Annotated in this window: 51 protein-coding genes and 1 tRNA gene (1 of these 52 running past the window's edge); 20 read left to right on the forward strand and 32 right to left on the reverse strand. The window is 71.0% G+C overall.

Annotated elements, in window-relative coordinates; translation table 11 throughout:
- Positions 1-37: 37 nt before the first annotated feature.
- Genes GA707_RS04685 through GA707_RS04700 form a run of 4 tightly spaced genes read left to right on the forward strand, consistent with a single transcriptional unit; the run spans position 38 to position 4,076 of the window.
- Entirely contained in the window at positions 38-493 is a 456-nt protein-coding gene (locus GA707_RS04685) for an META domain-containing protein (protein ID WP_152177263.1), read from the forward strand.
- Positions 493-945, forward strand: a complete 453-nt coding sequence (locus tag GA707_RS04690; RefSeq protein ID WP_152177264.1) for a DUF6325 family protein — start codon at positions 493-495, stop codon at positions 943-945. The genes GA707_RS04685 and GA707_RS04690 overlap by 1 nt, the downstream gene beginning before the upstream one ends.
- A gap of 34 nt (positions 946-979) precedes the next feature.
- A complete protein-coding gene (locus GA707_RS04695) occupies positions 980-2,506 on the forward strand; it encodes a M17 family metallopeptidase (RefSeq protein WP_152177265.1) in 1,527 nt (508 codons plus the stop codon).
- A gap of 10 nt (positions 2,507-2,516) precedes the next feature.
- Positions 2,517-4,076 carry an SLC13 family permease gene (locus GA707_RS04700; protein WP_152177266.1) on the forward strand — a complete coding sequence of 520 codons (1,560 nt, stop codon included), beginning with the start codon at positions 2,517-2,519 and terminating at the stop codon, positions 4,074-4,076.
- On the opposite strand, the gene GA707_RS04705 is transcribed toward GA707_RS04700, so the two are convergent.
- Together GA707_RS04705 and GA707_RS04710 are read right to left on the reverse strand one after the other, a co-directional pair.
- Entirely contained in the window at positions 4,049-5,149 is a 1,101-nt protein-coding gene (locus GA707_RS04705) for an AI-2E family transporter (protein WP_152177267.1), read from the reverse strand. The genes GA707_RS04700 and GA707_RS04705 overlap by 28 nt on opposite strands.
- 11 nt (positions 5,150-5,160) lie before the next feature.
- Entirely contained in the window at positions 5,161-6,366 is a 1,206-nt protein-coding gene (locus GA707_RS04710; protein WP_152177268.1) for a hypothetical protein, read from the reverse strand.
- Between the two features lie 295 nt (positions 6,367-6,661).
- Here GA707_RS04710 and GA707_RS04715 point away from each other — a divergent pair, with 295 nt between their 5' ends.
- Together GA707_RS04715 and GA707_RS04720 are read left to right on the forward strand one after the other, a co-directional pair.
- Positions 6,662-7,300, forward strand: coding sequence for a proteasome activator (locus tag GA707_RS04715; RefSeq protein ID WP_193315173.1), 639 nt, complete (start codon positions 6,662-6,664; stop codon positions 7,298-7,300).
- 113 nt (positions 7,301-7,413) lie between these two features.
- Positions 7,414-8,263 (forward strand): IS5 family transposase gene (locus GA707_RS04720; RefSeq protein ID WP_370460014.1). Its coding sequence is split into 2 segments (ribosomal slippage): positions 7,414-7,719 and positions 7,721-8,263, totalling 849 coding nucleotides; the frame shifts between segments, so codons are not numbered across the junction.
- On the opposite strand, the gene GA707_RS04725 is transcribed toward GA707_RS04720, so the two are convergent.
- From GA707_RS04725 to GA707_RS04745, 4 genes are all read right to left on the reverse strand, one after another.
- Complete coding sequence (locus GA707_RS04725) at positions 8,260-11,031, reverse strand: FAD-binding and (Fe-S)-binding domain-containing protein (protein WP_152177269.1); 2,772 nt, start codon at positions 11,029-11,031, stop codon at positions 8,260-8,262. The genes GA707_RS04720 and GA707_RS04725 overlap by 4 nt on opposite strands.
- A 6-nt stretch (positions 11,032-11,037) precedes the next feature.
- On the reverse strand, positions 11,038-11,946 hold the full coding sequence (locus GA707_RS04730; RefSeq protein WP_152177270.1) for a sucrase ferredoxin: 909 nt from the start codon (positions 11,944-11,946) through the stop codon (positions 11,038-11,040).
- A complete protein-coding gene (locus GA707_RS04735) occupies positions 11,943-13,151 on the reverse strand; it encodes a cupin domain-containing protein (protein WP_152177271.1) in 1,209 nt (402 codons plus the stop codon). The genes GA707_RS04730 and GA707_RS04735 overlap by 4 nt, the downstream gene beginning before the upstream one ends.
- 477 nt (positions 13,152-13,628) lie before the next feature.
- Positions 13,629-14,858 carry a glucose-1-phosphate adenylyltransferase family protein gene (locus GA707_RS04745; protein WP_152177272.1) on the reverse strand — a complete coding sequence of 410 codons (1,230 nt, stop codon included), beginning with the start codon at positions 14,856-14,858 and terminating at the stop codon, positions 13,629-13,631.
- A gap of 66 nt (positions 14,859-14,924) precedes the next feature.
- Here GA707_RS04745 and GA707_RS04750 point away from each other — a divergent pair, with 66 nt between their 5' ends.
- Both GA707_RS04750 and GA707_RS04755 read left to right on the forward strand, forming a co-directional pair.
- Positions 14,925-16,274 carry a trans-acting enoyl reductase family protein gene (locus tag GA707_RS04750; RefSeq protein WP_152177273.1) on the forward strand — a complete coding sequence of 450 codons (1,350 nt, stop codon included), beginning with the start codon at positions 14,925-14,927 and terminating at the stop codon, positions 16,272-16,274.
- Positions 16,275-16,341: 67 nt separating this feature from the next.
- Positions 16,342-16,803: a pyridoxamine 5'-phosphate oxidase family protein gene (locus tag GA707_RS04755; RefSeq protein ID WP_152177274.1), complete on the forward strand. Its 462-nt coding sequence runs from the start codon at positions 16,342-16,344 to the stop codon at positions 16,801-16,803.
- Positions 16,804-16,818: 15 nt separating this feature from the next.
- Here the strand turns inward: GA707_RS04755 and GA707_RS04760 are convergent, their stop codons facing one another.
- Genes GA707_RS04760 through GA707_RS04805 form a run of 10 tightly spaced genes read right to left on the reverse strand, consistent with a single transcriptional unit; the run spans position 16,819 to position 29,471 of the window.
- On the reverse strand, positions 16,819-17,622 hold the full coding sequence (locus GA707_RS04760; protein ID WP_152177275.1) for an FHA domain-containing protein: 804 nt from the start codon (positions 17,620-17,622) through the stop codon (positions 16,819-16,821).
- 2 nt (positions 17,623-17,624) lie between these two features.
- The gene (locus tag GA707_RS04765; RefSeq protein ID WP_152177276.1) at positions 17,625-18,902 is read right to left on the reverse strand and encodes a VWA domain-containing protein; all 1,278 of its coding nucleotides are present in this window, start codon (positions 18,900-18,902) and stop codon (positions 17,625-17,627) included.
- Between the two features lies 1 nt (position 18,903).
- Complete coding sequence (locus GA707_RS04770; RefSeq protein WP_152177277.1) at positions 18,904-20,064, reverse strand: PP2C family serine/threonine-protein phosphatase; 1,161 nt, start codon at positions 20,062-20,064, stop codon at positions 18,904-18,906.
- Positions 20,061-22,439 (reverse strand): serine/threonine-protein kinase, encoded by a 2,379-nt coding sequence (locus tag GA707_RS04775; protein WP_152177278.1) that lies wholly within the window; start codon positions 22,437-22,439, stop codon positions 20,061-20,063. The genes GA707_RS04770 and GA707_RS04775 overlap by 4 nt, the downstream gene beginning before the upstream one ends.
- Positions 22,436-23,581 (reverse strand): hypothetical protein, encoded by a 1,146-nt coding sequence (locus GA707_RS04780; protein ID WP_152177279.1) that lies wholly within the window; start codon positions 23,579-23,581, stop codon positions 22,436-22,438. The genes GA707_RS04775 and GA707_RS04780 overlap by 4 nt, the downstream gene beginning before the upstream one ends.
- A gap of 1 nt (position 23,582) precedes the next feature.
- The gene (locus tag GA707_RS04785; RefSeq protein WP_152177280.1) at positions 23,583-24,548 is read right to left on the reverse strand and encodes a glutamate ABC transporter substrate-binding protein; all 966 of its coding nucleotides are present in this window, start codon (positions 24,546-24,548) and stop codon (positions 23,583-23,585) included.
- A gap of 30 nt (positions 24,549-24,578) precedes the next feature.
- Positions 24,579-25,913: a hypothetical protein gene (locus GA707_RS04790; RefSeq protein ID WP_152177281.1), complete on the reverse strand. Its 1,335-nt coding sequence runs from the start codon at positions 25,911-25,913 to the stop codon at positions 24,579-24,581.
- Positions 25,906-27,627 carry an AAA family ATPase gene (locus GA707_RS04795; RefSeq protein WP_152177282.1) on the reverse strand — a complete coding sequence of 574 codons (1,722 nt, stop codon included), beginning with the start codon at positions 27,625-27,627 and terminating at the stop codon, positions 25,906-25,908. Before GA707_RS04795 ends, GA707_RS04790 begins: the two co-directional genes overlap by 8 nt.
- A gap of 22 nt (positions 27,628-27,649) precedes the next feature.
- Positions 27,650-28,207, reverse strand: coding sequence for a hypothetical protein (locus GA707_RS04800; protein ID WP_152177283.1), 558 nt, complete (start codon positions 28,205-28,207; stop codon positions 27,650-27,652).
- Between the two features lie 25 nt (positions 28,208-28,232).
- On the reverse strand, positions 28,233-29,471 hold the full coding sequence (locus GA707_RS04805) for a toxic anion resistance protein (RefSeq protein WP_152177284.1): 1,239 nt from the start codon (positions 29,469-29,471) through the stop codon (positions 28,233-28,235).
- A gap of 61 nt (positions 29,472-29,532) precedes the next feature.
- On the opposite strand from GA707_RS04805, the gene GA707_RS04810 reads away from it, so the two are divergent.
- Together GA707_RS04810 and GA707_RS04815 are read left to right on the forward strand one after the other, a co-directional pair.
- Complete coding sequence (locus tag GA707_RS04810) at positions 29,533-30,831, forward strand: DUF4921 family protein (RefSeq protein ID WP_226963538.1); 1,299 nt, start codon at positions 29,533-29,535, stop codon at positions 30,829-30,831.
- Between the two features lie 211 nt (positions 30,832-31,042).
- Positions 31,043-31,963 carry a type IV toxin-antitoxin system AbiEi family antitoxin domain-containing protein gene (locus GA707_RS04815; protein ID WP_152177285.1) on the forward strand — a complete coding sequence of 307 codons (921 nt, stop codon included), beginning with the start codon at positions 31,043-31,045 and terminating at the stop codon, positions 31,961-31,963.
- A 141-nt stretch (positions 31,964-32,104) separates the two neighbouring features.
- Here the strand turns inward: GA707_RS04815 and GA707_RS04820 are convergent, their stop codons facing one another.
- Positions 32,105-33,355: an acetyl-CoA hydrolase/transferase family protein gene (locus GA707_RS04820; protein WP_370459999.1), complete on the reverse strand. Its 1,251-nt coding sequence runs from the start codon at positions 33,353-33,355 to the stop codon at positions 32,105-32,107.
- A gap of 71 nt (positions 33,356-33,426) precedes the next feature.
- Between GA707_RS04820 and GA707_RS04825 the strand changes: the two genes are divergently transcribed.
- The gene (locus GA707_RS04825; RefSeq protein ID WP_152177286.1) at positions 33,427-34,470 is read left to right on the forward strand and encodes an NAD(P)H-dependent glycerol-3-phosphate dehydrogenase; all 1,044 of its coding nucleotides are present in this window, start codon (positions 33,427-33,429) and stop codon (positions 34,468-34,470) included.
- Between the two features lie 16 nt (positions 34,471-34,486).
- Positions 34,487-35,002, forward strand: a complete 516-nt coding sequence (locus GA707_RS04830) for a pyridoxamine 5'-phosphate oxidase family protein (protein WP_152177287.1) — start codon at positions 34,487-34,489, stop codon at positions 35,000-35,002.
- A gap of 49 nt (positions 35,003-35,051) precedes the next feature.
- Here GA707_RS04830 and GA707_RS04835 read toward each other — a convergent pair whose 3' ends face one another.
- Together GA707_RS04835 and GA707_RS04840 are read right to left on the reverse strand one after the other, a co-directional pair.
- Positions 35,052-35,684: a YdeI family protein gene (locus GA707_RS04835; RefSeq protein ID WP_193315174.1), complete on the reverse strand. Its 633-nt coding sequence runs from the start codon at positions 35,682-35,684 to the stop codon at positions 35,052-35,054.
- A 1-nt stretch (position 35,685) separates the two neighbouring features.
- Entirely contained in the window at positions 35,686-36,507 is an 822-nt protein-coding gene (locus GA707_RS04840) for an LLM class F420-dependent oxidoreductase (protein WP_152177288.1), read from the reverse strand.
- A gap of 113 nt (positions 36,508-36,620) precedes the next feature.
- Between GA707_RS04840 and GA707_RS04845 the strand changes: the two genes are divergently transcribed.
- Positions 36,621-38,723, forward strand: a complete 2,103-nt coding sequence (locus GA707_RS04845; protein WP_152177289.1) for an NAD(+) synthase — start codon at positions 36,621-36,623, stop codon at positions 38,721-38,723.
- Positions 38,724-38,726: 3 nt separating this feature from the next.
- Here GA707_RS04845 and GA707_RS04850 read toward each other — a convergent pair whose 3' ends face one another.
- From GA707_RS04850 to GA707_RS04870, 5 genes are read right to left on the reverse strand one after another with little or no spacing between them, the layout of a single operon-like run.
- Positions 38,727-40,160, reverse strand: a complete 1,434-nt coding sequence (locus GA707_RS04850; protein ID WP_152177290.1) for an amidase — start codon at positions 40,158-40,160, stop codon at positions 38,727-38,729.
- Positions 40,157-40,789, reverse strand: a complete 633-nt coding sequence (locus GA707_RS04855) for a S9 family peptidase (RefSeq protein WP_193315175.1) — start codon at positions 40,787-40,789, stop codon at positions 40,157-40,159. Before GA707_RS04855 ends, GA707_RS04850 begins: the two co-directional genes overlap by 4 nt.
- 1 nt (position 40,790) lies before the next feature.
- Positions 40,791-41,123: a divalent-cation tolerance protein CutA gene (gene cutA, locus GA707_RS04860; protein ID WP_193315176.1), complete on the reverse strand. Its 333-nt coding sequence runs from the start codon at positions 41,121-41,123 to the stop codon at positions 40,791-40,793.
- Between the two features lie 35 nt (positions 41,124-41,158).
- A complete protein-coding gene (gene dcd / locus GA707_RS04865) occupies positions 41,159-41,734 on the reverse strand; it encodes a dCTP deaminase (RefSeq protein ID WP_152177292.1) in 576 nt (191 codons plus the stop codon).
- Positions 41,735-41,769: 35 nt separating this feature from the next.
- Complete coding sequence (locus GA707_RS04870; RefSeq protein ID WP_152177293.1) at positions 41,770-43,134, reverse strand: HNH endonuclease signature motif containing protein; 1,365 nt, start codon at positions 43,132-43,134, stop codon at positions 41,770-41,772.
- 116 nt (positions 43,135-43,250) lie between these two features.
- Here GA707_RS04870 and GA707_RS04875 point away from each other — a divergent pair.
- Positions 43,251-43,321: transfer RNA gene (locus tag GA707_RS04875), tRNA-Gly, on the forward strand.
- A gap of 59 nt (positions 43,322-43,380) precedes the next feature.
- A complete protein-coding gene (gene heR, locus GA707_RS04880; protein WP_226963539.1) occupies positions 43,381-44,199 on the forward strand; it encodes a heliorhodopsin HeR in 819 nt (272 codons plus the stop codon).
- A gap of 132 nt (positions 44,200-44,331) precedes the next feature.
- On the opposite strand, the gene GA707_RS04885 is transcribed toward heR, so the two are convergent.
- Both GA707_RS04885 and GA707_RS04890 read right to left on the reverse strand, forming a co-directional pair.
- A complete protein-coding gene (locus GA707_RS04885; RefSeq protein ID WP_152177294.1) occupies positions 44,332-44,823 on the reverse strand; it encodes a Gmad2 immunoglobulin-like domain-containing protein in 492 nt (163 codons plus the stop codon).
- 136 nt (positions 44,824-44,959) lie between these two features.
- Positions 44,960-45,442 (reverse strand): nucleoside deaminase, encoded by a 483-nt coding sequence (locus GA707_RS04890; protein WP_226963540.1) that lies wholly within the window; start codon positions 45,440-45,442, stop codon positions 44,960-44,962.
- Positions 45,443-45,564: 122 nt separating this feature from the next.
- On the opposite strand from GA707_RS04890, the gene GA707_RS04895 reads away from it, so the two are divergent.
- Positions 45,565-45,780 (forward strand): DUF2945 domain-containing protein, encoded by a 216-nt coding sequence (locus tag GA707_RS04895; RefSeq protein WP_152177295.1) that lies wholly within the window; start codon positions 45,565-45,567, stop codon positions 45,778-45,780.
- 34 nt (positions 45,781-45,814) lie between these two features.
- Here the strand turns inward: GA707_RS04895 and GA707_RS04900 are convergent, their stop codons facing one another.
- Positions 45,815-46,312, reverse strand: a complete 498-nt coding sequence (locus GA707_RS04900; RefSeq protein ID WP_152177296.1) for a hypothetical protein — start codon at positions 46,310-46,312, stop codon at positions 45,815-45,817.
- Positions 46,313-46,322: 10 nt separating this feature from the next.
- Positions 46,323-47,711 carry a DHA2 family efflux MFS transporter permease subunit gene (locus tag GA707_RS04905; RefSeq protein ID WP_152177297.1) on the reverse strand — a complete coding sequence of 463 codons (1,389 nt, stop codon included), beginning with the start codon at positions 47,709-47,711 and terminating at the stop codon, positions 46,323-46,325.
- A gap of 80 nt (positions 47,712-47,791) precedes the next feature.
- Between GA707_RS04905 and GA707_RS04910 the strand changes: the two genes are divergently transcribed.
- Together GA707_RS04910 and GA707_RS04915 are read left to right on the forward strand one after the other, a co-directional pair.
- A complete protein-coding gene (locus GA707_RS04910; protein WP_152177298.1) occupies positions 47,792-48,415 on the forward strand; it encodes a TetR/AcrR family transcriptional regulator in 624 nt (207 codons plus the stop codon).
- Positions 48,412-49,416, forward strand: a complete 1,005-nt coding sequence (locus GA707_RS04915) for a magnesium transporter CorA family protein (protein WP_226963541.1) — start codon at positions 48,412-48,414, stop codon at positions 49,414-49,416. Before GA707_RS04910 ends, GA707_RS04915 begins: the two co-directional genes overlap by 4 nt.
- A 68-nt stretch (positions 49,417-49,484) precedes the next feature.
- Here the strand turns inward: GA707_RS04915 and katG are convergent, their stop codons facing one another.
- The 4 genes from katG to zwf form a co-directional block, all read right to left on the reverse strand.
- Positions 49,485-51,731: a catalase/peroxidase HPI gene (gene katG, locus GA707_RS04920; protein ID WP_152177299.1), complete on the reverse strand. Its 2,247-nt coding sequence runs from the start codon at positions 51,729-51,731 to the stop codon at positions 49,485-49,487.
- 27 nt (positions 51,732-51,758) lie between these two features.
- Positions 51,759-52,238 (reverse strand): Fur family transcriptional regulator, encoded by a 480-nt coding sequence (locus GA707_RS04925; RefSeq protein WP_152177300.1) that lies wholly within the window; start codon positions 52,236-52,238, stop codon positions 51,759-51,761.
- Between the two features lie 210 nt (positions 52,239-52,448).
- Positions 52,449-53,384: a type IV toxin-antitoxin system AbiEi family antitoxin domain-containing protein gene (locus tag GA707_RS04930; RefSeq protein WP_152177301.1), complete on the reverse strand. Its 936-nt coding sequence runs from the start codon at positions 53,382-53,384 to the stop codon at positions 52,449-52,451.
- A gap of 225 nt (positions 53,385-53,609) precedes the next feature.
- The gene (gene zwf, locus GA707_RS04935) at positions 53,610-55,010 is read right to left on the reverse strand and encodes a glucose-6-phosphate dehydrogenase (protein WP_226963542.1); all 1,401 of its coding nucleotides are present in this window, start codon (positions 55,008-55,010) and stop codon (positions 53,610-53,612) included.
- Between the two features lie 92 nt (positions 55,011-55,102).
- On the opposite strand from zwf, the gene tdh reads away from it, so the two are divergent.
- Both tdh and GA707_RS04945 read left to right on the forward strand, forming a co-directional pair.
- Entirely contained in the window at positions 55,103-56,155 is a 1,053-nt protein-coding gene (tdh, locus tag GA707_RS04940; protein WP_152177302.1) for an L-threonine 3-dehydrogenase, read from the forward strand.
- Positions 56,156-56,182: 27 nt separating this feature from the next.
- Positions 56,183-56,897, forward strand: partial view of a glycine C-acetyltransferase gene (locus tag GA707_RS04945; RefSeq protein WP_370460000.1) — the 5' portion only. It continues 482 nt past the right edge of the window; 715 of the gene's 1,197 nt are visible here — the first part of the coding sequence; it begins with the start codon at positions 56,183-56,185; its stop codon lies beyond the right edge, outside the window.

The following is a 56,897-nucleotide window of genomic DNA, read 5'->3' on the forward strand; positions in this document are numbered from 1 at the left end:
ACAATGCGCTGACCGTCTCACATCCGAAGGAGTACCGATGACCATGCCCGTTCACACGACCACCGGCGGACTACGGAGGCGTGCACTCGCCGTCTGCGCCCTCACCGCGCTGGCCCTGGCCGGCTGTAGTGGCGGTGGCGGTGGTGACGCCGAGTCCGCAGAGCCGCTCGACCTGGAGGGGAAGACCTTCACGGCGACCGAGGTGACCGGGTGGGTGCCGGTGACCGGGACGACCATCCAGCTCACGTTCGAGGACGGCCGGGTCGCCGGTCAGGCAGGCTGCAACACGCTGACCGGCGGGGCGACCTGGACCGCCGATCAGCTCCTCCTCGAGGGCCCGATGGCCTCGACGATGATGGCCTGCGAGCGCGGCCTCGAGGCCCAGGACCAGTGGCTCATCGAGCTCCTCGAGTCCGACCCCCGACTCTCGCTCGACGGCGGGGCCCTGGTCGTCGGAACCGACACGAACGGCATGACGATGGAGGAGAGCTGATGGCTCCCCCCGACGGGAGCGACCGGGTCGGCCCGACGGAGCTGCTCGTCATCGAGTTCCCCAGCGGGCACGTGCGCATGGAGGGAGTCGCGACCGTGCGCGACCTCGTCGAGCGGGACGTCATCGGGGTCCTCGACCTGCGGTTCGTCCGGCGCACGGAGGGCGGGTCCGTCGCGCCCGTGTCCATCGCCGACGCCGTGGCCGGGGACCATGAGGATCTGAGTGCCCTCGGCTGGGACGCGACGGGACTCATCGGCGTCCAGGACCTCGAGATCGTCGGCGCGTCGATTGCCGAGGGCTCGCTCGCCGGTGTCTTCCTGCTCGAGCACACCTGGGTCCTGCCGATGATCGACCGGATCGCGAGCTCGGGGGCGCGCGTCGTCAGGTCCGTCCGCGTCGATCCCGCCGAGATCGTCGCGGCACGCCACCGGCTGGAGGCCGAAGCGCCCTGACCCGTGAGTCCCGCCGTTCACCCAAGGAGATGCCATGACCACTGACCTGCGGTCGCTCGGGAGCGACCCCCTCGACGTCGCCCCCTCACTGCGCGCCGAGATCGAGATCCGAGTCGTTCCGCACGACGCCGACCTCGACGACGTCGAGGCCCTCAGCATCCCCGTGACCGGGTCCGGAGACGTCCCGGAGGCGCTCGGAGTGGACCGCGAGGGACTGCGGCGGGCCGGATTCACCGCGTCGGTGGGCTCGGCCCTGTCCTTCCCCGGTAGCGGCATCCCGGTCCTCGTCGCCGTCGGCATCGGCGAGGTGGCCGACCTCGACCATGCCGCGGTACGAGACGCGGCGGCAGCCTTCGCGGGTGCCGTCCCCTTCGACTCGCGCCTCGCGACCCGCGTCCCGAGCTCGGAGAGCCTGGGTCTCGCCGAGTCGGCCGCCGCGATCGTCGAGGGTGTCCTGCTCAAGCGCTACCGCTTCAGCCTTCGCAGCAGCGAGTCCGGACCGGTCCCGGTCGCCTCCCTCACGCTCATCGCACCGGAGGGTGAGGTCGAGGCGGTGCGGGAGGGCGCCGACCGCGGGCGCGTGCTCGCCCGAGTGGGCATGCTCAGCCGTGACCTCGCGACGTGCCCGGCGGGTCTGCTCACGGCGACGGCGATGGCCGACCTCGCGGTCGCGCTCGGCCCCGGCGCGGGCCTCGAGGTTGAGGTCTTCGGCAAGGACGAACTGACGGAGATGGGCTGCGGGGGCCTGCTCGGCGTGAACCGCGGCAGCGAGCAGCCACCGCGGATGGTCCGGCTGACCTACGTCCCGGACGGCGAGCCGTCCGGCCACCTGGGCCTTGTCGGCAAGGGCATCATGTACGACTCGGGCGGCATCAACCTCAAGCCGAGCGACGCCTCGCACTCGCAGATGAAGAACGACATGTCCGGCGCCGGCGCGATCCTCGCCGCCATGACCGCGCTCGAGGAGTCCGGCTGCCCGGCCCGGGTCACCGCATACCTGATGTGCACGGACAACATGCCCTCCGGCTCGGCCATGCAGCTCGGCGACGTCCTCGTCACCCGCAGCGGCAAGACCGTCGAGGTGATGAACACCGATGCCGAGGGACGCCTCGTCATGTGCGACGCGCTGAGTCTGTGCGTCGAGGACGGAGTCGACACCATCGTCGACATCGCCACCCTGACCGGCGCCTGCCTGCGCGCGCTCGGCACCGAGATGGCCGGCGTCATGGGCAACTCCCCCGACGTCGTCGACATGGTCCGCCGCGCGGGTGCGCTCGCCGACGAGCCGGTGTGGGAGCTGCCCCTGATCAGGCGATACCGGTCCCAGCTCGACTCGACGGTGGCCGACATGACCAACCTCGGTGGCCCAAACGCGGGGGCGATCACAGCCGGCCTCTACCTCGAGGAGTTCGTCGAGGGAACTCCCTGGGCGCACATCGACATCGCGGGGACGGCCCAGGCCGAGGCGGAGACCCGGTGGATCCCCAAGGGGCCCACCGGCTTCGGGGCCCGGCTCCTCGTCGAGCTGGCAGCTGCCTTCACCGCGCCGACGTCCGACTAGCCGCCTGCCCATGGACCCGGTGGCGACGACTCTCGTCATCCTTGGGCTGGCGATCCTCGCCTTCGTCTCGAACCGGGTCCCCCTCGGCGTCGTGGCGATCGGCGTCTCGCTGGCCCTGTGGGCGACCGGCCTGCTCGGTCTCGACGAGGCGCTCGCCGGGTTCGGCGATCCGACGGTCGTCTTCATCGCGACGCTCTTTGTCGTCGGTGAGGCTCTCGACTCAACGGGCGTGACGGCCTGGGCCGGTCAGCAGGTCATCGCCCGCGGCGGCCGGGACCGCCGCTCGCTCCTCGCCGTCATCGGTATCCTCGTCGCCGTCCTCACCGCCCTCATCAGCGTTAACGGAGCGGTCGCCGCCCTGCTGCCGGTCGTCGTCGTCGTGGCGGCCCGGGCCGGCATCGCCCCGTCCCAGATGCTCATGCCGCTGGCCTTCTCCGCCCACGCCGGGTCGATGCTCGCGCTCACCGGCACCCCCGTCAACATCATCGTCAGCGAGGCGGCTGCGGACGCCGGCGAGCGCCGGTTCGGCTTCTTCGAGTTCGCCCTCGTCGGCGTGCCACTCCTCCTCGGCTCACTTGCGATCATCCTGCTGGTCGGCCGCCGCCTGCTGCCCACGCGGATCCCGTCCGCTCTTCCGCAGGACCTCGCGGACCTGACCGCCACGCTGCGCGCGCAGTATGCGCTGCCCACCGACACCGAGCTGGTGACGGTCGAGCGGGGGGTCACCGAGGTCATGGTTCCGCCCAGGTCGCCTCTCATCGGCACACACCTGTTCCCGGGCATGGCCACGCCCAGCGGAGACCTCGTCGTGCTCGCCGTCCAGCGCTCCGGGGAGGACCTGACGGCACCGGACGACACTCTGCGCGCCGGCGACATCCTCGTCCTCAGCGGGTCATGGGAGCGCCTCCAGCACCACACGGCGCGCGACGAGGTCCTCGTCGTCGACGACCCGGCCACGCTACGACGCGGGGTCCCTCTCGGCGTCGGCGCCCGACGCACCCTGGTCATCCTCGTCGGGATGATCCTGCTGCTCGCGACCGGTCTCGTCCCGGCTGCCGTGGCCGGCCTGCTGGCCGCCGTCGCCATCGTCCTGACAGGCGTCCTGACCCCGAACGAGGCGTACCGGTCGGTGTCCTGGACGACGGTCGTGCTCGTCGGAGGGATGATCCCGCTGTCCACCGCGTTCGTCTCGACCGGCACCGCCGACGCGATCGCAGACGCCCTCCTGGGCGTGGTCGGCTCGGGCTCGGCGCACGTCGCCCTCCTCGCGATCTGCGTGCTCACCGTGCTGCTCAGCCAGCTGATCAGCAACACCGCGACCGTGCTCATCATGGTGCCGATCGCGATTGTCGTCGCCACCGACCTCGAGGTCTCGGTGCTGCCGTTCCTCATGGCGCTCGCGGTGTGCGGAGCGGCGTCGTTCCTCACCCCGGTCGCGACGGCCGCGAACACCATGGTCATGGAGCCCGGCGGCTACCGCTTCGGCGACTACTGGAAGCTGGGCCTGCCGCTCCTGCTGCTCTCGCTAGCGCTCGCGGTGTTCTACGTCCCGCTGGTCTGGTCATTCTGAGGCGCTGCACCGACGGCGGGCTCGGCACCGGGCGCGGGGCGGCTCCGGAGTCGTCGCACGACGAGGATCCAGACCGCGACCGCGGGTGCGGACAGCATCGCGCCCAGAGCGCCGGCCACCGCCGCCCCGACGATGGTCGACCCGAGCGTGACGATGGGGTGCATCTTCAGGGAGGTGCTGGTCAGTCTGGTGAGGACGACCGTCTGGACGATGTTCTGCACGACCAGGATGACGAGCAGCATGATCACGGCCGGCTGGAGCCCAGCGGCCCCGAGCGTGACCACCGTGGCGAACGCCCCGGAGAAGATCGCCCCGAGGTAGGGGATGTACGAGGTCACCAGCGTGATCACGGCGATGGTGAACGCCAACGGCACGTCCAGCAGCCAGGCGGCCGCACCGATGAGCACCGCCGTCACGATCGCAGAGAGGGTCAGGCTGCCGAAGTACCTGCGGACGGCGTCGACGGCGTCGTCGACCATGCCGGCACCGGCCTCCTCGGTCCAGCCGACGTTGCGACCGACCCACCGCGTCAGCCCATGCCAGTCGACGAGCATGTAGTACACGAGGAAACCGCCGATCGCGATGCCGATGAAGAACGAGACCGCGCCGGAGAGCAGGCTGGGCAGAAAGGCCACGGCGCCGCCGAGAACCCCGGCCAGGAGCTCGTTCAGCTGCTGCGTCAGCGAGTCCTCGCTCACCGCGACACCCCGCGCCGTCAACCACTCCTCGACCGAGGCCAGCCCTGCGTCGAGGGACTCGGTGATCTTCGGGCCCTCGTCGGCGATGCCGACGACCATCAACCAGAGCGAGAAGGTGACGATCCCCGCCAGGAGCGCCATGACCAGCACAGAGCCGACCGACCTGGGTATGCGGTGCCGGGCCAGCCGGTCGACGACCGGCGCGAAGAGCGCCCCGAGGACGGCCGCGATGACGAGCGGGACGACGAGCCCCGGGATCTGGCCGAGCACCGAGATGACGACGACCACCCCGAGTGCCGCTCCCGTGAGCAGCCACCCGCGCATACCCCAGGTGTGCAGTCGCGACCCCGGGTCCCCCAGCCGCACGGCTTCCACTGCCGCTCCCCTCAGCCGCCGATGAACGAGGCGATGATACTTGTGACGACGACCGATGTGATGGTCACGGTCGAGAATCCCGCGACGATCATCTTCGGGAGGATCTCTCCCTCGATGGCCTTGACCTCCTCGGGGGTCTCCCCCGCCCCCTTGGCGGCCTCCTGGGACAGGATCATCGTGCCGGGGAAGCCATAGAGCGACGTCAACCCGATCGCCACCGACATCGGGACGCTGTAGCCGACGAGCTTGCCCATCAGCGCGGCGAAGCCGGCGATACCGACGATGCCGAAGAGGAATGCGAGGAACAGCGGGAACGCGAGCTCGGCGACGTCGGACGGCTCGACGGTGGCGAGCGGAGCGAAGACGAGGATCATGATCGAGATCATCATCAGACCGAAGGCGTCGATGCCGGCCAGCACAGAGGGCTTGAAGATGCCGGTCGTGCGCAGGGCGATGCCGAGGATGAGCGCGACGACGAAGGTGTTGAGGATGCCGTCGGTGAGGTTGTTGATGCCGAGCGCGACGAGGACGGCGACGCCGACGACGAACAGGGTGCCGGCGGTTGTGCGGAAGGCGTCAGGGAGCCGGGACGCGTCCGCGGCGGCCGCGTCGACCTCCTCCGCAGCCTCGAGCTCCCCGGCGCGGAAGTCGTCCCGGAGCCGGGCCGCCTCCTTGCGGAGGATGAGCGAGGTCAGCGGGAATCCGACCAGACCCTGGAGGGCGGCGATGAGAACGGGGAAGATCGCGATACTCGTCAGGCCGATGCCGAGGGCGGCCTCCTGGACGATGAGGACCGAGATCGTGCCGCCGCTCAGCGATCCGGTGCCGGCGACGATGAAGTCCAGGGCCTGGGCGTACCCCTCCTCGGCCGTCCCGGAGATCCGTCCGCCGAAGATCAGTCCTGCGACGAGCAGGGCCACGCCGATCCCGAGGACCGTCGAGACGCCGACGAGGAACGTCTTCCACTGTCGCTTGAAGTCGTCGAGGCTGATCATCGTGCCGAGGTGGACGATGATGAAGCCGACGACGACACCGGCGAGACCGAGCAAGGACGAGCTGGTGAGCAGGTCCTCCGGGAAGAGGTCGGTGAGGAACCCGACGAGGAAGATCAGCGACGCGACGAACAGCGAGGACAACAGGGACTGGGTCTTCTTCGCGACGAAGTCGCTCACCGTCCAGACGAGCATGACCACCACGAAGGCCAGGATGGGGTTCACGGCAAGAGCATGGGGCGCTGGGTCTCACTCAGGACCACCCGCTTCGGGTGGCCACTTCGGTGGCGCGAGCATCGTGCCGGCGGCGACTCGGTAGCTGACTCGGTAGCCGCTGTCTCGCGGTCGCAGTGCGCCCACGGCGCGGCGTCGGAGGGGTGACGCCGAGCAGGTCGGCGAGCCGCGGCGACAGCTGCCAGAGGACCGGACCCAGCCGGGAGCCGAGGGCGAGCGGACCCGAGGACGGTATGCGATGGGCCCGACCAGTGCCGCCGCAAGGCAGCCGATCTAGAGTTGGGGGATGACCGAGCAGCCTGAGAAGACGGAGCAGCCTGAGAAGAAGGAGCAGCCTGAGAAGAAGGACGAGCAGAGCACATCGGGCGTCGCCGCCAGCGACGGGGACCGGATCGTCGTCGTCACGCCGGGGGGAATGGGTGTGGCCGAGCACGGGTCCGGTGAGCGTGACGGGGACGAGTCCGAGCGGCGAGGGCCGACCGATCTAGTCGAGCAGCCGGCGAAGGTCATGCGGATCGGGTCGATGGTCAAGTCCCTCCTCGAGGAGGTCCGCAACGCACCGCTCGACGAGGCCGGCCGCGCCCACCTCGCCCAGGTGCACGAGCGCTCGATCGCCGAGCTCAAGGACGGCCTGGCGCCCGAGCTGGTCGAGGAGCTTGACCGGATCGCCCTGCCGTTCGGCGACGGCAACCCCAGCGATGCCGAGCTGCGGATCGCCCAGGCTCAGCTCGTCGGCTGGCTCGAGGGTCTCTTCCACGGCATCCAGACGGCCTTGGTCGCACAACAGATGGCGGCCCAGGCGCAGCTGCAGCAGATGCGCCAGCTGCCGCCGGGGATGCATCCGGGGCAGGACGGACAGCGCGAGCCCCACAAGGGCGGTCCCCGGACGCCGCCCTCCAACGAGGGCACCGGCCAGTACCTGTAGCCGACGAGACCTCTAGGGCGTGTTGATCAAGGGGTTCGGGGTGTTGGTCGGCCAGTGTTGACCGTGTGACGCGTCGCGAGATCCCTGATGAGGTGTGGGCTGTGCTGGAGCCGATGCTGCCGGCGAGCAAGACGGCGGGGCGGCCGTGGACGGATCACCGTGGCGCGCTCGAGGGCATGGTGTGGAAGTACCGCACCGGGGCGCCGTGGCGGGATGTGCCGGAGCGGTTCGGGAAGTGGAACTCGATCTACAAGAGGTTCAACCGGTGGGCCGGCGACGGCACCTGGGAGGCACTGCTGGCCGAGGTGCACAAGCTCGCCGACGCCTCCGGGGAGGTCGAGTGGGTGGTCGCCATCGACTCCACGATCGCGCGGGTGCATCAGCACGGTGCGACCCTGGCGCGAGGCACGGGGGGCGGAGTCGAATCACAAGAATCCGCCGTGGTGGGAGCCGCCTGACCATGGGATCGGCCGCTCCCGAGGCGGCCTGACCTGCAAGGTCCACCTGGTCGCGGACGGCAAGGGCAGGCCGTTGTCGTGGGCGGTGACGGCCGGCAACATCAACGACACCACCATGTTGAGCACCGTCCTGGACGGCATCCGCGTCCCGCGCCTGGGTCCGGGCCGGCCGAGGACCCGCCCGGATCGGGTGCTGGCCGACAAGGGCTACCCGTCCAAGGCGAACCGGGCCTGGCTGCGCGCCCGCGGGATCGCCGCGACGATCCCGGAGCGGGAGGACCAGATCGCGCACCGGGCCAAGAGGCCCGGCCGCCCGATCGACTTCGGCGCCGAGCAGCAGCAGCGCTACCGCGCCCGTAACGTCGTCGAACGCTGCTTCAACAAGCTCAAGCAGTGGCGCGGGATCGCGATGCGCACCGACAAACTCGCCCGCAACTACCGAGCCGCGATCGCCCTGGCCGCCACCCTGATCTGGCTACGCAGCACCTTGATCAACACGGCCTAGCCCGCGAGCAGCTCGGCGAGGTGCACGCCCTGGCGGCCGGCGAGGTCTGCCGCCTGGGTGCGGCAGGAGAACCCGTCGGCGAGCAGCACGGCGTCCGGGTGGGCGCGCAGGGCCGGCAGCAGCTGCTGCTCGGCGACGGCGACCGAAACCTCGTAGTGCCCGGTCTCCATCCCGAAGTTGCCCGCCATGCCGCAGCACCCGCCCAACCGGACCACCTCGGCCCCGGCGCGCTCCAGGACCGCCTGGTCGGCCGCATACCCCATCACGGCGTGCTGGTGGCAGTGCGGCTGGGCGATGACCGTCGTCCCCGACAGGTCCGGCGGCGCCCAGTCCGCGAGGCCGTCCAGGAGCTCGGCGAGGGTATGCGTCGCCCGGGCGACCGCTCGGGCGCTCGCCTCGTCCGCGGTGCCGGTCAGCAGGTCGAGGGCGTCCGACCGCAGGACCGCGGTGCAGGACGGCTCGAGTCCGACGACCGGCACACCGGCCTCGGCAGCCGGCGCGAGTCGCCTGACGAGGTCGGCGACGCGATTGCGGGCCTCGGCGCGCTGACCGGTCGAGATCCAGGTCAGACCGCAGCAGTCGCCCTGGTGGGTGAAGGTGACCGACCGACCGGCAGCGGTGAGCAGCTCGGCCGCCGCCTCGGCCACGTGCGGGGCGAACGCCTCGGTGAAGGTGTCGACGAACACCACGACCGGCTCGCCCGAGCCGGCCGGTGCCGTGCGCTTCAGCCGCCGCCGTAACGGCACGGGGAGGGAGCGACGTCCGTCGATCCCGGCGAGCCGAGACGCCCACCCGCTCCCCTGTGCCACGGCGATTCCGGCCCGCGCCACCGGGGACAGCACGCGCGGCGCCGCACCGAGCAGACCCAGCCAGCGCGGGAGCGCACCGAGCACGTGGTGGCTCATGGGTCGACGTTCTGAGGCATAGCGCTCCTCGAGCGCGAGCGACTTGTAGGTCGCCATGTCGACGCCCGTCGGGCAGTCCGAGAGGCACCCCTTGCAGGACAGGCACAGCTCGAGTGCGTCGGCGACCGCCGGGTCCGCGACGCCCTGCGGGAGGTGTCCGTCGATGGCGTCCTGGAGAACGCGAGCGCGCCCGCGCGTGGAGTCGGTCTCCTCACGGGTCGCCAGGTAGGACGGGCACATGACGACACCGGGCCCGGTGTGGTCGGCTCGGCACCGGCCGACGCCGGTGCACCGGAAGGCGCCGTTCAGACCCTCCCGGTCGGCCGGCTGGAGACGGAGGTCGCGGTCGAGCGGGGCCGGGTCGACGAGGACGCCGGGGTTGAGCGCGTCGCCGGGGTCGAAGGCGTCCTTGACCGCGGCCATCACCGCCAGCGCGTCGGTCGAGTACATCCGGGTGAGCAGCTCGCTGCGGGCCCGGCCGTCGCCGTGCTCCCCGCTGAGCGAGCCGCCGTAGGAGACGACGAGGTCGGCTGCCGCCTCGACGAAGGCGCGGTATGCGGTGCTCCCGTCGAGCGGGACGTCCACCCGGATGTGCAGGCACCCGTCCCCGAAGTGGCCGTACGGGAGGCCGGTGAGGTCGTGCTCGAGGAGCAGGTCGTCGAAGTCGCGCAGGTAGGCGCCGAGGCGCTCCGGCGGGACCGCCGCGTCCTCCCAGCCCGCGTGCGCCGGGCGGCCGCGCGGCGAGGTGCTGGACAGGCCCGCCCCGTCCTCGCGGATCCGCCACAGTGCCGCCGCGTCGAGCGGGTCCCCGACGACGAGACCGGTGGCGCCGTCGACGGAGTGGATGAGCTCCGCGCCCCGGGCGGCGACCTCGCCGGGGTCGTCCCCGGCGAGCTCGACGAAGAGCCACGCAGCGCCTTTCGGCAAGGGCGGGACGGCGAGAGGACCGAAGCGGTCCCGCACGACGTCGACGATCCTGCGGTCGATGCCCTCACACGCGCGCGGCGTCCAGGTCAGCACGGTGGGCACGGCGTCACCGGCCTCGCCGATGGAGCCGAAACCCAGGACGACGAGCACGGTGGCGGGCGGATCGGGGACGAGGTCCACGGTGGCGGACGTGAGCAGCCCGAGCGTCCCCTCGCTGCCCGCGACGAACGCCGGGGCGGCGAACCGTTCGGGGAGGAGGTGCTCCAGCGCATACCCGGACACCTGTCGGCCGAAGCGTCCGCTCTCCGTGCGCACGACACCGATCCGCGCATCGACCGCGCGGCAGGCGGCCTCCCAGGACGGGTGCAGCGCTCGCACCGTCTGGCGCGGATCCTCGCGCCGGACGGTGACGAGGGAGCCGTCGGCGAGCACCATCGACAGGGCGGCGAGGGTGTCGCTCGTGCGTCCGTAGCCGAGGGCCCGGGTGCCGCACGCGTTGTTGCCGACCATCCCGCCGATCGTGCAGCGGGAGTGCGACGAGGGGTCCGGGCCAAAACGCAGCCCCAGCGGTCGCACCCGCCGCTGCAGGCTCGCGTGCACCACTCCGGGCTCGACCGTCGCCGTGCGCGCTTCGACGTCGACGTCCAGGATGCGGGTCAGGTGTCGGCTGCAGTCCACGATGACACCGGTCCCGACGGCGTTGCCGGCGATGGAGGTGCCGCCGCCTCGGGCGGTGACGGGCACCCCGAGCTCCATGCAGGCGGCGAGGACCACGGGGATCTCGTCGACCCCGCGCGGGCGGGCGACGGCCAGTGGCTCGAGGCGGTACAGGGAGGCGTCGCTCGAGTACGCCGAGCGCAGCGTGCGGTCGACGCGGACATCGGCCACACCGCGCGCCCGGAGGGCTGCGGCGACCCGGTCAGCGGTGGCGGGCACGTCGGCTCACCGCACGACGTACTCGGCCGCGGTGGTCGGCCGCAGCGCACTGCATGTGAGTCGCTCCGGCTCGCGCCAGTGGCGCTCGACGGTGAGGACGGTATGCGCGGGCAGGCTCCCGCGTCCGTCGAGCCCGACCTCCCACACCCCGTCGCCGGTGGGGTGTACGCCGGTGACGGCCAGGTCGACGAGGCGGCGTGAGCCGCTCCGCCGGAGCATCGCGAGCACGGCGGCCTGGGCGGCCGAGTGGTGCACACCCGCGCCGCGGAGGTGATCGAGGTCCACCTCACCGACGAGGTGGCCGGCGACGACGGATTCGGCGCCCCCGGCATCGAGCCCGCCGTAGAACACCGAGTCGGGGAGCATGGCGAGGTTGCCGGCGAAGCGGTCGCCGCCGAGGTGACTGCACTCCCACACCAGCTCCGGCCACCGGCGAGCGAGCTCCGCCGCAATCGGGCGGCCGCGGACGGCGCAGCAGACGTCGTGCTTGGCATGGGTGCACACGAGCGCCATCGGCTCAGCCGGGACCATGCGGGCGTCCGCGTCGGCGCGACGGATGTCGACGAGGTCGAGTGCGGCACGTACGTCGTCGTGGGTCGCCCACTGTCCGCGCACCCAGGTGCGGTTCACCGAGTCGACGAACCACCAGGACCGGGGCGCTCCGGGGGCCGCCCGGCCGGGCCGGCGCACGAGCATCGGCCGGACCTCCACGGCCAGGGTCCGCCGGTCGATCTCGGGCCCGAGCTCGTCGCCGAAGATCCGGGTGGCCCTGACCGGCCAGCGCCCTGGGCACTCGAACAACAGCCAGCCGCGGGCGGGCGGGGCGCTGCCGACGAGAGGGTCCGCACGACCCCGGGCCCGGACGCTGCACGTGTCGGCGCCGAGGCGCGTCACAGGCGTGCGGTCCGAGGTCACAACGTCGATGGTATGCAGACGCCCGCACGCAGCAGCCGCTCGGCCAGGTCAGGTGAGACCGTGACCGGCCCCGCGACCTCGAGGAGCTTCTCGACGTCGGCGAGCTCCGAGCGCTCCAACGGCACGTCGCGGACCCGGGTGACCAGTCGGAGCGGGTCGCGCTCGAGCCGGGGGCGGAGATGGGCGCGCAGCTCGACCCGTGTGGTCCCCTCGCGTGCCGCGCGAAGCTGTCCGACCGGACCGAGCGGACCGACCCGCTGACCGGCTCGCGCCTTGGCGGCGAGCAGAGCCGCGACCGCCTCATCGGGTAGCGCGTCGATGGCGGTCACAAGCGCGTCCCGCACGACGCGGGCGTCGTCGCGCCACGTCGTCGCATCGGCCACGTCGACACCGAGGGCCAGCGAGGAGCGCGCATTCTCGTCGTCGGCCAGACGGCGCAGGGCTGCCGCGGTCAGCTGCTCCGCAATGTGGTGTCGCGTCCACTGGTGGACCCCGATCGTCAGGTGGATCGACACCTCGCCCATGGCGGTGGCCGAGTGGAGGTACCCCCGCGGGAGGTACAGCACGTCGCCGGGCGACATGACGAACTCGTCGAGCGGTGGGGCGCCGGCGGCCTCGTCGACCGCGGCGCGGCGCTGGTCCCACGGCTGGTCACGCAACGGCAGCGGCCAGACCGGCTCGCGGATGCGCCACCGCTTCTCCCCCTCGACCTGGACGACGAAGACGTCGTGCACGTCGTAGTGGTCGCTGAACCCGGTGTTCTGGGGAGGTGTGACGTAGGCGTTGACCTGGCAGGGATGGCCGAGGTCGGCGGCCAGGTCCTGGGTGAAGCGCAGGAGTGGCTCGTAGGAGCGGTGCAAGGCTTGGAGCACGAGCGTGGCACCGGCCTCGAAGTGTCGCCACACGAGGTCGTCGTTGAGCTGGTCGGCGACGGTGGCCCCGACACCGCCACCACTGGTGAACTCCCGGTCGCCGAACGTCCGTCCGTCCTTGGCGACGCGCAGGAACGGCGCTCGAAGACCGCGCACGCTGACCAGCTCGTCGACGGCGTCACCGGAGAAGAGGTCCCCGACCGGTCCGGCCGTCGCACGCAACGGCCGGCGTCCCCAGTGGGCCTCGGCGAACTCGGCGACGGAGACGTCGCCGAGGAGACGGGGGAGAGCAGCCGCGGTGTGCGGCTGCTCTCCCGAGAGGGTATGCGTCATGCGGGTCAGGCGCTCCCGTCGGCACCACCGTCAGCGCCACCATCTGCCCCACCGTCGGCGCCGCCATCTGCTCCACCGCCTGCGGCTCCACCGTCGGCCGGGCCGTGGCCGGCCGCGCCGTCAGCGCCGCCATCTGCCCCACCGTCGGCGCCGCCATCTGCTCCACCGCCTGCGGCTCCACCGTCGGCCGGGCCGTGGCCGGCCGCGTCGTCAGCGCCACCGTCAGCGCCACCGTCGGCGCCGCCATCTGCTCCACCGTCTGCGCCGCCATCTGCCCCACCGTCTGCGCCACCGCCTGCGGCTCCACCGTCGGCCGGGCCGTGGCCTGGGTTGGTCAGCTCGTCATCTCCGGGACTGGTCGTCATTCGTGCCTCCATCGGATCGGTCGGCCTGGTTGCCGACCCCCCATGTCTATCGATGTTCGACGTCGGATGCCACCGCTGCGGGTTGGACAATTCGGACGGACGTTTCGGCCGGTCAGGCGCTCGAGCCCGGCTCCAGGCGTGCACCCGCCGGGACCTCCGCCGACGCGGCGACCGTCGTGTCCCGACCGAGGATCGCGATGTCACGCTCGTGCAGCCGGGTCGACGCCGGGGTCCCGCCGACCCGTGCGCCGCGACCGACCCGGCAACCGTCGTCGATGATGCTCGTGCGCACCGCCGCCCCGGCGGCGATGACGACGTCCGCGCCGATCACAGCGTCCTCGACGACCGCACCCCTCTCCACGACGACCCCCGGACCGAGCACTGAACGACGCACCGTGCCGTGGACGACCACCCCGGCCCCGAGCAGGGCGTCGTCGACCTCACCGCTCGGACGCACCCGCGCCGGCGGCTTCTCCGGCCACCGGGTCAGGACCGGGATCCCCGGCCGGTCGAAGACGTCGACCTTGCCTCGGAGCAGGTCGCGGTGGGCCTGGAGATACACCTCGGGGCGGCCGACGTCGCGCCAGTACCCGGTCATGGGAGTGGCAAAGGTCCGCCCCCGGTCGACGAGCGCCGGCAGCAGATGCTCTCCGAAGTCACCGAGTCCGCTGCTGCCCTCGTCGTCAGCGTGGGACAGCTCGGCACGCAGGCGCGCGAGCAGGCCGAGGAGCACACCCGGGTCGTACAGGAAGATCTCGGTCGCGACGGTGGTGCCCGCCGGGCGGTCGGGCTTGTAGGCGAAGCCACTCACGCGGCCGTCGTCGCTCACCTCGACGACGGCGTTGTGCCGCGCCTCGGACCGGCCGACCTGCGCCGTGACGATGGTGCACTCCGCACCGCGCTCGACGTGGTCTCGGATCACCGGGCGCAGGTCGAGGGTGAAGACGTGGTCCGCGCTCATGACGACGAGGACGTCGGCAGCGAAGTCCGCGATGGCGTCGGCGAGCTGGACGAGGTTGTCCGCGTTGCCGGCGGCGAAGCCGCTCTCGGCCGAGGTCCATCCCTCCTCCGGCACGACGCGACGGTAGCCGCCTCTGGTCCGATCCAGATCCCACGGTCTGCCCTGGGCGATGTAGGGGTCCAGCGTCGAGGCGAGGTAGCTGACGCTGACCCACACGTCGGGGATCCCGCTCCCGGCGAAGCTCGAGAGCGGGAAGTCGATGAGCTTGTACGACCCCGCGAACGACAGAGCGGGTTTGGCCCGCTCCCGGGTGAGGACGTCCATTCGGGACCCCTCGCCACCTGCCTGGATGATGCCGAGCACCCTCGGGAAGCCCTCCATGTCGCAACCGTATCCCCGGCACGTCCGCGGTGTAAGCCCGTCGGCGCAGCGCGATAGGTTGCCGGTATGACCGATCGCGATCTCGACGTCGTCCTGCTCGGCGCTACCGGCTTCACCGGGCGGCTCATCGCCGCCCACCTCATCGAGACGGCCCCCGAGCAGGTGCGCCTCGGGTTCGCCGGACGGAGCCGGGCCAAGCTGGACGCCCTCGTCGCGGACCTGGGCCCGGCGGCAGGGCGTGCCGAGCTCATCGAGATCGACGTCCGCGACTGGGCGGACCTGCAGGCCCTCGTGGCCCGGACGAAGGTCATCGCCTCGACGGTGGGCCCGTACCTCCGCGACGGAATGCCGCTCGTGCGGGCCTGTGCCGCGGCGGGAACCCACTACTGCGACCTGACCGGCGAGGTCCTCTTCGTGCGGCAGTCGGCCGACGAGTGCCACGCAAGCGCCCAGGCGAGCGGAGCCCGGATCGTGCACGCGTGCGGCTTCGACTCCGTTCCCTCCGACCTCGGCGTCTGGCAGACCGCGCAACGGGCCGCCGAGGCCGGTGAAGGCACCCTCGAGGACACGGTTCTCCTCGTGCGGTCGATGAAGGGCGGCGTCTCCGGCGGCACGCTCGCCACCGGCCGCCAGCAGGCCATCATCGCCCGTGAGGACCCGGCAGCGCGCACCATCCTGGCCGACCGCTACTCGCTCTCACCCGACCGCGTCAACGAACCCACGGGAGAGGAGGGCCGAACGCAGGGCTCGCCCACGCATACCGGCACTCGGCGGGGCGCACCCGCCATCGGCCCGCTGGCGAAGGTGACCCCCCTCGGACCCGCCGTCGAGTCGTTCGTGCGGTCCGGGCTGGAGAAGGTCTCGGTCCGTCAGGACGAGGAGGGACGCTGGACGGCACCGTTCGTCATGGCCGAGTTCAACACCCGCATCGTGCGCCGCTCGAACGCCCTCCTCGGCTGGGCCTACGGGCGCGGCTTCCGCTACCACGAGGTCACCGACCTCGGACGCTCGGCCCAGGCGCCGTTCCTCGGAGTGGGCCTCTCGGCCGGCCTGATGGCCGGGCTGCTCGGACTGTCCTTCGCCCCGACCCGGGCGGTGCTCGACCGCGTCCTGCCGAAGCCTGGGGAGGGTCCGTCCGCCGAGACGATGGCCAAGGGCCGCTTCGTCATGGACGTCGTCGCGCGCACGTCGACCGGAGCGGTGTTCCGCACCAGGGTCGCCGCCGAGAAGGACCCCGGCTACACCGGGACGGCCGTGATGATCGGGCAGGCCGCCCTCGCCCTCGCCCTCGACGGCGACCGACTGCCGGACCGCGCGGGCGTGCTCACCCCGGCGACGGGCATCGGCGGCGTGCTCGTCGAGCGCCTCGTCGAGCAGGGTTTCACCGTCGACACCCAGCGTGTCGAAGCCCACTGACCCGGCAACGCTCGCACCGCTAGGGTTGGGCCAGGCGGCTGCACCCATCGACGAAGAGGGAGTCGACATGACCGAGTACGACCCGACGTACGAGAACGCCGACGACGTCAACCCGGTGACGACACTCACCGACGAGGAGTGCTGGGACCTTCTGCGCGACACCGAGTTCGGACGGATGGCGTACCACCTCGCCGGCGAGGTGCACATCGTTCCGATCAACTACGCGACCGATGGCACCCGGTTGTACTTCAAGACTGCCGAAGGCTCGAAGCTCCTCGGCATCGTCATGAACGAGGACGTCGCCTTCGAGATCGACCGCGTCACGGAGAACTCCGCCACCTCGGTGTGCATCCGTGGACGCGCGCACCTGCTCGAGGGCAGCGAGGAACACGTCGTGGAGCAGCTCCCGCTGCGACCCTGGGTGCCGACGCTGAAGTTCAACGTCGTCGCCATCGACCCGGCGGAGATGACCGGGCGGTCCTTCAACCTCCGGCGCCCCTGGACCCACCTGAAGGCCGACGCCGACTGACGCAGAGTCCCGCGGTCAGGCCTCCCCTTCCGCGGCCTCCCGTATGACGATGCGGGTCCAGGCCCCGAGGTACACCTGCTCGCCCGCGGCGATCTCGCGCTTCTGCCCGGGAGGGACCGGGTCGTCAGGCAGCCCGGCCGTCGCCGACCCGATGTAGGTACCGTTCGCCGAGCCGAGGTCCTCGATGAACCAGCGGGTGCCGTCGGTCGTCAGCTGGGCGTGCCGCCTGCTGACGCCGGGGTCACCGGAGACGTCGACCTCCGGCGAGATGCCCCGGGACCGCGACGCTCGGCCGACGAGGCTCGAGGTCCGATGCAGAATGACGACGGTGGGCATGCCCGGGGAGGGCATCGGATCGCTCGAGCCCTGGTCGTGGTACCAGTCGGGATCGATCCACACCTCCGCGACCCAGGGCCGCTCGAGCTCCGGCGTCGGGCTGACGAACGGTGCGGGGGTCACCTCTGCGTCGGGATCGGCCTCGGGCTCGGCGACCGGTGCTGGTGCTGGCGCTGGCGCTGGCGCTGGCGCTGGCGGCGGATCCGACGGCGGCGGCGGCAGGGTGAAGATGGAGGACTCCACCGCCCGCGGCATCGTGCCGGTGGTGTAGTCGTAGCCGCAGGCCTCGCAGAACAGGGCGTCGTCGGGGTTGGCGGCCGAGCAGTTCGGGCACTGCTGGGTGTCGGGGCGCACCGGGGTCAGATCGGGCGCGGTGGCGTCGGCCTCCGCGGACGCCTCGCTCCCGGCCTCGATCGCCAACCCGCAGACGTCGCAGTAGTCCTCGCTCTGGCTGGTGTGCCCGTCCGGACAGGTGCGGGCCATGACTACCTCCGGATCCGGGTGGTCTTGGTCGACGCCGTGTCGAGCGCCATCTCGTCGGCGCGCTCGACGGACCGCTTCAGCCGCACCGTGCCGGTCTCGGCGTCCTCGACGTCGACGACCTTGCGGAGCTTGGCGGTGGCTTCGTCGTTGCCGGTCTGCTCGGCCAGCTGGACCGCGCGCCCGAGCTTCTGGGTCGCGGTGGCGTCATCGCCCGCCGACTTCGCGGCCAGCCCCTCCTGGATCATCGCGGCCAGCTCGGTCTGACCGGTGTAGTGCGCCACCTGCTCGTCGATCGGCGCGGTGAGCGAGTGGTCGGCGGACCACTTGGCCTTGACCAGGCCCTGGGCGTGGACCTGCTCGTGGATGACGAGCTGGACGCGAGCGGCCAGCTGCTCCTGTCCGAGGGCCTTGGCCGCGAGCCGGACCGAGACGTGGTAGTCGCGGGACTCGTCCGCCCACGCGCCGGTGGGATACCCACCGGTCAGGTCGTTGATCGGTCGGCGCCTCGAGGTCAGCTCCTCGACCGTCGGCGAGACCTGGCGCACGAAGAGGATGTGGGCCCCTTGCGGCGTCCACACCCGCAGCTCGGCCTCGGCGACCCCGCGGGCCATCGAGGTGCGCATGATGTCGCGGAACTGATCACTCATCTGGTGCGGCTGCGGGATGATGTCGACGGTCCCGAGCAGGTTGGTCGCGATGCGGCGGATCTCCTCGACCTTCCAGCTCGTGCCCACCCCTCGGCAGTCGACCTGGTAGACGCCCATGGCACGGCCGATCGCCGCGTCGAGCACCTCCGGGGCCTCGTTGTTCTCCCCGTCGGTCAGGAGGATGGCGTGCCGCTGGATGACCTGCGGCACCGAGTAGAAGAGCTGCCCGGTCAGGTCCAGCCAGGTGCCGATCGCGGTGCCCCCGCCGCTGGTCAGCTGGGCGATCGCCCGCGACGCCTCGGCCCGCGTCTGCGGCGACATCCGGACCATGCCAGGGCCGGTCCGCACGTGCGGGTACGCGAGGAACGCCGCGCCGTTGCCGGACACCACCGCGAAGTACGTCCCGTCGACGATCTCGGCGAGGGCGGCCTGAGCCGCCTGCTTCGCCTGCTCCATCTCGAGGTCGCCCATGGATCCGGAGGTGTCGATGATGATGATCTCGCCGGCGTCCCCGGCGCCGGTCTGTCCCGCGACGCCGGCGCCCACACACGTGATCGTCACGATGGCGTTGACGTCGGTGCCCCCGTCGGGGAGGTACTCGTTCTGGTAGACGGTCGCGCTGAACTCGGCCATGTCACTCCTCGGGGTCGGCGGGGTCGGCGGTCTGCGATCCAGTCTCGCCCACCGGGCGGGCACCCATCCGCGCGATCGCGACGCTGATGTTGTCGTGGCCGCCGGCCTGCACCGCCCACTGGACGAGCGCGAGAGCGACCTGCTCGACGTCGTCGGGGTGGGCCCGACCGGCCGCGTGCACCTGATCGGCCATCTCGGCGGGCGTGGGGGCGTAGTTCCACAACCCGTCGGAGCACACCAGCGCCCAGCCGTCCTCGATGAGCGGCAGCCGCCCGATCGTCGGGACGACGTCCTCGGTGTCGCGACCCAGCCAGCGCGTGATGGCGTGCGCCTGGCTCGAGCGGTGCGCCTCCTCGGCGTCCATGCCGGCGGCGATGAGGGCCTCGGCCGCGGAGTCGTCCCGGGTGAGCTGGACCGCCGGACCCGTGTCGGGCACCCAGTACGCGCGGGAGTCGCCGATGTTGGCGTGCCAGAGGACCGGACCCTCCGGCTCGGCCTCCACGAGGACGCACGTGAACGTCGCCGACGCGGGGCTCTCGGTGTCGGATGCGGTATGCGCGACGATCGCCCCCTGCGCAGCGGCGGCCGCGTCCGTGAGGGCTTTGCGGACGGCGGCCTCGCGGGACTCCGGGGTGCCGAGGCCGTGGCCGGTCGGAACCCGCAGGACGTCGCGCGCCGCTCGTGCCCCGGCGAGTGAGGCGACGTCGGAGTCGACCGAGCTCGACACCCCGTCGAGGACGACGAGCACGCACCGTTCCCCGGGTGCCTCGCTCGCGACCGTGGCGATGGCGTCCTCGTTGCGGGTGCGCTTGGCCCCGCGGTCGCACACGCCGGCCACCCAGGACGCCGGGGTCTCGCGGAAGTGCTCTCGTTCGCTCGGCGCCTTGGTGCCGCACTGCTCGCAGTACAGGTCCTCGCCGACGGTTCCGCCACACTCGGCGCAGGGTCGGCGGGTGGCCGGCTCACCGGTGTCCGTGAGCAGATGTGTCGGTCGGCTGATCGGCGACGACTCGGACCCCTCGACCTTCAGTCCGGTCTGCGCCTGCTGCTCGGTGACCTCGCCGAGCTGGGTGCCGCAGGCCTCGCAGAAGTTCGCCCCGTCGGGCACCTCCTCCCCGCACCGCGGACAGGTCTGCAGGCTCGTTGCCATGGCGTCGCTCATGTCATGCTCCAGTTCCGCACCTGGTTGGCCCGCAGCACCCATTCGACCCGCTCCTCGCGGGTGGCGGCATCCCGGCCGAGAGCGCGGTAGGTGTCCTCGAGTCCGCTGCGCAGCGCACGCTCGTCGGCCGTCCAGGACCCGATCCGGACCGAGGGCTGCGGCCCCCTGGTCTCGACGATGGACAGGGCCCGCTCGAGGATGCGCGTGGTGAACAGTCCGCGCTCGGTCGTGTCCATCCGGGTCGAGGCGATGCTGTCGATCGACTGCGCGAGGACCGTCAGGTCCTCGCCCGAGCCGTCGAGGAGGATGGCCGCCCGCATCCGGCGGCTCTCGGGGTACCCGCGGGAGGTCGTCGGCACCTGGTCCAGGGCCTCCACAGCCCCGGTGGTGTCGCGCTTGGCTGCCCGCACGCGGGCCTTGCCGAAGGCGGCCACCGCGACATAGCTGGCGTCGGTCGAGGCGCACGTCGAGTACAGACCCTCGGCGACGTCCTGCAGTCCGCCACGCTCGCACGCGAGGGCGAGCGCGAGCTTGGGGGCCAGCTCTCCGGGGACCTGGCGGTACACCGCGTTGAAGGCCCGCTGCGCCGCGGGCCAGTCGCCGCGGACCAGTGCCGAGAGCCCTTGGACCCACAGCGCCCGCCACTCCCAGGGGTCCTCGCGAAGCATCTCGATCGCGATCGCGTCCGCCTGGTCGGGTGCACCGAGGCGCAGCTGAGCGTCGGCGCGGGCGAGGTGGATCTCCGGCGTGACCGAGGTCGCGTGCCGCAGCGCGAGCAGGCGCGAGGTCGGGTCCGGGTCGGTGATCGAGGTGACGAAACCGTACTGGGCGTCCGAGGTGTCCGGACGCAGCGTCGGCAGCGTCGACCACTCCAGCGCCCCGCCGGCATAGGCGGGAGAGGTGAACAGCACCGATGCGGCAGAGGTCAGCGCCGTGCCGGGCGTGCGCCGGGCGACGACCTCGCGCAGCACCCCGAGCAGCTGAACCCGCAGCTCGTCGGTCGAGGCGAACCGGTCGGCGGGGTCGGGTGCGCAGCACTTGGCGATGAGCCAGTACAGGCTGTCGTACTCCTGGAACAGCGGCGTCGTCGCGACGGGCGGGAGGCTGTGCACGTAGGTGCCCTGGTACCCGCGGAACTCCATGCACAGCACGAGCAGGGTCCGCCCGATGGTGTAGATGTCCGACGCGACGGACGGCCCGACCTCGCCGACCTCGGGGGCCTGGTAGCCGACCGTCCCGTAGATCGCCGAGTGCTCGTCGTCGATCCGGCGCACCCCGCCGAGGTCGATGAGCTTGACGGCGTCACCGACCTGGATGAGGTTGTCCGGCTTGAAGTCGCAGTACACGAGGCCGAGGTCGTGGAGGTACTGGAACGCCGGAAGCACCTCGTAGACGTAGGCGAGTGCCTGGTCCACCGGCAGCGGGTCGTACTCGCCGCGGTTGGCGGCCATCCGCTCCTTGAGGATCTCCTTGAGCGACTTGCCGCCGACGTACTCCATGACGATGTACCCCGCGCCGTCATGGGTCACGAAGTTGTAGATCTCGACGATCAGCGGGTGCTCGACCTGCGCGAGGAACTGCTGCTCGGCGATCGCGGCCGCGAGCGCGTCCGCGTCACCCGCGTTGAGCAGACCCTTGAGGACGACCCAGCGGTCGGAGACGTTGCGGTCGCGCGCGAGGTAGATCCACCCGAGTCCGCCGTGCGCGAGCGGGCCGGCCACCGCATACTGACCGGCGACGAGGTCGCCCGCCTTGAGCTTGGGGGTGAAGGAGTAGGGCGCGCGGCACTTCGGGCAGAAGCCCTCGGTGCGGCCGGGGCGGTCGCCCACCGCCCGGCCGACCTCGGCGCCGCAGTTGCTGCAGACACGGCGGTGCTCGGGGACGGCGGCATCGGCCCGCACGGCGGAGGCGGCGTCGACCGGCGGGGCGGCCGGGACGTTCGTCAGGCCGGCTCCGAGACGGGCGGCCCGCATCCGCTCGCTGCCGCTGCGGACCCGCTTGGTGACGCCGGAGTCCTTCGCGCGCGCCGAGCCGATCGCGGCGGACCCGATGCCCGCCGCCGTCGCGACCGAGACCTCGCCGGACATCGGGCTGGGCTCGTGCGGCGTGGCCGCCGAGGTCTCGAGCGGCTCGGACCCGGCCGGCGCACCGCAGACGGTGCAGTAGCCGTCGGCGATGCGTCCGGTGCACCCGGGCTGCGTGCACGCGGCACCGGCCACCGCCATGGCGGTCTGGACCTCGGCGGGCGCCTCGGTGGCGACCGTCCCCTGCTCGGCTGCCGGCTCGGGCTCGGCGGCCTCGCCCGGCATGCCGCAGACCATGCAGTAGCCGTCGACGATCTCCCCGGAGCAGCCGGGCTGCCGGCACTGTGTCATGCCGTCTCCCTCCCTCGGGTCCGCGGGATCGGTGCGGTATCGGTCCAGGACTGGTACGTGGTCACGAGCTGGCGCGCCAGCGGCATCGGGCAGGGTTCGCGGCCGAGGACGGACCGGGCCTGCTGCTCGGCGAGGCGGACGTCCTCCTGGTCGGCGACCCCGATCGCGCGCGCCTTGACGACGAGCGCCTCGAGCAGGGCGAGCAGGTCGTCGTGCTCGTCGAGAGCCTCGGCGTACTCCTTCTCGGCGAAGCCGATCGCGCGCGAGACACGCTCCAGGCGGTCGATGTATGCGGTGATCGCCGCAGGCGTCGACGGCACCGGACCGAGGGCGGCGACGTCGGGAACCGCATACCGCGGCGCGGGCTGGACGGTCCGGACGGTGCGCTCGACGAGCTCGGTGAGGTCGGACTGGCGCTGCTCCAGCCGGGCCCGCATCCGCCGGGCGGTGGCGAGCGCATCCCTGGCCTCGCGACGCTGGGCGTTGCCGACGATGAGGTCGCGCTCCATGCGCGCCAGCTCGTGCTCGAGCGGACCGATCAGACCTCCGACGTCGGCCCCTCGCTGGACCCGGGCGCCCACGTCGGCGACCCTGGTGGCCAGGGCCTTCCACTTGTCGGCGACCCGTTCGCGGGCACCCGCGGGCTCGAGGAGGATCTGGTCGCGCAGCCGCTCGATCGCCGCGCGCGCCGACTTGACCCGCGCGATCTGCGCGTCCGCCGCGGGGTCGAGCGCGAGCTTGACCCGCACCTGGCTCGCGAGGGCGTCCGAGAGCCGGCAGGCCTCCGGGAGGGAGACGGTCAGCCCTCCCGCCGCCGCGGTGTCGAGCCGACCCCAGAGCAGTGAGGACAGCTGTTCGCGCTCCGTGACGCCGACGCGTCCGCCGTCCCAGACCTCGAGGAGACGGCGGTTGCGCTCGGAGACCGCCTGCCACAGCGCCATGGACAAGGTCATGTCGCTCGTCAGCTCGGTCCGTCGTTCCGAGCCCAGGGCGGCGGCGTCGAGCTCGTCCAGCTCGCTGCGGCGGGCCCGGAGCCACTCGTCGAGCAGTTGCAGGTACGCCTGCATCTCCTGTGGCTCGACGGGCTCGCCGAGCCGACCGGGGGCATGGGGCGCCCGGACCGAGCTGATCGCCGGGGACATCTCAGCCCCGCCCGTAGACCGGAGTGGGCTGTCCTGTGCCCTCGCCGAGGGTCGGCGCGAGCCAGCGTTCGTAGGCGGCCTGCCAACGTCCGTCGTCGCGCATCTGCTCGAGGACGCCGTTGATGAAGGCGACCAGATCCGTGTCGTCGGCATTGACCCCGATGCCGTACGGCTCCTCGGTGAAGGCATCGCCGGAGAGGACCACCGCATACGGGTCCTGCGCGGCCAGACCGGCGAGGACGGTGTCGTCACCGGTGATCGCGTCGACCTCGCCGCGCTGGAACAGGACGAGGCACCCGGTGTGGTTCGAGGATCCGACGGGCACCGCGTCGGGTGCGAGGCGCATGAGGTTCTCCATGCTCGAGGTCGCGTTCGGCGCGCACACCCGCCGATCGGCGAGGCTGTCCAGGCCGGTGATGTCCGAGCCCTGCCGGACGAGGAGCTTCTGTCCCGAGCGGTAGTACTCGGCGGAGAACGCGATCTCCTCCCAGCGCGAGCAGGTCATCGTCATGTTGCGCACGACGATGTCGACGTCGCCGCTCTCTAGCACGGGGATCCGGTCGGCGGCGGTGATGACGGTGAGCTGGATTCGTTCGGGGTCGCCGAAGATCGCCTCGGCCACGGCGCGGGCCATGTCGATGTCGAATCCCTCGATGTCCCCGGTCTGGGGGTTGCGGGAGCCGAGCAGGAAGGTGTCGGCCGAGACGCCGACGATGAGACGGCCCCGATCCTGGATCTCGGCCATCGTCGTGCCGTCGGGCATCGACCCGGGATCCGGGAGGGGGCTGAGCGGGTCATAGGACTGGGTGGCGTTGTCGCACGTCGGCGGGGCGGGCGCCGACGGGGCCGACGTGGCCGCGGTGGTCGGCTCGGCGGTCGGGACCGGGGTCGGCGCATAGCCGCAGGCGGTGGCGAGCAGCAGCGACGTCGCCGCGACGACGGTGGCCAGGGCGCGTGCGGGCCTCATCCGAACTCCTGCCTCATCCGAACTCCTGCCTCATCCGAACTCCCTGCGTCGCGCGATCATGCCCCAGGCGATCGCGGCGATCGCCAGGCCCGCCGCGAGAACCGTGCCGAGCGCCGCCACGACCACCCGCCAGCCACCCGCGGTCAGGCCCTCGGCCACCCGCTCGCTCGCCTCGGCCACGACGACCTCGGCCCGCTCGTCGAAGGCGTTGAACAGGTCGGACGCGGATCCCTCTTCGGTGGACACCGCCTGTTGGACGGCTCCCTCCCAGTCGCCACCCTCGTCCGCCTCCACGATCGAGGCGTGCGCCACCGCGTAGGCCGCCCAGGCGTCGGTGAGCTCGGTGTCGTCGGCGACCAGATCCCGGACCCGGCCGTCGGCCCCGGCCCAGGCCTCCTCGAAGGCAGCGCCGGAACCGCGTGAGATCAGCCGCAGGCTCTCGTTCGACTTGGCGTCGTTGGCCGCCGTCTTCGCCGCGGAGGTCTGGACGGCGGTCGCGAAGTCGCCCTGCTGGAGCCGCTCGGAGTCCGTGCGAACGGACCAGGTGACCGCGGTCGCCGCGATCGTCAACAGGGCGACGACGGCGGCGGCACCGACGAGACCGACGTTGAACCGGCGGTGGAAGACGTGCGCCAGGCGCTGGTTGAACCAGCCGAGGAAGAGCAGCACGATCACACCCGGCAACGCGACGACGATGGGCTGATGGGCACTGAACGCGCTCGTCGCGCGCTCCTCGTTCGCCGTGATCAGGGCGTCGAGGACCGGCAGGGTCTCCGCCCGCAGCTGCGCGCTGGCCTCGCGCAGGTACTGCGCCCCGACCGGCAGGCCCTGCCGGTTGTTGGCACGGGCCTGCTGCATCTGCTCGGCGTAGCGCAGCACCTGGGTGTTCAGGACGGCCAGGGCCTCCCGGTCGGCGGGCTGCGCATCGGCGGCGGCGATGATCAGGCCGTTGACCTCCTCGAGTGCGGCGTCGTACGCGGCCCGCTGCTCGGCGGGCTCCAGCCCTCCGACGAGGAAGGCGTTCGTCGCGATCGCGTCGGCCCGGAACAGGTTCGACTCGATCGCGTTGATGCGGGTCAGCTGGGCCGTGTTCGCGGCACCGGCCCGGCCCGCCTGGAAGCTTCCGGCGAGGAGCGCCACGGTGACCAGCGCCCAGACGGTCACCAGGACGATGAGCCCCGCCTGCCACCGCGCGAGGGCGGTGGGCACGTCGGACCCGCCCCGCAGCGACGGCAGCGAGGGGGTCGCGCTCGCGCCGACGGCGCCGGAGGTCGGTGCGACCGATGTCCCTGTCGGGGCCGGGCGGGTGGGCGGCGGAGGTGGAGCCGGTGCAGCCTGCACCCCGGTCCCGCCGGAGCTAGCCATCACCGCCCTCCTCATCTGCGTCCTTCTCCTCTGCGTCCCTCCGGGACACGTCGTCCTGAGTCTCCATCGTGCCCGATGCCGTCCACTCGACGGCATCGGTGGGACCCCCGGTCTCACCCTGAGGCGAAGTCAGCTCGATCGGGAAGTCGTCGACGACGAGCGTGCGCAGCTGCTCGATGGTCGGCTCGTCCACGTCGCGCAGCCGCCAGGCGTGCCGGCCGATGGCCGCCTCGAGCTGGTTGCGGACGAAGCGGGCGTTGCCGAACTGCGGTCCCTTCGGCGTCCCCTCGACGATCGTGGTGAGCCGCTCCTCGACGTCCGCGTCCGCGTCGTAGTCGGCACCCGCCACCATGAGCCGGAAGATCGCCACGAGCTCGTCCTCGGTGTAGTCGGGAAACTCGATGTGGGTGCGGAAGCGGCTCGCGAGGCCGGGGTTCTCGGAGATGAAGAGCTCCATGGGCACCGGATAGCCGGCGACGATGACGACGAGGTCGTCGCGGTTGTCCTCCATCTCCTTGACGAGGGTGTCGATCGCCTCGCGGCCGTACTGGTCGCCGCCGAGCGAGTAGGCCTCGTCGATGAACAGGACCCCGCCCTTGGCGCTCGCGCAGACCTCGGCCGTCTTCATCGCGGTCTGCCCGAGATAGCCGGCCACGAGCTCGCTGCGGTCGACCTCGACGAGCTGGCCCTTCGAGAGCAGCCCGACGGCGCGGTAGATGCCGCCCACGAGGCGCGCGACCGTCGTCTTGCCCGTCCCCGGGTTGCCGGTGAAGACGAGGTGCCGCGTGATGGTCGGGGACCGCAGCCCGGCCTCGACCCGCTTGCGCTCGACCTGGAGCACGGCGGTCTGCCGGTGGATCTCGGCCTTGACCTCGGTCAGACCGACGAGCTCGTCCAGCTCGGCGAGAAGCTCTTCGACGGTCTTGACCGGCTCGGTGTCGTCGGCCGTCGCGGTGGCCGCCTCGGCCTCGGTCTCGGTCTCGGTCCGGGTCTCGGAATCGGTCGCCGCCGCCGGATCGACCTGGTCCCCGGGGCGTGCGCCGTCCGCGGCGTTGGTAGGCAGCGGCGGCGCCGACCGGGTGCCGGTCGTGAGGTCGAACGCTCCCGGTGCGTGCGAGTCGCCGTCGCCGACGTCGAAGGCCGACCCGCTCGGCAGCCGGACGGCGGGGTCGTCGCGCAGGCCGCGGATCCGGCTCGAGACGTCCTTGAGCTCGTTCATCACCGAGGTCAGCAGCCGCTCCGCGGATGGCAGGTCGGGTGCGGAGCCGGGCGCGGGCACGCTCGGCGGCGTCGACGGCACCGGCCCGGCCGCCTGGCCCAGCTGGGCGGCGGCGGCGGTCGTCGCGTTCCCGAGCACCCGGGCGTTCTCGGCACCGAGACCGACGGCGGCCATCGCAACGTCGGCCAGGGCCCGCGCATACTCGGGCGCATACCGGCTGCGGGTCAACGTCAGCTGCGCCATCGTCGGGGTCGGTGCGCCACGGTAGCGTCGCCCCCGGGACGCCGCCGACATGAAGTCCTCTGCGGTCCGGCCGCCGCCCGTCTCGCGGACCCAGTCCACGTATGCGCCGGTCGCCGGCTCGGCGACCGTCGCCGCGAGCGACTCGGCCTCGGCACGCGCGACGTCCTGGGACACGCCTGCGGAGGCCGCGACCTCGAGGAGTGCCGCGAGGGCAGCGCTCAGCGTGGTCGGTCTGGTGTGGTCGGTCGACATATTCGTCCCTCGGTGCGGCGGTCTACAGGTCCAGGGTGTTCGTCGACGTGTTCGTCGGCCGGGACGGCGGTGTGGTTCCCGACTCCCCCACATCCATCGTGCTCTGCGCCCCGTGGCCGAACTTCGCCTCGAGGAAGCGACCGTGCGCGATGAGGGCCTGCGCGTCGGCGCGGTTGGCGGCGTCGAAGATCTTGTCCATCGTCGCCGCGAGCAGGTCGAGCTGTTCGACGAGGATCATCAGCGCCGTCTTGTAGCCCTCGATGGGGCGGGTGTCGGCCCACTGCCGCGGCAGTCGCAGGTAGGCGTCGAGCGCCTCGGGCAGGTAGTCGGTGGCCGTCGTCATGACCGAGTAGCCGTCGTAGCTGCCGAGACCGATGTCACGCAGCCGGGGCAAGGTCTGCTCGATCGTCGTGCTGATCCGCTGGACCCGGGCCCGGACGATGGGCGGGGCGTTCCGCTTGGACAACGAGTCGGCGACCTCGACCAGCGCCGCCCGGACGTCGTCCTCGGTCGGCGGGGCAGGGATGTCGGGACGCTCCGGCTCCTGCCGTCGTCCGCTCAGCCAGTCGAGGATCCCCACCTGTCCAACCGCTCCGCCCCGAGCCCTAGCGACCCGTGTCGCCGAGGTCGAGGGAGCCGCTGGCCTGGCGCTCGTCGTGCTTGCGCACCCGGTCGAGGTACTCCTTCGACTTCTCGACCTCGGTCTCGAGTGTGCCGATGGTCGCGGCCATGGTGTCGAGCGCCTTGAGCTTGAAGGTGTCGATCGAGTCCATCGTCGCGTAGATGTTCGCGAAGGCCGCCTGGAGCTGCTCCATCCCGATCGTCGACGAGGCGGCCTGCTCCTGGATCGCCGCCGAGTTGTCGCGGAGCATCTCGGAGGTGCGCTGGATCATGCCCGACGTCGTCGTGTTCAGTGCGGTGATCTGGTCGAGCACGAGCTTCTGGTTGCCGAGCGCCTGGGCGACGATGACGGCCGTCCGCAGCGCCGCGACGGTGGTGGTCGAGGCCCGGTCGACACCCTTGATGAGCTCGATGTTGTTCTTGATGATGATGTCGATCGCGAGGTAGCTCTGGATCGAGACGGCGAGCTGGGTGAGCAGGTCCTGATGCTTCTGCCGGACGTAGAACAGGACGTCCTGGCGCAGCGCGTCGGCCTCGGCCGGGTCGTTCAGCTCGATCTCGGCGATCCGCGCGGCGAGCCGGGAGTCGAGCCGCTCGGCGATGTAGATGTACTGGTTGAGCCGGCCCATGACGTTCCAGAGGTTCGTCTTCTCGAGGTTGAGCGCGACGTTGTCCTTGGTCAGCTCGTCCTGGCCGTTGCGCAGCGCGTGCAGGATGCCGTTGAGGTGCGACTGGCTCGACTGGTACTTGCGGAAGTAGTCGGTCATCCGGTCCCGCCCCGGGAGCCAGCTCGTCCAGCGGCTCGCCTTGCCACCCCCGCTCGGGTCGAGCTCCTCGACCGTGCGGCGCAGGTCGATGAGCGTCTTGCCGACCGTCGAGCCCTCCGAGAGACCGCCTTCCTGGAGCGCCCGAACCGGCCGCTCGAGCATCCGGTTGCTCGTCTCGGCGGCGCGCCGGATGTCGGCGTCGCCCATGGTCCGCACGTTCTCGGCCTGCCGTGCGAACTCGGGGCTCTTGGCCTCGGCGTTCGACAGGGCGGTCATGAACTCGTCGACCTTCGCGTCGAGCGCCGGCACCGCCTCCGGGGCGACCTGCGGCGCCATCTTCGGCGCCTGGGTGTCCCCGATCTGCGGCGGCGCCTCCGGGGCGGTGAGGACGAGCGCGTCCGGGGGCGTCAGGGGCTGGGCGGCCGCGGCGCCGCCGGGTCCGGGTGGCACAGTCATACCCGTCAGCCTAATCGCCTGGCTCGGCCTGCGGATCCTCCTTACGCATACGCTGGGGATCGTGCTTCCCGAGGCCGCCCATCCCATCCGACGCATGGCGGACGGGACCGTCAAGCAGACCAACCCTTTCTCGGGCACGACGGTCTGGACGATCCCGGGCCGGGCGAACCGCCCGATCACCCCGACCGGCCCCGAACCGCAGCCGATCGACCCCGAGGCGAGCGGCGCATACTGCCCCTTCTGTGAGAAGCGCTATCTGGAGACGCCCCCGGAACGGATGCGGTCGGTGGCCGGCGTGTGGCGGTATGCGCTCCCCGCCCCCGAGGTGGTCGCCGGCCCCGCGGACGTGCGGGTGATCCCGAACCTGTTCCAGATCCTCGCCTATTCGTACTGGCACGAGAACTACGGCTACGAGGTCCCGCCGCCCGGGCTGCGGCACGCCGAGGCCTATCTCGCCGACCCGCTCGGCCGCGACCACGTGTGCGCCATCGCGCGCACGCACGCGCTCGCCGGCGGGCTCACGGAGGAGGAGTGGGACGCGCTCGGCTCGAACGAGCAGGCCGACCGCGGTCGCTCGTTCTTCGGCAGCTGCCACGACCTCGTGATCCCCCGTCGCCACTTCGCCGACGGCGCGATGCTGACGACCGACCTCGCCGGCTCGGGCGCCCTGACGCCCGACGAGCACGCCGAGTACACCCGGGTGACCCTCGACGCCGCCGCCGCGCTGTACACCGGCAACGTGTACGCCGCCCACGTCGCGATCTTCCAGAACTGGCTGCGGCCGGCCGGCGCGTCCTTCGACCATCTCCACAAGCAGCTCGTCGCGATCGACGAGATCGGCGTGAGCATGCGCGAGGAGATCCGGCGGGTGCGGCGGAACCCGTGGCTGTACAACGACTTCGGCGTGGCCTACCCGAGGGCCGAGGGGCTCGTCGTCGCCGAGAACGAGCACGCCATCGCGATCGCCGGCTACGGCCACCGCTACCCCAGCCTCGAGGTCTACTCCCGCTCCGCCGCGCCGTCGCCGTGGCAGATGAGCCCCGCCGAGGTGCGCGGCTGGTCCGACCTGCTGCACGCCTGCCACGTCGTCTCCGGCGCGGAGGTTCCGTGCAACGAGGAGTGGCACTACCGGCCTCCCGGCGTCGAGGTGTCGATGCCGCTGCGGGTCGTCGTCAAGTGGCGGATCTCGACGCTCGCCGGGTTCGAGGGGGGCACGAAGATCCACGTCAACACCATCGACCCGTGGACCATGCGCGAGCGCGCCGTCGCCGCCCTGCGCGAGGCCCGGGCGGCGGGGCGCGTCGCCGACATGGCGCTCGGCGACGACTGCCCCGCCGAGCCGCTGCGCTACGTGATCTGAGCCCGCGGGTCAGGCAGGACGCCCGGCCTTTTCTTCCGCGGGAAGGAAACCCTCGCTCCGGGAAGGATGGTTCCCTTCCCAATGCCACGGTTTCGTTCCGGGAGTCGACAACGAACCGGTTCTCCACACGTGAACCGCGTGTCGGCCGCGTCGTCCACATCCCACCATATGGCCGTTGCGGAGGCTCTCCTCCCTTCAGCACCCTGTCCGCATGGACACCCTCGATCCGGCCCTCGTCGGCATCGCTCGTAGCCAGCACGGGATGCTGACGACGGCCCAGCTCCGCACAGCCGGGATGAGCACCGCCGCCATCGGCACGTCGGTGACCGATGGCACCCTGCTTCATCCCGGTCGTGGTCTGTACGCCGTACGCGCGTTATCGAGCGACGAGCCGCTAGGGTGGCATCGGCAGCTGGTCGCGGGGGCCTTCCTCCTCTACCCGGACGCGATCCTCACGGGAGTCAGCGCCCTGCTGGCCAACGGTCTCCCGGTCTGGGGCGCGCCCATCAGGAAGCCGCACCTCCTCAGGCCACGGGATCGCACGGGAGGGATGAGCGCCTTCCGGATCGGCCGGGCCATTACGGGTCAACAGGAGACTGATTCGCCGTGGGGACCATGCACGCCGCTGGCGGATTCACTCGCCCGCCATGCCATGATCACGGGCATCGTGCCAGGAGTCGTGACTGCGGACGCAGCCTTGAACGCGAAGCTCCTGACGCGCCAGGAGCTCGCCTCCGTGGTCGAGCGCGTCAGCCAGTGGCCGCACTCCAACCGCGCCTCCGCCATGCTCTCGTTCTGCGATGGCCGCCGAGAGTCGGTCGGGGAGTCTCGCACTGGAGTCACGCTCGCGTTCGCGGGAATCGAGTTGGTGCCCCAGGTGGTGATCACCGACGAGCACGGGAAATTCATCGCCAGGGTCGACTTCCTCGTCAAGGGCACACGAGTGATCGTCGAATTCGACGGCAAGGTCAAGTACGGGGGCGACGACGGCACCGCACTGTTCGAAGAGAAGAAGCGAGAGGACCGACTACGCAGCCTGGGCTACATCGTGGTTCGCATCGTCTGGGCTGACCTCGAGACGCCGGGCGCCGTCGTCGCCAAGGTCCGCCGGGCGTTGGCCCTGGCGGCGTGAGACCGTGAGCGGCTGAGCCCCCGGCCGACGCCGATAAGCCTTGGGAAACGACCTCCACCTTCGGGAAGCAAGACTTGTTTCCCACCGATGACCTTTCCTTCCCACGGAAGAAGAGGCGACGAGCGCACCCCGCAGCCCGACTCAGGCGAGGCCGAGGTAGCCGGCTTCCTCCCACAGCTCCTCGCGGACGCTGGGGTGGGCGGCGTTCTCGATGATGGCGGCGGCCTGGTCCTTCTCGGGACGGCCGGCGACCTCGGCGATGCCCTGCTCGGTGACGATCGCGCTCATCTGGAACGACGTGACCGGCTCGTCGATGAGCGGCACGACCGTCGAGACGTTGGCTTTGGGGTGCCAGGAGCGCAACGCCATGATGGCCTGGCCGCCGACCGCGTGCAGCGCGCCGACGATGAAGTCGGTCTGTCCGCCGAAGCCGGAGTGGATCCGCGCGCGGCGGCGGGAGGCGTTCGCCTGGGCGAACAGGTCGACCTGCAGCGCCGTGTTGATCGACGTCATGCCGGGCTGCTTGGCGATGTTGGACGGGGCGTTGATGGTCTCGGTGCGCAGCATGAGCACCTGCTCGTTGCGGTGCACCCACTCCATGAGCTCCTGCGAGCCCATCATGAACGACGCGGTGACATAGCGGTCCGGGTCGAGCGCGCCGGCATCCTGCAGGTCGAGGACTCCGTCACTGAACATCTCGGTCCACAGCCCGAGGTTGCGGCGCGCGGTCAGCCCGGCGAGCGTCGCGTCGGGGACCTCGCCGATCCCCATCTGCAGCGTCGACCCCGAGCCGACTCGACTGGCACAGAGGTCACCGATCACCGCCGCCGACTCGCCGCGCTCGCCACCCGGCTTCGGCGGGCGGGGGTGCGCGATGACGTCGTCGGCCTCGATCCAGCCGTCGAAGAGGTCGAGGTCGTACTCCGCGTCGCCGAACGTATACGGCATCCGTTCGTTGACCTGGGCGAAGACGAGCCCGCCGCGGCGGCGGACCGCCTCGATCGCCGCCGGCATGACGTTGACCTCGATGCCGAGCGACACCTTGCCGTCGACCGGGGCCGAGGTGTGCACCAGCACGATGTCCGGGTGGAGGGTCCGCGAGAACAGCGTCGGCACCAGGGAGAGTCGGGCCGGCACGTACTGCAGCGAGGAGCTGCTGCGCATCCCCGCGCCGACGAACGACGTCTCGTGGATGACGCCCTCGCGGTCGGGGATCCCCTTGGGCGCATTGAGGACGTTGAGGCGGTACTCGGTCAGGGCCGAGTCGACGATGCGCAACAGGGCGTGCGGCACCGCGACGTTGCCGCTGCACACCACCCTCGGGGTCTTGATCGTCGCGCAGTGCTCACGGACGGTGGTGGTGACGGACTCGGCGGACATCGGCGCGTTCACCCGCCCATTGTCCCAACGGCGGACCCCGTGCGCAGCGCAGGGTCCCCTCATCCACGGGCATACTCGGATCTATGCACGTCGCCGTGATCGGAGCCGGGTCCTGGGGGTCGGCCCTCGCGAGCCTGTTGCGCTCGAAGGACCACGACGTCGTGCTCTGGGACATCGACGAGCTCACCGTCTCCGGCATCGCCGCGACCGGCGACAACGAGCGCTACCTCCCGGGCATCTCCCTGTCCCCCGGGCTGCGCGCGACGACGGACCTTGCGGCGGCGGTCGTGGGTGCCGACCTCATCGTGCTCGCGGTGCCCTCGCAGGTCACGCGTGAGGTCGCCGAGCGCATCCGGCCCCTGCTGCCGACCGCGGCCGAGGACTGCGTGCTCTGCTCGGTGACCAAGGGTATCGAGGTCGAGACGCTGATGACGATGCACCAGGTGCTCGAAAGCGTGTTCCCCCCCGAGGTGCACCCACGGCTGACCTACCTGTCCGGGCCGTCGTTCGCGGTCGAGGTGGCCGCCGGGTTGCCGACGGCGGTCACCGTCGCCGCCCGCGATCTGGTGTATGCGCGGCGCACCCAGATCGCCTTCGCCACCAAGTTCTTCCGCCCGTATGTGACGGAGGACGTCATCGGCGTCGAGATCGGCGGCTGCGCGAAGAACGTCATCGCGATCGCCGTGGGGCTCGCGAACGGGCTGGGCTTCGAGCGCAACGCCGACGCCGCGCTGATCACCAGGGGGCTGTCCGAGATCACCCGGCTCGCCATGGCCCTGGGCGCCGACCCGCTGACCCTCGGCGGGCTCGCCGGCGTCGGCGACCTCGTGCTCACCTGCACCTCGGAGAAATCGCGCAACTACCGGGTCGGCTACGGCCTGGGCCAGGGCGAGGACCTCGAGACCGTCCAGCAACGGCTCGGGCAGGTCGCCGAGGGTGTCGTCAACGCCAAGGCGGTCCACCTGCTCGCGGTCAGCCTCGGCGTCGAGATGCCCCTGTGCAACGCGGTCTACCGGCTGCTCTACGAGGGGCTGACGCCGCAGCAGGCGGTCGACGAGCTCGCCGCCCGCGATCTCAAGCACGAGCTGCCCGGGCGGCCCCTCCCGGATGGTGGTGACGACGCCTGACGAGTAGCGTCCACCCATGGAGACGACGCCGATGTCGAGCCGCCCGGCGATGCCGGAGGGCTACGGAGTGCCCGAGACCACGGCGGGCCTGCTGACGTGGGACCAGGTGGAGCCGCGGCTGCGCGACTCGCTCCACTACTGGATCAGCAGCGTGCGACCCGACGGACGACCGCACTCGGTGCCGCGATGGGGCGTCTGGGTGGACGGCCGGTTCTGGTACGACGGTGCGCCCACGACCCGCCACACCCGCAACGTCGAGCACAACCCCGCGGTGACCCTCACGCTGGAGAGCGGCTCCCAGGTCGTCATCGTCGAGGGCGAGTCGCGCGCGTCCCGCGCCGAGCCGGACGACCTCGGCCGCCGGCTGGCGGAGGCGTTCGGCAAGTACGCCGACGCCGGCTACGCCCCCACCGCCGACTCCTGGGCGGGTGCCGACGGCGGGGGGCTGCGGGTCATCGCTCCGCACCGGGTGCTGGCCTGGTTCGCGTTCCCAGCCGACGTCACGCGGTTCACCTGGCCGGACCGAGCCTGAGCGGTGCGGCTCTCACTCGTGTCCGCGTTCGGCCATTCGCGGTGCCGCGTTACCCGAGGTCACGGGCTGCGGCCGCGGCCCGCTCGAGCCACCGCGGCCGATCGCCGTAGTCCAGCGGACGCACCCGCTCGCCCCGGGCGCACGCCTCGACGAGGGCGCCCAGACGCCGATCCTGGGTGGCCTCCTGGCGGGCCGAGGTCACCCAGTCCGCCGCGTTCTTCCGGTATGCGCTGCTCGCCTCCGCCCAGAACGCCGCCGCGGCGGGAACGGCCTGGATCCGCGCGAGCTGGTCATCGCTCAGCGTGCCGGAACCGGTCGGGGCCGGGCGCCGGCGAGCGTACGCCTCGAGACCCGCGGGGCGCATCCGGCCCTCGGCGATGAGCCGCTCGACGTGGGCGATGTTGACCTCGCTCCAGCCGCTCCCCCGTCGGCGCGGCGTCCAGCGCTGACGGCGGCTATCGTCGTCGATGCGCTGGCTGACACTGTCGATCCATCCGAAACAGAGCGCCTCGGGCACGGCCTCCTCCCAGGTCAGCCCGCGGTCGGTGACGTGCTTCTTCCGCAGCCCCATCCACAGCTCGGTCGCGGTGTCGTGGTTCGCCTCGAGCCAGGCGCGGAACTCCGCCGCGTCGGCGAAGAAGACCGCCGGACGGTCGGGAGTGCCGCCGGGAGTGCCGGTCACGTCACTGCGGCGGTCGAGGACTCGCGTTCAGCTCGTCCCGCCACCGCAGCCATGGCTCGACGAGTGAGAGGTCGTAGTCCGGTCCGCCCAGACCGACGGTGAACAGTCGGGCGCCGAGGTCGTACAGCGGCCGCCCCTCGACCTCCGGCGACTCCGGACGGCGACCCTCCCGGCCCCGCCCGCCGACTCCGACGGAGAGCTCGATCTCGGCGATGTCCCGCCCGACCGTCTCGCAGTGCCCGCGGAGAACGCCGATCTTGTGCTGCAGCTCCTCGCCCTGCGAGAAGGTGTGCCAGATGTGGGCGTGCTCGGCGACCATCCGCAGCGTCTTGCGCTCACCTCCACCGCCGATGAGCACCGGGATCTCGCGGGTGGGCGGGGGGTTGAGCCGACCGAAACGCTCCTTCATCCGCGGCAGTGCCTCGCGCAGGTCGTCCAAGCGCGAACCCGCGGTGCCGAACTCGTAGCCGTACTCGTCGAAGTCGCGCTCGAACCAGCCCGACCCGACGCCGAGGATGAGTCGGCCGTCGCTGATGTTGTCGACGGTGCGCGCCATGTCGGCGAGCAGGTCGGGGTTGCGATATGCGTTGCACGTGACGAGCGCGCCGATCTCGATGCGGCTGGTCTGCTCGGCCCAGGCGCCGAGCATCGTCCAGCACTCGTAGTGCTTGCCGTCCGGCTCGCCGTACAGCGGGAAGAAGTGGTCCCAGTTGAAGGCGACATCGACGCCCATGTCCTCGACCTCGCCCAGGCGCTGGCGGATGACCCGGTAGTCGGCGTGCTGCGGCTGCAGCTGGACTCCGATGCGGACCGGTCTGTTCATGCCTGACTGTTCACTACCTGACTCCATGATCCGACCCTAGACCCGCGTGCGGCGCACGTCCCTTCGGACCGGAGCACCGCATACCGGAAGAGCGACGTGCCAGACTGCGATCCGTGAGCTTCCACTCGATCTACGACCAGGGGTTCGCGCGGGTCGCGGCCTGCACGGTGCCGTCGGCGCTCGCCGATCCGGCGACGAACGCAGAGCGGATCCTCGAGCAGGCCAGGCTCTGCCACGAGAACGGTGTCGCCGTCGCACTCTTCCCCGAGCTCTCGCTCTCCGGCTACGCGATCGACGATCTGCTCATGCAGGACGTCCTCCTGGACGCCGTCGACGCCGCCGTCGTGACGATCGCCGAGGCCAGCGCCGACCTGCTGCCGGTCATCGTCGTCGGTGCGCCGCTGCGGCACGAGAACCGCCTCTACAACTGCGCGGTGGCGATCCAGGGCGGCTCGGTGGTCGCCGTCGCGCCGAAGTCGTACCTGCCGAACTACCGCGAGTTCTACGAGAAGCGCTGGTTCGCCGCCGGCGACGACACCGGGGGACAGTACCTCCACCGGCCGCACTGGCCGGGCGCGGACGCCGACGGGGACGTCTGCTTCGGGCCGGATGTGCTGCTCGAGGTTCTCGACGTCCCCGGCCTGACGATCCACGTCGAGGTGTGCGAGGACATGTGGGTCCCGGTTCCGCCGAGCCACCGGGCCGCGCTCGCGGGTGCGACCGTGCTGCTCAACCTCTCGGCCTCACCGATCACGATCGGACGCGCCCAGGACCGGCACATCCTGGCCCGATCGGCGAGCGCACGGTGCAACGCGGCCTACCTGTACGCGGCGGCCATGTCCGGGGAGTCGACGACCGACCTGTCGTGGGACGGCATGACCATGGTCTACGAGATGGGGGACCTGCTCGGGCAGAGCGAGCGGTTCCCGGAGACCGCGCAGAGGACCGTCGTCGACGTCGACCTCGACCGGCTGCGCCAGGAGCGGATCCGCCAGGGGTCCTTCGACGACAACCGGCGCACGGCGGAGAAGGACACCACCGCATACCGGGTCCTCGAGCTGACCCTCGACCCGCCGAGGGAGGATCTCGGGCTGCGCCGGCACGTCGACCGGTTCCCGTTCGTGCCGGACGACCCGGAGCGGCTGGCCCAGGACTGCTACGAGGGCTACAACATCCAGGTGCACGGCCTCGAGCAGCGGCTGCGCGCGATCGGCGGATCCCCCGCCGGCGAGGCGGTCGACCCCGAGCGCACCCCGCGGATCGTCATCGGGGTCTCCGGCGGGCTCGACAGCACCCACGCGCTCATCGTCGCGGCCAAGGCGTGCGACCGGCTCGGCCTGCCGCGCACGCACATTCTCGCGTTCACGATGCCCGGGTTCGCGACGAGCGACCACACGAAGTCCAACGCGCAACTGCTGTCCGAGGCGCTCGGGTGCACGTTCGAGGAGATCCCCATCCAGCCGCTCGCGACGCAGATGCTGCGTGAGCTCGGGCATCCGGCCGGTGACGGCGAGGCCGTCTACGACGTCACCTACGAGAACGTCCAGGCCGGACTGCGCACCGACATCCTGTTCCGCGCCGCGAACCAGCGCGGCGGGATCGTTCTCGGCACCGGCGACCTGTCCGAGCTCGCACTCGGGTGGTGCACCTACGGCGTCGGCGACCAGATGAGCCACTACGGCGTCAACGCCGGCGTCCCGAAGACCCTCATCCAGCACCTCATCCGCTGGGTCATCTCGTCCGGCCAGTTCCCCGAGGCCGGGGTCAACGAGACGCTGCAGTCGGTGCTCGACACCGAGATCACGCCCGAGCTCATCCCGACCGCCGACGGCGAGGAGCCGCAGTCGACCGAGGCCTCCATCGGCCCGTATGCGCTGCACGACTTCTCGCTGTACCACGTCCTTCGCCGGGGGTACCGGCCGAGCAAGATCGCCTTCCTCGCGTGGCACGCGTGGCGGGACGTCGAGGTGGGCGAGTGGCCGCCGGGGTACCCCGAGGCGGACCACGCCGCCTACGACCTCGCGACGATCCGGTCGTGGCTGCAGGTGTTCGTGCGACGCTTCTTCGCCAACCAGTTCAAGCGGTCGGCGCTGCCGAACGGGCCGAAGGTCGTCGCCGGCGGATCGCTGTCCCCCCGCGGCGACTGGCGGATGCCCTCGGATGTGTCCGGGCGCGCGTGGCTCGCCGAGATCCAGGCGAAGGTTCCGGACGCCTGAGGCTCACACCGGCGACGCCACATCCTGGATGCGCGGGAACGGCGCGGCCTCCTCGATCTCGTAGGCCACCTCGAGGAGGCGCCGCTCGTCGCCGATGCGGGCCGAGACCATGACGCCGATGGGGAGGCCATCGTGGGTCAGGCCCGACGGCACCGCGATGGAGGGGGCCCCGGTGGCGTTGTGCCAGGGGGTGAATCCGGTGTACGCGACGAGCCGCTCGAAGTGCTGGGTGAAGGTGAGGTCGGCCGAGAGGTGGCCGATGTGCGGCGTCGTGTGACAGAGCACCGGGGACAGCACGACGTCGACGTCGGAGAACGAGCGCTCATACGCGCGGCCGGAGGCGGCCAGTCGCGCGATGACGAGCGGCATCTTCGGCAGGCGGCGGCGGGCCCGGCGGGCCAGCCCGAGGGTGAGCGGCTCCAACCGCGAGGTGTCGAAGTCGGGACCGAAGATGCGGCGGCCGTTGACGACGACGCCGAGCGCGAGGAGGGACCAGTAGTCCTCGAAGTCCCGCCGGAACGATCCCGGCATGTCCGGCCGGTGTTCGACGACGTCGTGACCGAGCCCGGTGAGGAGGCCGGCGACCTGCTCGATCGCAGCCGTGGTCGGCGCGTCGGAGACCGGGGCGGCAGGGCTGTCGACGGTGACACCGATCCGCAGCCGGCGCGCCGGTGCGTCCTTGACCGCGCCGATCGGAGGGAGGTCGGGGTTGCGGTAGGTGAGCTCGGCCGCCTCGAAGAAGCGGGCGACATCGCGCACCGACCGCGCGAGGACGCCCTCGGTGACGAGCCGGACCGGCATCTCGTCGGAGGACTCCTCCGAGCGCAACCGTCCGCGGCTGGACTTCAGCCCGACGAGCCCGCAGACCGCCGCGGGGATCCGGATCGACCCGCCGCCGTCGTTGCCATGTGCGATCGGGACCGCTCCCGCGGCCACGAGCGCGGCGCTGCCGCCGCTGCTGCCACCCGTGGAGTAGCCGGTGTGCCAGGGGTTGCGGGTGACGTCGTCGCCCATCCGCTCGGTGGTCGCCGTCCAGCCGAACTCCGGCATCGTGGTCAGCCCGAGCAGGTTGACGCCGGTGTCGAGGAGCTGGCGGGTGAAGGCGCCGTCCCGGGACCGGGGACGGTCGGGCAGCGACCTCGACCCCATGGTCATCGGCATGCCCTTGACCCGGATGTTCTGCTTCGCCATCGCCGGCACCCCGCCGAAGGCCCCGCGCGGCTTGCGGAGCCGTCGGGCCCGCTCGACTGCCGCGTCGAAGTCCCGGTAGGCGACCGCGTTGAGGCGCGGGTTGACCCGCTCGATGCGCGCGATCGCGGCCTCGGTCACCTCGACCGGCGAGACCTCGCCGGCCGCCAGACGCTCGGCCACACCGGTCGCGTCGAGCTCGCCGAGCGCGTCGTCTCCGAACGCGTGGACCGTGGTCGGCTCCGTCATGTCGGAACCCGTCTGCCGAGCTCTCCCATGACGTATGCGGTGACCCGCTCGTGCCACCATCTCGCCTTCCGGAGCAGGGCGTGGTTCTCCCCCTCGAGGAGCTCGAGCGTGACGTCGGCGCCCTTCGCCGTCAGCGCCCGCGCCATCAGGCTCGAGCCGCTCGCCGAGGTGATCCGGTCGTCGGTCCCGTGGCCGAGGAAGACCGACAGTCCCGGTCGGCCGTTCACCGGGTCGTGTCGCTCGACCCAGGTCGCGAGCGTCGCGACGACCTCCACCGCCGGGTCGTCCATGACGTGCAGCGCCGTACGTCCGCCCATGCTGTGACCGACGAGGGCGATCGGACGGCCCGGGAACCGGTCGGCTACCTGCTCGAGTGCCCACCGGGCGTCGGCCACCGGAGAGCGGTCGGCGCCGTTCCAGCCGCGCACCGCATACCGCACCAGCGCGACGGCCACGTCCCGTCGCGCTCGAGCGAGGGACCAGGCGAACGGCACCAGACGCAGCACGGGCAGGCCGTAGCGGCTGACCGGCTCGAGGCTGTCCTGGGTGCCACCGTGCAGGACGAGCACGACGGCGGCCGGGTCGTCGGGCTCGCGGAACCACTGCAGGTCGGGCTCGGATCGCCTCACGTCAGGGATGCTCCACCGACTCCCCGACCGACTCCTCGACCCAACGCTCGTAGGAGCCGAGGCCGGCCGTGACTGGCACCGCGAGGATCTCGGGCACGTCGTAGGGGTGGATCGCCGTGACGGCGGCGCAGACGGCCTCGAACGACTCGGTCGATGTCTTGACGAGCAGGAGGATCTCGGTCGCCTGCTCGACCTCGCCCTCCCAGACGTACGTGGAGGTCAGTCCCGGCAGCTGCTGCACGCACGCGGCGAGCCGGGCGTCGACGAGGTGGCGTGCGATGCGGTCGGCGACCTCGGCGTCGGGGGCAGCGATGCGGATCTCGATGAGCGACATGTCGGTGGGACCTGGCGATGTGGGCGCCGAGTGGTTCAGACCTCGGTGCGATGGAAGTTGTCGTAGGAGCGGCTCGCCGTGGGGCCGCGCTGGCCCTGGTAGTGCGAGCCGTACCTCGAGGAGCCGTAGGGGTTCTCGGCCGGAGACGAGAGTCGGAAGAAGGCGAGCTGACCGATCTTCATGCCGGGCCACAACATGATCGGCAGGGTTGCGACGTTCGAGAGCTCGAGAGTGACGTGGCCGCTGAAGCCGGGGTCGACGAAGCCGGCCGTGGCGTGGGTCAGCAGGCCGAGGCGCCCGAGGCTGGACTTGCCTTCGACCCGCGCGGCGAGGTCGTCGGGAAGAGTGACGGTCTCGAGCGTGCTGCCGAGGACGAACTCGCCGGGGTGGAGCACGAAACCCTCCGCCGGGTCGACCTCGACGAGGCGGGTGAGGTCGGGCTGGTCCTGGGCCGGGTCGATGACGGGGTACTTGTGGTTGTCGAAGAGCCGGAAGTACTTGTCGAGCCGGACGTCGATGCTGCTCGGCTGGATCATCGCCGGGTCCCAGGGGTCGAGGACGACCCTGCCTGCGTCGGTCTCGGCGCGGATGTCGCGGTCGGAGAGAAGCACGCCGTCAGGGTATCCGCTTCGCCCCGAGCCGAGGCTCAGGCGGCTGGGGACGGCGGTGGGTTCGGCATGATGTCGATCCACCCCAAGTCGAGGCGCTCCCCGGTCGGCCCCTGCCAGGTGGGCTGCGGCTCGACGGCGTCCTGCTCGGCGTCCCCCGGTGTGTCGTCCTCATCGGCGGGCGGCCCTGTCGGCGGCGGTGGGTTCGGGACGGCATGGAGTGGCTCCAGAGGCCAGCCTCCGCGGCCGGTGAAGAGGAAGTGACCCGGCAGGTCCGGATGCGCCGCGATGCCGAAGCCTCCCGCGTGATGGGAGTCGTGGTGGAAAGCGCACAACGCGACGAGGTTGTCGAGGTCGGTGCGGCCGCCGTCGGTCCAGTGCTCGACGTGATGGACGTCGACATGGCCCGTCGACAGGCACCCGGGGTAGGCACAGCCGCCGTCCCGAGCGATGACGATGCGTCGCAGGCGCTCGGGGACGATCCGCATCGACCGACCGAGGTTGACCGGCTGTCCGCCGGTCTCCCACACCGGAACCAGGGTGCCGTCGCACGTCGCCGCCCGGAGCATGTGGTCCGGGAGCCTGCCGACACCCGGCAGCCAGCCGCCGTCGGTGTCGAGGTGGACGTTGACGCGGTACTTGCGCGAGCGGCTCGTGCCCTCGAGCGTGCTCAGCGAGCGGTTGCACACCTCGACGAGGGCGTCGGCGAGCGTCGCCTGGGTCTGTCCCGCGGCGAAGAGCGCGTCCTTGGCCTCGCGGATCGCCTGCTCGACGAGGGCACCGACGGAGGCCGGTGCCGAGAATCGGAGGGTGAAGATGCCGTCGGCGTTGGTCGACATCGTCAGCACCGGGTCCTCGCGCACGGAGTTCGGGCCGGCCTTCTCGCCGGGAGTCCGCGGCTCGGGCGTCTCGTCGGAGTCGGTGTTGTCGTCGTCGCGGTTGTCGGAGTCGGTGTCGACATCCTTCTGGAAGCCGTAGCGCGAAAGCGCGCGTCGCAGCTGCGGCACGGTGCACCTCTCCGCGAGGGCTGTGGCAGCCTGGGAGTGGCTCGCCGGCAGATGCCGCGTCAGCACCGACGCCTGGTCCAGCGACAGCGATCCCGTCGACAACGACGCCATCGCCTCGGGCAGCTCGACCGACCGCCGCGCCATCCGCACAATGTCGCGGGCGGTGGCCGGGGACACCCCCGCCCGCACCATCAACCAGTGCTCCGGCGAGCGGATCCCACCCTCGTTCCACAGCGAGCGCTCGAGCAAGTCGATGGTGATGCCGACGAGCTCGGCATGGGTGCGGTTGAGCCGGGTGCACACCGCTCGGGTGCGCTCGCGCAGGGCCTCGAGATCAGCGGTCATGGCCTCGATGCCGATCACGGATCCGTCGCTGTTGCGAGCCCCCATCTCCATGACCAAACGCTACGGACGAGGTCTGACAACGCTGGTCCGTCACCTGATCGGTTGTCCACATCGGGTGGGTTAGACTGCCGAGGCTGCGGCCTTCACACACGTCCGGCCGCGGACATGCCGGTGTAGCTCAATGGTAGAGCGCCAGCTTCCCAAGCTGGACACGCGGGTTCGATTCCCGTCACCGGCTCCGATGGCCACGGCCACGGCGGCTAGCCGTCGAGAACCGCGCGCACCCATAAGGTCGAGGTGACCACCGCATACAGGGAACGGAACCTCATGACCACGGACACCGCTGCCAGGGATGACATCGACGAGAGCACCTTCACGCGCCTGCGCAGGTGGAACATCGGCGCCGCCGTCTTGCACGCGGCCCAGGCGGCGGCGGTACTGGCGCTCGCCAACGACTTCACGCTACCCATGACGGGCACCTACCTGGCGGGCCCCCCGGGGACCGATCCGAGCGAGCAGGTGACGCTGTGGAACGTGCCGACCGGACTCGCGATCGCGCTCTTCCTCGCGCTGTCGTCGATCTTCCACATCATCGTCGCTTCGCCGCCGTTCTTCGACCGCTACCGCGAGGGTCTGCGACGCAACCACAACTACTTCCGCTGGGTCGAGTACTCCCTGTCGAGCTCGCTGATGATCGTCATCATCGCCCAGCTCGTCGGCATCTCCGACATGGTCGCGCTGCTCGGCCTGTTCTGGGTCAACGCCGCGATGATCTTCTTCGGCTGGCTCCAGGAGCGCTACCACCAACCCGGCGACGGCGACCTCACGCCGTTCCTCTTCGGCTGCATCGTCGGCTCGATCCCGTGGATCGGCATCCTCCTGTACGTCATCGCACCCGGGTCCGCGAGCGGCGCCGAGCCGCCGGCGTTCGTCTACGGGATCATCGTCTCGCTGTTCCTGTTTTTCAACAGCTTCGCCGTCGTGCAGCTGCTGCAGTACAAGCAGGTCGGGAAGTTCCGCGACTACCTCGTCGGCGAGCGGACCTACATCATCCTCAGCCTCACCGCGAAGTCCGCACTCGCCTGGCAGATCTTCGGCGGCACGCTCGCGACGTAGGCCCGCGACGCAGCGGCGGTATGCGCCGGTCGCCTCAGCCGATGAACTCATCGAGGTCGGCGCACAAGTCCCGACCGTCGGTCTCGCGGAGCCCGGTGAGCTTGTCGAACCGGGCCCGGTATCACCGAAGTATCAGGCTCGCGGCACCCGGATGACGTCGCCCGGGTGGATGAGGTTGGGGTTGTGGATCGTCGTCGGGTTGGCCACGACGAGTCGGTGATAGAGGCTCCCGTTGCCGTAGTACTGGTTGGCGATCGTCCAGAGCGTCTCCCCGAACGTCACGGTGTGCTCGAGATAGGTCGTGTAGCCCGGCACGATCTGCGCCCCGAGCAGCACGGGCACGACGACGCCGTCGAGCTCACTGCCGTCCTTGGCGGAGACGTGGAAGACCTCGATGAAGACCCGGTCGCGGATGAACGACGCACCCGAGACGTCCACCGAGATCTGGAACTGGCCGTGGCCACCGGCCCCGTCACCGGCCATGAAGTGACCGGTCACCTCGTCGTGACCCTCCGTGATGCGATAGCTGAAGCCCGCCTCGAAGGCCGCCCCGGCTACGCCCCCGATCTGGATGGTGTTGCCGACGATGTCGTACGGACGCGGCTGCTGGACGTCGATGCTCATCGGATCCTCCTCGTTCTCCCTCCTCCAGTGTGCTCCTCGGTCGAGCCCGACGCAGCGGTACGCGCTGATCAGGCGCGTCGGGCCCGTGACGGGGCGGCGCATCGGCGAGGCCGCGGGTGCTGACGAGGTCGTCCGCTCAGTACGACACCCGGTCCGGCTTCTCCGACCACGCGACGAACGGCGCTCCTGACTCGGCGACCTCGAGCCGGTCGAGCCGGACCGGCAGCTCGTCCCCGTGCACCGACAACAGCTCATAGAACCTGAGGTCGTCGAAGCCCGCAGCCGCCGCGTCGTACCGGTCCGCCGCATACACGATGCGGTCCAGACGGGACCACAGCGAGGCGGTGAGGCACAGCGGGCACGGCTCGCACGACGCATACAGGGTCGCTCCGGCGAGCGAGAAGTCGCCCTGGGACCAGCACGCCGCGCGGATCGCCATGACCTCCGCGTGAGCGGTCGGGTCGAGGTCCGGGGTGACCCGGTTGACGCCGGAGCCGACCAGCGCCCCGTCCGCCACGACGGCCGCCCCGAACGGCCCCCCGCCGTCGGCGACGTTCGCGATCGCGAGGTCGACGGCGAGGGTGAGCCAGTGTTCGTCGGTCAGGTGGTCTGAGTGCACAGGATCAGTTTGCTCCCACAACAAGGGGGTATGCGCCCGTCGCGTCGCACATCACGGTCGGCTGGCCGCTCCACGCGTCGTCGCACCAGCCGACACCCTGTACGCGGGGCATAGTTGCGGCCATGGCGATTCGCACGGGCACGACCGTGACCTGGTCCTGGGGCAACGGCCACGCCGAGGGGACGGTGACCGAGGTCCATCACGACACGGTCACGCGTACGACGAAGGGCGAGGAGATCACCCGGCACGGGTCCGATGACGACCCGGCCTACGTGATCGAGCAGGAGGACGGCACGGTCGTGCTCAAGCTGCGCAGTGAGGTCGAGCGCAAGGGCTGAGCGCGCGCACCCCCACTGAGAAGGGGCGGGCCGGTCAGCCGCCCGGCGTCATCCACGCGAGGATCTGCACGAGCCCGACAGCGGCGCAGACGGCGAGCAGGATCGCGACGAGGTAGGCCACGACCAGCGCCGCGTCGATGCCGTCCTTGACCGGCTCCGGTGCGACGAACGGCTCCTTGCCGTCGAGCTCGTCACGCTCGATCGCCTTGCGCTTGAGCGCCTCGACCCGCGGGACGGTGGGGTTGCGGCGGACCGACCGCGGCAGCGATCGCCACATGTTGCCGAAGTGGTCCTCGTGGTGCTCGCGCCAGGCCTTGATGGCGTCGTCGACCTCGCCGCCCCGCTTCGAGGTACCGAACCAGGCCGCGCCGGCGGCGGGCAGGTCGCCCATGCCGTAGAGCACGCCACCGAGCAGGATCAGCACGTCCTCGTCGGCGGTGTGGTGCAGGTGGCGCGCCAGGGCGTCGCGGGCCCGCCATGCCTGTCCGGAGGCCAGGTCGGCGTGCGCCTGCTCGATGACCTCCGCTGCCATGGTCCCGAGACTAGCGACCTCGGCGCGGCACCCGCAGCGCCACTCCGACCGCGACGAGGGACATCAGGGCGGCGGCGAGGAAGGACAGCCGGATGTCGACCGTCAGGAGGGCGACGAAGCCTGCCGTCGCAGCGGCACCGGCGACCTGCTGGAACGTCGTCAGGGCGGCACTGCCGTGGGAGTACAGCTCCTGGCGGAGGCTGCCCAGCCCGAGGGACATCATCGGCGTGTTGATCACCGCGATCCCGACGCTCATGAGGACGTGCGCGAGGACGATCGACCACGCGCGTGTGTCGGCGTCGAAGGTCGTCATGACCCACATCGCGCTCGAGAATACGATCGCACCGGGGATGACGAGCGGCCGCGCGCCGAAGCGGTCGCTGAGGGCGCCGACGAACGGGCCCATCAGCCCCATCGTGAGGGCGCCCGGCAGGAGCAGCAGGCCGGTGGTCAGCGGGCTCATGCCGAGGGTCCCCGCGGTGAACAGCGGGAGGACCACGGCCATCCCGAGCAGGCCGGCGAGGGTGATCCCGGTGAGCAGCACCGAGAGCCGGTATGCGCGGGTCGAGAAGGTGCGCAGGTCCAGGAAGGCCCGCTCGCGTCGGGCGAGGACGCGCTGGCGCAGGACGAACCACGCGACGGCGGCGGCACCGACGGCGAGGAGGACGGCCGGGTCGACGGCAAGCTCCGATCCCTCGCCGAGACTCGACAGCCCGAGCACGAGCGATCCGAACCCTACGGTGGAGAGCACGATCGAGAGCGCGTCGAGGTGGCCGGTCGACGCGGCGATCTCGCGCGGCGCCAACTTGGCACCGACGACCAGCGTGAGCACCGCGATCGGCAGGATGAGGATGAACAGCCACCGCCACGAGCCGTTCTGCAGGATCAGGCCGGACACCGTCGGCCCCATCGCCGGGGCGGTCGAGATCGCGAGGCCGACGAAGCCCATCATCCGGCCGCGCCGGTCGGCGGGGATCAGCCGCAGGATCGTCGTCATGAGCAGCGGGATCATGATCGCGGTGCCGCTCGCCTGCAGCACCCGGCCGGCGAGCAGCGGCCCGAAGGACGGCGCGGCCGCGGCCAGCGCGGTCCCGGCGAGGAACACCGACATCGCCCCGACGAAGACGCGTCGCGGGCTGACCCGGGCGAGGATCCATCCGGCCGTCGGGGTGACGACGGCGAGGGTGAGCATGAAACTGCTGGTCAGCCACTGCGCGGTCGTCGCCGGGATGTCGAGGCTCTCCATGAGCTCCGGCAGCGCGACGCCCAGAAGGGTCTCGTTGAGGATGAGCGTGAAGGCCGCGAAGACCATGATCCCGAGCAGGGTCCACGTCGACCGCGGCATCGACCCGCTCTCGATGCGCTCCGCCGTCTCGCGCTCTGCGACAGCCTGTGCCACCGCATACCTCCGTCTCGTCGTTCTCGGTCGCCCGTCGCGTCCTTTGCACTCACAACGGTCAAAGTGCAATACTGCACTTTATGACCGAAGAGTGCAAACTGACCGAGAAGCGGAACCGCATCCGCGCCGAGGCGGCACGCCTGACGGTCGAGCGCGGCTACGACGGGTTCACGATGGACGAGCTCGCGGAGCGGGTCGGCGTGAGCCGGCGGACGCTCTTCAACACCGTCCCCGACAAGGAGTCCGCGGTTCTCGGGATGGAGCCGGACTTCCGGGACGGCGAGGAGATGGCGGTGTTCCGCGTCGGCGGTCCCACGGGTCGGCTCGTCCCGGACCTGCTGACGATGTTCGAGGCGGTCATGCTGCGGCTGTCCGGCAGCGACACCGACAGCGGCAGTCGCACGGCGGCGAACCACATCCACTTCACCGAGGCGATCTCCGCCGACCCCAAGGTGCTCGCGATGGCCAACGCCCGGGCCCGGAGGCACGAGGACGACGTCACCACACTCATCGCCGAGCGCGAGGGCTGGAACTCCCACGACCTGCGCGCGCACGCCCTCGCGGCCACCCTCGGCACCCTCGTGCGGGTCGCGTTCGAGGAGACCTCCCGCCGCTGCGGCTCGGCGCCGCTCGTGCAGGTCTTCCGCGAGACCGTCGAGGCATTCGTGGACGCGACCAGGGAACCTGCCACAATCGACGTGTGACGACGGACGAGCGCCGGCTCGGCGTCCGGATGCGGGGCATGGCGTGGCGGGACGGCCTTCTCGTCCGGCCGACCGTCGCATACGAAGAGGCGGACGACCTCGCGCGCGACCCATCGGTCGTCCTCTGGCTCGACCTCGTCGAGCCCACCCCGGAGGAGATGCGCACCCTCGCCGACCACCTCGGCCTCCACGCGACGATCGTCGAGGACGTCCTCGCACCCCACGAGCGCCCGAAGTTCGTGCGCGCGAGCGACCACGAGTTCTTCATGACGTATGCGGTGCGCCTCGACGGCGGCGACTCACCCCGGCAGCTGCTCAGCTCGCGCATCAGCGGCCTGGTCCTGCCGCACGCGCTCCTGACCATCCGCGCGGACGAGTCGTTCGACATGGATGAGGTGGTGCGGCGGTGGAACGACGACCCGGGCCTGCTGGCCACCGGGACCGGGGCCCTGCTGCACGGCCTGCTCGACACCGTCGTCGACGAGCACTTCGCGACCATCCAGGAGCTCGACGACGCGATCGAGGATCTCGAGGACGCCCTGTTCGAGGGGGGCCGCACGACCCACGAGTTCGTCCGGCAGATCTACGGCCTGCGCAAGGACCTCGTGCGGCTGCGGCGCGTGGTCCTGCCCATGCGGGAGGTCGTCAGCGGCGTTCTGCGGCACCGGCTCGGGGAGAACCCCGCGCTCGCGCGGTCCTACGAGGACCTGTACGACCACGTGTTGCGAGCGGCCGAGTGGACCGAGTCGCTACGGGACATGGTGACGACCCTGTTCGAGACCAACCTGTCGCTGCAGGACATCCAGCTCAACCAGGTGATGCGCAAGCTCGCCGCATGGGCCGCCATCATCGCGGTGCCCACCGCCGTGACCGGGTGGTTCGGCCAGAACATCCCCTATGTCGGCTTCGGCCGGCCGCTGGGTGTGTGGATGTCGGTGGCCATCATCCTCGGCGCCGCCGGCGGCCTGTGGCTGCTGTTCCGCCGACTCGACTGGCTGTAACGGTGCGGCACCCCCGGCCGGAGGGATCCGGACGGGGGCGCCGTGTGGGGCTCAGGTCGGACGAGGGGTCAGCGCTTGACGTCGAAGCGGTCGTTGTCCATGACCTTGGCCCAGGCGGCCACGAAGTCGTGGACGAACTGCTCTGCGGCGTCGTCGGAGGCGTAGACCTCGGCGACGGCCTTGAGCTCGGAGTTGGACCCGAAGACCAGGTCGGCCCGGCTTCCGGTCCAGACCTGGCCGTCCGCGCCGTGGCCCTCGAAGAAGTCGGAGCCGCCGTCCTTGGGCGTCCACGTCGTTCCGAGGTCGAGCAGGTTGACGAAGAAGTCGTTCGTCAACGTGCCGACCCGGTCGGTGAGGACGCCGGTGTCGGAGCCACCGCTGTTGGCGCCGAGCACCCGCAGGCCGCCGACGAGGACGGTCAGCTGCGGCGCCGAGAGGCCGAGGAGGTTGGCCTTGTCGACGAGGAGGTACTCCGCGGGGAGGCGGTTGTCGGAGCGCTCGTAGTTGCGGAAGCCGTCCCACTTGGGCTCGAGCCAGGCGAAGGACTCGACGTCGGTCTGCTCCTGGGTCGCGTCGCCGCGGCCGGGGGTGAACGGCACCGTCACGTCGTAGCCCGCGGCCTTGGCGGCCTGCTCGACACCGACGTTGCCCGCGAGGACGACGAGGTCGGCGAAGGACAGGTTGGTCTGGCCCTGGATCGACTCGAGGGCCTCGATGACGGTGGCGAGCTCAGTCGGGTCGTTGGCCTCCCAGCTGCGCTGCGGCTCGAGCCGGATGCGTCCGCCGTTCGCCCCGCCTCGCTTGTCGCTGTCGCGGTAGCTCGAGGCGGACGCCCAGGCGGTCTTGACGAGCTGCTGGACGGAGAGGCCGAGACCGGCGATCTTCTCCTTCGCGGCGGCGATGTCGGCCTCGGTCGTGCCGAGGTCGTTCGCCGGGATCGGGTCCTGCCAGAGCAGCTCCTCGCTCGGGACCTCGGGTCCGACGTAGCGCGAGAGCGGACCCATGTCGCGGTGGGTGAGCTTGAACCACGCGCGGGCGAAGGCGTCGGCGAACTCCTGCGGGTTCTCGAGGAACCGGCGGGAGATCTTCTCGTAGATCGGGTCGACGCGCAGGGCGAGGTCGCTGGTGAGCATCATCGGCGTGCGGTTGCGCTCGGTGCCGTGCGGGTCCATGACCGTGTTGGCACCGGCGCCGCCCTTGGGCTGCCACTGGCTCGCACCCGCGGGGCTCTTGGTCAGCTCCCACTCGTACCCGAACAGGGTCCAGAAGTAGTTGTTGTCCCAGGTGATCGGGGTGTTGTTCCAGATCACCTCGATGCCGCTGGTGATGGTGTCGTTGCCGTGGCCGCTGCCGTAGCTGACCTTCCAGCCGGTCCCCTGCTCCTCGATCGAGGCGCCCTCGGGCTCGGGACCCATGTACTTGTCGGGGTCGGCCGCGCCGTGGGTCTTGCCGAAGGTGTGACCGCCGGCGATCAGGGCCACGGTCTCCTCGTCGTTCATGGCCATCCGGCCGAACGTGTCGCGGATGTCCTGGGCCGACTTCATCGGGTCGGGCTCGCCGAGCGGCCCCTCCGGGTTGACGTAGATCAGACCCATCTGCACGGCGGCGAGCGGATTGTCGAGCTCGCGCTCCCCCTGGTAGCGGGCGTCGGCGAGCCACTCGGTCTCCGGTCCCCAGTAGACGTCGGCGTCCGGCTCCCAGGCGTCAACGCGCCCGCCGGCGAAGCCGAAGGTCTTGAAGCCCATGGACTCCAGCGACACGTTGCCGGCGAGGATCATCAGGTCGGCCCAGGAGAGCGACCTGCCGTACTTCTTCTTGACCGGCCAGAGGAGCTTGCGGGCCTTGTCGAGGTTGACGTTGTCGGGCCAGGAGTTCAGCGGGGCGAACCGCTGCTGCCCGGTGCCGCCGCCACCGCGACCGTCCTGCACACGGTAGGTGCCGGCGCTGTGCCAGGCCATGCGGATCATGAACGGGCCGTAGTGGCCCCAGTCGGCCGGCCACCAGTCCTGCGAGGTCGTGAGGACCTCCTCGATGTCACGCTTGACCTCGGCGAGGTCGAGCGCCTCGAAGGCCGCGGCGTAGTCGAAGTCCTCACCGAGCGGGTTGATGACCGCAGGGTTCTTGGCGAGGATCTTGAGGTTGAGGCGGTTCGGCCACCAGTTGGAGTTGGCGTCGCCCTGGGTCGGGTGCACCTGGTCGCCGTGCATGACCGGGCACTTCGGGGCATCCTCGTTGACGTCGGCGAGCTCGGTCGTGTTGTCCTCGACCTGGTCGCCGACGACCTCGTTGGCCGCCGTTTCTTCGTTGATCGACATGCTGGTTCCTTTCGGTTGGACCGGGTGTCAGGTGACGGGTGCTGTGGGCTGGGAGACGGGCTCGGGCCGGGCGGCGCAGGTCGGGCAGAGGCCCCAGTAGATGACCTCGGCCTCGTCGATCGCGTAGCCGTGGTCCTCCAACGCGTCGAGGCAGGGGGCGGCGCCGACCGCGCACGGGACGTCGGCGACGCTGCCGCACGAGCGGCAGACGATGTGGTGGTGGTTGTCGCCGCGGCGGATCTCGTAGCGCGCCAGCGACCCGGCAGGCTGGATCCGGCGCACGAGACCGGCATCGGTGAGGGCGCCCAGGACGTCGTAGACGGCCTGGTGGGAGACGTCGAGCCGGCCACGGACCACATCGATGACCGCGGCGGTGTCGCTGTGCGGCCGCTCGGTCAGCGCGCGCATGACCTCCAGTCGGGGCCGCGTCACGCGCAGACCGGCAACGCGCAGCTGCTCGGCGGCGGCGGTCTCCCTCGCGGCGGCGGACACGGCATCGTTCTCCATCGTTGCCAACCCAACCGCATAATCTTGAGTGAGTCAAGAAAAGGTTCAGGGTGTGGGACGCGGTGCCGACCGCATACCCGACCGTCAGCCGCACTCATGCTCACCGGCCGCGGATGCGACCATGGGCCGCAGCAACTTCTCCGGCCGGTGACTGAAGGTCCGGCCACTGAGTGGAAGTGCGTCCGCCGACTGCTGCTGCGTCACCGGAGATCAGCGCGTGAGGGCTGCTCGCCGCTCGCGCGCCACGGCGCGTGCACGCCGGACCCTCCGCACGATGTCGGCCGGGTCGTCGAGCTCGGCCCAGACGACCCGAACCACCTCGTATCCGAGCCGCGTGAGCCTCTCCTCGCGCGCCTTCTCGGCAACGAGTGCCGCTTGGCCCCGGTCGCCGCCGTACTTCAGCAGGCCGTCGAACTCCACGACGACACAATCGTCGACCAGGAAGTCCACCCGGCCGATGAGGGTCCTCGCGTCTTTGATCCTCACCTGACTGCGGAGTGAGAACCCGGCATCGATGAGGATGATCCGAGTGCGCGTCTCCCCGACGGACTCGGCCCGGGGGTCGACGGCGTCGAGGGCTCGCTGCGCGGCCGCCCGGGGCCGGGCAGGCAGCGTGGCGATGACGCCGGCCAGGTCCTCGTGCGTGCAGCGCTCCTGGACGATAGCGCTGTCCATCGCGCTCACTCCGGCGATGAAGCCGGAGGCGACCGACACCTGGACACACGCCGCCGTGGCCGAGACACAGTGGAACGCCCCGAACTCCCACGTGGCACCGCCTGACCAGGGGACCGTGACCAGCCCGGAGTTGGTCCGCGTGCGGGAGACATCTCTGCTCTCGAGGACGACGACGTCCTCGCGAGCGCCGAACGTGCCGACCTTGTGCAGTGCGAGTGCCGACTGGTGGCTCGCACGCTCGCCGGGCCTGCGAGATCGTAGGACGGCTCGGACTCGGAGCCGGTAGCGGTCGAACGAGGGCGTCCCCCAGTACGTGGCTGCCACGACATAGGCCCCTCGCCTGACCCGGATGACCTCCTTCCGCCGAACCATTCGGGTGAGCTCGTTCGTGCTCACACCGACCCGGAGGGCGTCGCTCATGCTGAAGACGCCCGACTGGGAGGCCGCGATCGCGGCGAGTCGCTCGTGCATCCGGCAAGCCTCGCGCCTGCGTCGCAACTCCTCGGAGAGTTATCCACAATGACACGGGGCCTCGGCCGAGGACGCCGGCGCGCCCAGCAGCCGGAGTCACAGTCGAAGGGTGGAGGTACGACCACCTGCCGCAGCAATTTCTCCGCCCGGTGACTGGAAGTCCGGCCGCTGACCGCATGTCCGGCGGCTGGGCGTATGCGCGGGCGGCGACTCCTCGAACGTCGCCTACTTCTTGAGCGACACCGTGTGCCAGTGGCCGCCGGCGATGCCGTCGACGCCCTCAGGGCCCCAGGTGCCCTTGTAGTACGGGCGTGGTCGGTCGTCGCGCTCGAGGATCGGGTCCACGATGCGCCACTCCTCGTCGATCGTGTCCTCGCGGGCGAAGCGGTGCCGAAGGCCGACGATGGCATCGCGCAGGAGCCGCTCGTAGGCCTCGCGGCGCAGACCGAGGGCGTCCTCGAAGTCGACGTCGAGCGCGACCTCCTGGGTGACCATGTCGGGGCCGGGCACCTTGGCCTGCATCGAGAGCGTCACGCCGTCGCCGTGACCGAGGCGCAGGTGCAGCCGGTTCGCCTCGGGCACACCGGCGCGCTGTCCGGCGAACAGCAGCCGCGGGGGCCGGTGCAGCTCGATGACGGCCTCGGTCGCGCTACCCGGCAGGTACTTGCCGGCGCGCAGGTAGAACGGCACCCCGGCCCACCGCCACGAGTCGACGAACAACCGGGTGGCCACGAACGTCTCGGTCGTCGACTCCGGCTTCACACCGTCCTCGTCGAGGTAGCCGACGTACTGCCCCACGACGGTGCTGGCCGGGTCCATCGGCTCGACCTGCCGCAGCACCCGCACCTCCTCGTCGCGGTAGGCGTCGGCGGTGTCCGAGATCGGCGGCTCCATCGCGAGCAGCGCGACGGTCTGGAGGAGGTGGTTCTGGACGACGTCGCGCACCGTCCCCACGTCGTCGAAGAACCCGGCCCGGCCCTCGGTGCCGAACGACTCGGCGAAGGTGACCTGGACGTTGGCGACGTAGCGCCGGTTCCAGATCGGCTCGAGCAGGGTGTTGGCGAACCGGAACGCGAGGAGGCCCTCGACCGACTCCTTGCCGAGGTAGTGGTCGATCCGGAAGATCGCGTCCTGGTCGAAGGCCGACGACAGGCACGCGTTGAGGTCCTGCGCCGACGACCGGTCGCGGCCGAACGGCTTCTCCACGACGACCCGCCCCCGCTCGGCCAGCCCGACCTTCTGCAGGCCCTGGACGACGGTGGGGAAGATCGACGGCGGGATGGCGAGGTAGATCACCGGCAGCGCACGCTCGGCGAGGATCTCGGCGAGCGCCTTGTGGGTGGCGAGCTCGCCGTAGTCACCCTGGACGTACCGCAGCCGCTCGACGAACGTCGCCAGCCGCTTCTTGCTCACCCGGCCGACGCTGTGCCGCACAGCCTCCGCCGCATACTCACGCAGCTGCTCGTCGTCCCAGTCGGATCGGGCGACCCCGACCACCGGCATGTCCAGCTCACCGTTCTCGGCGAGGTGGAACAGCGCGGGGAACAGCTTCTTGCGGGCGAGGTCACCGGTGGCACCGAAGAGCACCAAGGCGTCAGCCCGGTCGGACACAGAACGGTCGGACACAGAACGATCGGACACAGCGCGATCCGAAGCAGCCATACCGCCATCCTGCCGGACGAACGCCCTGATCGTCCCCGGCGTGGCAGGCTGAGCGTATGCGCGCCCTCGTCAAGACCAGCGCCGGTCCGGGCCTGGAGCTCATCGACGTCCCCGAGCCCGTCCCCGGACCGGACGAGGTCAAGATCCGGGTGCTCCGCGCCGGCCTGTGCGGCACCGACCTGCACATCCAGTCCTGGGACGACTGGGCGGCGGAGATGCTCCGGCCACCGCTCATCGTCGGGCACGAGTTCTACGGCGAGATCGTCGAGATCGGCGATGCCGTCCCGACCGACGATCGCTACGGCCTGCGGGTCGGCCAGCGGGTCTCGGTCGAGGGTCACGTCGTCTGCGGCACCTGCCGCAACTGCCGCGCCGGTCGCCGCCACATGTGCGTCGGCACGAGCAACCTCGGGGTGAACCGCGACGGCGCCTTCGCCGACTACGTCGTCGTGCCGCACACCAACGTCTGGGTCCAGCCGGACCTGATCGACCCGGACCTCGGCGCGATCTTCGACCCGCTCGGCAACGCGGTGCACACCGCGCTGTCGTTCCCACTCGCCGGCGAGGACGTGCTCATCACCGGCGCCGGCCCGATCGGGATCATGGCCACCGCGATCGCGCGCCACGTCGGCCCCCGCCATGTCGTCGTCACCGACGTCTCCGACGCCCGCCTCGCCCTGGCGCAGGAGTGCGGCGCCGACCGGGTCGTCAACGTCACCCGCGAGCGCATCGCCGCCGCACAGTCCGAGCTCGGCATGGTCGAGGGCTTCGACGTCGCCCTCGAGATGTCCGGCAGCCCGAGCGCGGTCGCCGAGCTCATCGAGAACTGCAACCACGGGGCCAAGGTCGCGCTCCTCGGACTGCCGTCCGATCCGTTCGAGATCGACGGCGCCAAGGTGATCACCCACATGCTCACGCTCAAGGGGATCTACGGCCGGGAGATGTACGACACCTGGTACAAGATGACGTTCATGCTGCAGACCTCCGAGGTGCTGCGCGACCGCATCAGGTCGGTCATCACCGACCGTTTCCCCGCCGAGCGGTGGGAGGACGCCTTCGCGGCCGCCCGCTCGGGCGAGGGCGGCAAGGTCATCATGGACTGGAGCTGAGTCCCAACCGGATCCGAGGAGGAACAGATGGTGTATGCGCGGATCGGCGAGCAGATCGCCGCCGAGCTGGCGTCGATCGAGGATGCCGGCCTGTTCAAGAACGAGCGTCAGATCACGACCCCCCAGTCGGCGCACATCGCCACGACCGCGGGGCCGGCGCTCAACTTCTGCGCGAACAACTACCTCGGGCTGGCGGACCATCCGCAGATCGTCGTGGCCGCGCACCGGGCGCTGGACGACTGGGGCTTCGGCATGGCCTCGGTCCGATTCATCTGCGGCACCCAGACCCAGCACCGCGACCTCGAGCGCGAGATCGCGGACTTCAGCGGCATGGACGACGCGATCCTCTTCCCGTCCTGCTTCGACGCCAACGGCGGCATCTTCGAGGTGCTGTTCGGCCCCGAGGACGCGATCATCTCCGACGCCCTCAACCACGCGTCGATCATCGACGGAGTGCGACTGTCCAAGGCGCAGCGCTTCCGCTACGCCAACCGCGACATGGCCGACCTGCGCACCCAGCTCGAGGCGGCGCGGGACGCCGGCGCCCGCCGCGTCGTCATCGTGACCGACGGCGTGTTCTCGATGGACGGCTACTACGCGCCGCTCGAGGAGATCTGCGACCTGGCCGACGAGTTCGGCGCCCTCGTCATGGTCGACGACTCGCACGCGGTCGGCTTCGTCGGCGAGCACGGGCGGGGCACCCACGAGCACTGCGGGGTGATGGATCGCGTCGACATCATCA

This window comes from Nostocoides sp. F2B08 (genome assembly GCF_009184895.1).
Taxonomy (GTDB): domain Bacteria; phylum Actinomycetota; class Actinomycetes; order Actinomycetales; family Dermatophilaceae; genus F2B08.

What these genes read in the sequence shown, in the direction of transcription:
- GA707_RS04795 (WP_152177282.1), bottom strand. Translation starts at nt 27,627, where the DNA reads ATGTCGACCGACCACACCAGACCGACCACGCTGAGCGCTGCCCTCGCG.
- GA707_RS04780 (WP_152177279.1), bottom strand. Translation starts at nt 23,581, where the DNA reads ATGTCCCCGGCGATCAGCTCGGTCCGGGCGCCCCATGCCCCCGGTCGG.
- GA707_RS04885 (WP_152177294.1), bottom strand. Translation starts at nt 44,823, where the DNA reads ATGAGCATCGACGTCCAGCAGCCGCGTCCGTACGACATCGTCGGCAAC.
- GA707_RS04695 (WP_152177265.1), top strand. Translation starts at nt 980, where the DNA reads ATGACCACTGACCTGCGGTCGCTCGGGAGCGACCCCCTCGACGTCGCC.
- cutA (WP_193315176.1), bottom strand. Translation starts at nt 41,123, where the DNA reads ATGTCGCTCATCGAGATCCGCATCGCTGCCCCCGACGCCGAGGTCGCC.
- GA707_RS04910 (WP_152177298.1), top strand. Translation starts at nt 47,792, where the DNA reads ATGACCGAAGAGTGCAAACTGACCGAGAAGCGGAACCGCATCCGCGCC.
- GA707_RS04685 (WP_152177263.1), top strand. Translation starts at nt 38, where the DNA reads ATGACCATGCCCGTTCACACGACCACCGGCGGACTACGGAGGCGTGCA.
- GA707_RS04925 (WP_152177300.1), bottom strand. Translation starts at nt 52,238, where the DNA reads ATGGAGAACGATGCCGTGTCCGCCGCCGCGAGGGAGACCGCCGCCGCC.
- GA707_RS04700 (WP_152177266.1), top strand. Translation starts at nt 2,517, where the DNA reads ATGGACCCGGTGGCGACGACTCTCGTCATCCTTGGGCTGGCGATCCTC.
- GA707_RS04750 (WP_152177273.1), top strand. Translation starts at nt 14,925, where the DNA reads ATGACCGATCGCGATCTCGACGTCGTCCTGCTCGGCGCTACCGGCTTC.
- GA707_RS04930 (WP_152177301.1), bottom strand. Translation starts at nt 53,384, where the DNA reads ATGCACGAGCGACTCGCCGCGATCGCGGCCTCCCAGTCGGGCGTCTTC.
- GA707_RS04715 (WP_193315173.1), top strand. Translation starts at nt 6,662, where the DNA reads ATGACCGAGCAGCCTGAGAAGACGGAGCAGCCTGAGAAGAAGGAGCAG.
- GA707_RS04840 (WP_152177288.1), bottom strand. Translation starts at nt 36,507, where the DNA reads ATGAACAGACCGGTCCGCATCGGAGTCCAGCTGCAGCCGCAGCACGCC.
- GA707_RS04690 (WP_152177264.1), top strand. Translation starts at nt 493, where the DNA reads ATGGCTCCCCCCGACGGGAGCGACCGGGTCGGCCCGACGGAGCTGCTC.
- GA707_RS04785 (WP_152177280.1), bottom strand. Translation starts at nt 24,548, where the DNA reads ATGAGGCCCGCACGCGCCCTGGCCACCGTCGTCGCGGCGACGTCGCTG.
- GA707_RS04770 (WP_152177277.1), bottom strand. Translation starts at nt 20,064, where the DNA reads ATGAGCGACGCCATGGCAACGAGCCTGCAGACCTGTCCGCGGTGCGGG.
- GA707_RS04775 (WP_152177278.1), bottom strand. Translation starts at nt 22,439, where the DNA reads ATGACACAGTGCCGGCAGCCCGGCTGCTCCGGGGAGATCGTCGACGGC.
- GA707_RS04870 (WP_152177293.1), bottom strand. Translation starts at nt 43,134, where the DNA reads ATGGAGATGGGGGCTCGCAACAGCGACGGATCCGTGATCGGCATCGAG.
- GA707_RS04760 (WP_152177275.1), bottom strand. Translation starts at nt 17,622, where the DNA reads ATGGCCCGCACCTGTCCGGACGGGCACACCAGCCAGAGCGAGGACTAC.
- GA707_RS04755 (WP_152177274.1), top strand. Translation starts at nt 16,342, where the DNA reads ATGACCGAGTACGACCCGACGTACGAGAACGCCGACGACGTCAACCCG.
- GA707_RS04790 (WP_152177281.1), bottom strand. Translation starts at nt 25,913, where the DNA reads ATGGCTAGCTCCGGCGGGACCGGGGTGCAGGCTGCACCGGCTCCACCT.
- GA707_RS04850 (WP_152177290.1), bottom strand. Translation starts at nt 40,160, where the DNA reads ATGACGGAGCCGACCACGGTCCACGCGTTCGGAGACGACGCGCTCGGC.
- GA707_RS04735 (WP_152177271.1), bottom strand. Translation starts at nt 13,151, where the DNA reads ATGACGCATACCCTCTCGGGAGAGCAGCCGCACACCGCGGCTGCTCTC.
- GA707_RS04830 (WP_152177287.1), top strand. Translation starts at nt 34,487, where the DNA reads ATGGAGACGACGCCGATGTCGAGCCGCCCGGCGATGCCGGAGGGCTAC.
- GA707_RS04815 (WP_152177285.1), top strand. Translation starts at nt 31,043, where the DNA reads ATGGACACCCTCGATCCGGCCCTCGTCGGCATCGCTCGTAGCCAGCAC.
- GA707_RS04895 (WP_152177295.1), top strand. Translation starts at nt 45,565, where the DNA reads ATGGCGATTCGCACGGGCACGACCGTGACCTGGTCCTGGGGCAACGGC.
- GA707_RS04765 (WP_152177276.1), bottom strand. Translation starts at nt 18,902, where the DNA reads ATGGCCGAGTTCAGCGCGACCGTCTACCAGAACGAGTACCTCCCCGAC.
- GA707_RS04805 (WP_152177284.1), bottom strand. Translation starts at nt 29,471, where the DNA reads ATGACTGTGCCACCCGGACCCGGCGGCGCCGCGGCCGCCCAGCCCCTG.
- GA707_RS04900 (WP_152177296.1), bottom strand. Translation starts at nt 46,312, where the DNA reads ATGGCAGCGGAGGTCATCGAGCAGGCGCACGCCGACCTGGCCTCCGGA.
- GA707_RS04745 (WP_152177272.1), bottom strand. Translation starts at nt 14,858, where the DNA reads ATGGAGGGCTTCCCGAGGGTGCTCGGCATCATCCAGGCAGGTGGCGAG.
- GA707_RS04825 (WP_152177286.1), top strand. Translation starts at nt 33,427, where the DNA reads ATGCACGTCGCCGTGATCGGAGCCGGGTCCTGGGGGTCGGCCCTCGCG.
- katG (WP_152177299.1), bottom strand. Translation starts at nt 51,731, where the DNA reads ATGTCGATCAACGAAGAAACGGCGGCCAACGAGGTCGTCGGCGACCAG.
- tdh (WP_152177302.1), top strand. Translation starts at nt 55,103, where the DNA reads ATGCGCGCCCTCGTCAAGACCAGCGCCGGTCCGGGCCTGGAGCTCATC.